Source organism: Streptomyces fildesensis, assembly GCF_016107395.1.
GTDB lineage: Bacteria > Actinomycetota > Actinomycetes > Streptomycetales > Streptomycetaceae > Actinacidiphila > Actinacidiphila fildesensis.
Genome location: NZ_JAAIKO010000003.1, coordinates 399,255 through 456,168, shown reverse-complemented (window position 1 = coordinate 456,168; position 56,914 = coordinate 399,255). Strand labels below are relative to the sequence as shown.

50 protein-coding genes and 2 pseudogenes (2 of these 52 only partly in view) are annotated in these 56,914 nt (G+C 71.5%); 13 read left to right on the top strand and 39 right to left on the bottom strand.

The window, feature by feature from the left end:
* The 4 genes and pseudogenes from topA to C6N31_RS07970 form a co-directional block, all read right to left on the bottom strand.
* Positions 1-2,705 carry the 5' portion of a type I DNA topoisomerase gene (gene topA, locus C6N31_RS07985; protein ID WP_138357102.1) on the bottom strand. The gene continues 115 nt to the left of window position 1, outside the view, so 2,705 of the gene's 2,820 nt are visible here — the first part of the coding sequence; the start codon lies at positions 2,703-2,705; its stop codon lies off the left edge, out of view.
* Positions 2,706-2,876: 171 nt separating this feature from the next.
* The gene (locus tag C6N31_RS07980) at positions 2,877-3,071 is read right to left on the bottom strand and encodes a hypothetical protein (RefSeq protein WP_138357101.1); all 195 of its coding nucleotides are present in this window, start codon (positions 3,069-3,071) and stop codon (positions 2,877-2,879) included.
* Between the two features lie 115 nt (positions 3,072-3,186).
* Positions 3,187-3,681: pseudogene (locus tag C6N31_RS07975) on the bottom strand (ABC transporter permease); the annotation flags it as partial.
* 193 nt (positions 3,682-3,874) lie between these two features.
* Positions 3,875-4,873, bottom strand: coding sequence for an ArsR/SmtB family transcription factor (locus C6N31_RS07970; RefSeq protein WP_138357099.1), 999 nt, complete (start codon positions 4,871-4,873; stop codon positions 3,875-3,877).
* A gap of 117 nt (positions 4,874-4,990) precedes the next feature.
* On the opposite strand from C6N31_RS07970, the gene C6N31_RS07965 reads away from it, so the two are divergent.
* The 3 genes from C6N31_RS07965 to C6N31_RS07955 all read left to right on the top strand — a co-directional run bounded on the left by C6N31_RS07965 (position 4,991) and on the right by C6N31_RS07955 (position 6,255).
* Positions 4,991-5,443, top strand: coding sequence for a TM2 domain-containing protein (locus C6N31_RS07965; protein WP_138357098.1), 453 nt, complete (start codon positions 4,991-4,993; stop codon positions 5,441-5,443).
* Positions 5,436-5,846 carry a DUF2752 domain-containing protein gene (locus C6N31_RS07960; RefSeq protein ID WP_307811284.1) on the top strand — a complete coding sequence of 137 codons (411 nt, stop codon included), beginning with the start codon at positions 5,436-5,438 and terminating at the stop codon, positions 5,844-5,846. Before C6N31_RS07965 ends, C6N31_RS07960 begins: the two co-directional genes overlap by 8 nt.
* Before the next feature lie 145 nt (positions 5,847-5,991).
* Positions 5,992-6,255 carry a TM2 domain-containing protein gene (locus C6N31_RS07955; RefSeq protein WP_138357097.1) on the top strand — a complete coding sequence of 88 codons (264 nt, stop codon included), beginning with the start codon at positions 5,992-5,994 and terminating at the stop codon, positions 6,253-6,255.
* A 102-nt stretch (positions 6,256-6,357) separates the two neighbouring features.
* Here the strand turns inward: C6N31_RS07955 and C6N31_RS07950 are convergent, their stop codons facing one another.
* The 5 genes from C6N31_RS07950 to bldG form a co-directional block, all read right to left on the bottom strand.
* Positions 6,358-7,887: a DUF7059 domain-containing protein gene (locus tag C6N31_RS07950; protein WP_198357304.1), complete on the bottom strand. Its 1,530-nt coding sequence runs from the start codon at positions 7,885-7,887 to the stop codon at positions 6,358-6,360.
* Between the two features lie 227 nt (positions 7,888-8,114).
* On the bottom strand, positions 8,115-8,672 hold the full coding sequence (locus tag C6N31_RS07945; protein ID WP_307811283.1) for a small secreted protein: 558 nt from the start codon (positions 8,670-8,672) through the stop codon (positions 8,115-8,117).
* Positions 8,673-8,902: 230 nt separating this feature from the next.
* The gene (locus C6N31_RS07940) at positions 8,903-11,299 is read right to left on the bottom strand and encodes a sodium-translocating pyrophosphatase (RefSeq protein ID WP_138357094.1); all 2,397 of its coding nucleotides are present in this window, start codon (positions 11,297-11,299) and stop codon (positions 8,903-8,905) included.
* Positions 11,300-11,745: 446 nt separating this feature from the next.
* The gene (locus C6N31_RS07935; protein ID WP_138357093.1) at positions 11,746-12,177 is read right to left on the bottom strand and encodes an ATP-binding protein; all 432 of its coding nucleotides are present in this window, start codon (positions 12,175-12,177) and stop codon (positions 11,746-11,748) included.
* Positions 12,178-12,265: 88 nt separating this feature from the next.
* Positions 12,266-12,607 (bottom strand): anti-sigma factor antagonist BldG, encoded by a 342-nt coding sequence (gene bldG / locus C6N31_RS07930; protein ID WP_138357092.1) that lies wholly within the window; start codon positions 12,605-12,607, stop codon positions 12,266-12,268.
* A gap of 163 nt (positions 12,608-12,770) precedes the next feature.
* Between bldG and C6N31_RS07925 the strand changes: the two genes are divergently transcribed.
* The gene (locus C6N31_RS07925) at positions 12,771-15,236 is read left to right on the top strand and encodes a DEAD/DEAH box helicase (protein ID WP_198357302.1); all 2,466 of its coding nucleotides are present in this window, start codon (positions 12,771-12,773) and stop codon (positions 15,234-15,236) included.
* A gap of 74 nt (positions 15,237-15,310) precedes the next feature.
* On the opposite strand, the pseudogene C6N31_RS07920 reads toward C6N31_RS07925, so the two are convergent.
* The 7 genes and pseudogenes from C6N31_RS07920 to ssd all read right to left on the bottom strand — a co-directional run.
* Positions 15,311-15,514: pseudogene (locus C6N31_RS07920) on the bottom strand (Rv3654c family TadE-like protein); the annotation flags it as partial.
* A 53-nt stretch (positions 15,515-15,567) separates the two neighbouring features.
* Positions 15,568-15,903 (bottom strand): TadE family type IV pilus minor pilin, encoded by a 336-nt coding sequence (locus tag C6N31_RS07915; protein ID WP_381584742.1) that lies wholly within the window; start codon positions 15,901-15,903, stop codon positions 15,568-15,570.
* Positions 15,904-15,979: 76 nt separating this feature from the next.
* A complete protein-coding gene (locus tag C6N31_RS07910) occupies positions 15,980-16,177 on the bottom strand; it encodes a DUF4244 domain-containing protein (RefSeq protein WP_138357089.1) in 198 nt (65 codons plus the stop codon).
* Positions 16,178-16,244: 67 nt separating this feature from the next.
* Positions 16,245-17,030 (bottom strand): type II secretion system F family protein, encoded by a 786-nt coding sequence (locus C6N31_RS07905; RefSeq protein WP_198357300.1) that lies wholly within the window; start codon positions 17,028-17,030, stop codon positions 16,245-16,247.
* The gene (locus C6N31_RS07900; RefSeq protein ID WP_198357299.1) at positions 17,027-17,953 is read right to left on the bottom strand and encodes a type II secretion system F family protein; all 927 of its coding nucleotides are present in this window, start codon (positions 17,951-17,953) and stop codon (positions 17,027-17,029) included. The genes C6N31_RS07905 and C6N31_RS07900 overlap by 4 nt, the downstream gene beginning before the upstream one ends.
* Complete coding sequence (locus C6N31_RS07895) at positions 17,950-19,125, bottom strand: TadA family conjugal transfer-associated ATPase (protein WP_138357087.1); 1,176 nt, start codon at positions 19,123-19,125, stop codon at positions 17,950-17,952. The genes C6N31_RS07900 and C6N31_RS07895 overlap by 4 nt, the downstream gene beginning before the upstream one ends.
* Positions 19,122-20,231 (bottom strand): septum site-determining protein Ssd, encoded by a 1,110-nt coding sequence (ssd, locus tag C6N31_RS07890; RefSeq protein ID WP_244809328.1) that lies wholly within the window; start codon positions 20,229-20,231, stop codon positions 19,122-19,124. The genes C6N31_RS07895 and ssd overlap by 4 nt, the downstream gene beginning before the upstream one ends.
* 451 nt (positions 20,232-20,682) lie before the next feature.
* Here ssd and C6N31_RS07885 point away from each other — a divergent pair, with 451 nt between their 5' ends.
* Positions 20,683-21,516: an HAD family hydrolase gene (locus C6N31_RS07885; protein WP_138357085.1), complete on the top strand. Its 834-nt coding sequence runs from the start codon at positions 20,683-20,685 to the stop codon at positions 21,514-21,516.
* 320 nt (positions 21,517-21,836) lie between these two features.
* Here the strand turns inward: C6N31_RS07885 and C6N31_RS07880 are convergent, their stop codons facing one another.
* The gene (locus tag C6N31_RS07880) at positions 21,837-22,658 is read right to left on the bottom strand and encodes a Fic family protein (RefSeq protein ID WP_138357084.1); all 822 of its coding nucleotides are present in this window, start codon (positions 22,656-22,658) and stop codon (positions 21,837-21,839) included.
* Positions 22,659-22,764: 106 nt separating this feature from the next.
* Between C6N31_RS07880 and C6N31_RS07875 the strand changes: the two genes are divergently transcribed.
* Positions 22,765-23,769, top strand: coding sequence for an ATP-binding protein (locus tag C6N31_RS07875; RefSeq protein WP_138357083.1), 1,005 nt, complete (start codon positions 22,765-22,767; stop codon positions 23,767-23,769).
* Here the strand turns inward: C6N31_RS07875 and C6N31_RS07870 are convergent.
* Positions 23,762-25,063, bottom strand: a complete 1,302-nt coding sequence (locus C6N31_RS07870) for a polysaccharide deacetylase family protein (protein WP_198357298.1) — start codon at positions 25,061-25,063, stop codon at positions 23,762-23,764. The two genes, C6N31_RS07875 and C6N31_RS07870, sit on opposite strands and share 8 nt — an antisense overlap.
* A gap of 247 nt (positions 25,064-25,310) precedes the next feature.
* Here C6N31_RS07870 and C6N31_RS07865 point away from each other — a divergent pair, with 247 nt between their 5' ends.
* From C6N31_RS07865 to C6N31_RS07845, 5 genes are all read left to right on the top strand, one after another.
* A complete protein-coding gene (locus C6N31_RS07865; protein WP_138357081.1) occupies positions 25,311-27,521 on the top strand; it encodes a bifunctional SulP family inorganic anion transporter/carbonic anhydrase in 2,211 nt (736 codons plus the stop codon).
* A gap of 160 nt (positions 27,522-27,681) precedes the next feature.
* Complete coding sequence (acs, locus tag C6N31_RS07860; RefSeq protein WP_138357080.1) at positions 27,682-29,640, top strand: acetate--CoA ligase; 1,959 nt, start codon at positions 27,682-27,684, stop codon at positions 29,638-29,640.
* A 226-nt stretch (positions 29,641-29,866) separates the two neighbouring features.
* Positions 29,867-31,285 (top strand): Na+/H+ antiporter NhaA, encoded by a 1,419-nt coding sequence (gene nhaA, locus C6N31_RS07855; protein WP_138357079.1) that lies wholly within the window; start codon positions 29,867-29,869, stop codon positions 31,283-31,285.
* A 69-nt stretch (positions 31,286-31,354) separates the two neighbouring features.
* On the top strand, positions 31,355-31,804 hold the full coding sequence (locus C6N31_RS07850; RefSeq protein WP_138357078.1) for a phage holin family protein: 450 nt from the start codon (positions 31,355-31,357) through the stop codon (positions 31,802-31,804).
* 13 nt (positions 31,805-31,817) lie between these two features.
* Complete coding sequence (locus tag C6N31_RS07845) at positions 31,818-32,741, top strand: alpha/beta fold hydrolase (protein ID WP_198357297.1); 924 nt, start codon at positions 31,818-31,820, stop codon at positions 32,739-32,741.
* Between the two features lie 420 nt (positions 32,742-33,161).
* Here C6N31_RS07845 and C6N31_RS07840 read toward each other — a convergent pair whose 3' ends face one another.
* The 3 genes from C6N31_RS07840 to nth form a co-directional block, all read right to left on the bottom strand.
* Positions 33,162-34,361, bottom strand: coding sequence for a MarP family serine protease (locus C6N31_RS07840; RefSeq protein ID WP_138357075.1), 1,200 nt, complete (start codon positions 34,359-34,361; stop codon positions 33,162-33,164).
* Positions 34,362-34,467: 106 nt separating this feature from the next.
* Positions 34,468-35,145, bottom strand: coding sequence for an NUDIX hydrolase (locus tag C6N31_RS07835; protein ID WP_138357074.1), 678 nt, complete (start codon positions 35,143-35,145; stop codon positions 34,468-34,470).
* A complete protein-coding gene (gene nth / locus C6N31_RS07830) occupies positions 35,142-35,975 on the bottom strand; it encodes an endonuclease III (protein WP_244809324.1) in 834 nt (277 codons plus the stop codon). Before nth ends, C6N31_RS07835 begins: the two co-directional genes overlap by 4 nt.
* A 253-nt stretch (positions 35,976-36,228) precedes the next feature.
* Here nth and C6N31_RS07825 point away from each other — a divergent pair, with 253 nt between their 5' ends.
* Positions 36,229-36,903 (top strand): Crp/Fnr family transcriptional regulator, encoded by a 675-nt coding sequence (locus C6N31_RS07825; RefSeq protein WP_138357072.1) that lies wholly within the window; start codon positions 36,229-36,231, stop codon positions 36,901-36,903.
* A gap of 116 nt (positions 36,904-37,019) precedes the next feature.
* Here C6N31_RS07825 and C6N31_RS07820 read toward each other — a convergent pair whose 3' ends face one another.
* The 16 genes from C6N31_RS07820 to C6N31_RS07745 all read right to left on the bottom strand — a co-directional run bounded on the left by C6N31_RS07820 (position 37,020) and on the right by C6N31_RS07745 (position 53,687).
* Entirely contained in the window at positions 37,020-37,679 is a 660-nt protein-coding gene (locus C6N31_RS07820; RefSeq protein ID WP_138357071.1) for a response regulator, read from the bottom strand.
* Positions 37,676-39,088 carry a histidine kinase gene (locus C6N31_RS07815; RefSeq protein ID WP_198357296.1) on the bottom strand — a complete coding sequence of 471 codons (1,413 nt, stop codon included), beginning with the start codon at positions 39,086-39,088 and terminating at the stop codon, positions 37,676-37,678. Before C6N31_RS07815 ends, C6N31_RS07820 begins: the two co-directional genes overlap by 4 nt.
* A 122-nt stretch (positions 39,089-39,210) precedes the next feature.
* Positions 39,211-40,176, bottom strand: coding sequence for an alpha/beta hydrolase (locus tag C6N31_RS07810; protein ID WP_138357069.1), 966 nt, complete (start codon positions 40,174-40,176; stop codon positions 39,211-39,213).
* 3 nt (positions 40,177-40,179) lie between these two features.
* On the bottom strand, positions 40,180-41,472 hold the full coding sequence (gene kynU / locus C6N31_RS07805; protein ID WP_138357068.1) for a kynureninase: 1,293 nt from the start codon (positions 41,470-41,472) through the stop codon (positions 40,180-40,182).
* Positions 41,465-42,343 (bottom strand): tryptophan 2,3-dioxygenase family protein, encoded by an 879-nt coding sequence (locus tag C6N31_RS07800; protein ID WP_198357295.1) that lies wholly within the window; start codon positions 42,341-42,343, stop codon positions 41,465-41,467. The genes kynU and C6N31_RS07800 overlap by 8 nt, the downstream gene beginning before the upstream one ends.
* A gap of 82 nt (positions 42,344-42,425) precedes the next feature.
* Entirely contained in the window at positions 42,426-43,232 is an 807-nt protein-coding gene (locus tag C6N31_RS07795; RefSeq protein WP_244809322.1) for a DUF3152 domain-containing protein, read from the bottom strand.
* Positions 43,233-43,602: 370 nt separating this feature from the next.
* A complete protein-coding gene (locus C6N31_RS07790) occupies positions 43,603-44,016 on the bottom strand; it encodes a DUF3151 domain-containing protein (RefSeq protein ID WP_138357066.1) in 414 nt (137 codons plus the stop codon).
* 129 nt (positions 44,017-44,145) lie between these two features.
* Positions 44,146-45,168 carry a class II fructose-bisphosphate aldolase gene (fbaA, locus tag C6N31_RS07785; RefSeq protein ID WP_138357065.1) on the bottom strand — a complete coding sequence of 341 codons (1,023 nt, stop codon included), beginning with the start codon at positions 45,166-45,168 and terminating at the stop codon, positions 44,146-44,148.
* 219 nt (positions 45,169-45,387) lie between these two features.
* Complete coding sequence (pyrE, locus tag C6N31_RS07780; protein WP_138357064.1) at positions 45,388-45,927, bottom strand: orotate phosphoribosyltransferase; 540 nt, start codon at positions 45,925-45,927, stop codon at positions 45,388-45,390.
* Positions 45,928-45,965: 38 nt separating this feature from the next.
* A complete protein-coding gene (locus C6N31_RS07775) occupies positions 45,966-46,763 on the bottom strand; it encodes an aldose epimerase family protein (RefSeq protein WP_138357063.1) in 798 nt (265 codons plus the stop codon).
* 48 nt (positions 46,764-46,811) lie between these two features.
* Positions 46,812-47,606, bottom strand: a complete 795-nt coding sequence (locus tag C6N31_RS07770; RefSeq protein WP_138357062.1) for an SRPBCC family protein — start codon at positions 47,604-47,606, stop codon at positions 46,812-46,814.
* Between the two features lie 160 nt (positions 47,607-47,766).
* A complete protein-coding gene (locus tag C6N31_RS07765; protein ID WP_138357061.1) occupies positions 47,767-49,356 on the bottom strand; it encodes a polyamine aminopropyltransferase in 1,590 nt (529 codons plus the stop codon).
* A 168-nt stretch (positions 49,357-49,524) separates the two neighbouring features.
* The gene (locus C6N31_RS07760) at positions 49,525-50,046 is read right to left on the bottom strand and encodes a DUF2617 family protein (RefSeq protein ID WP_138357060.1); all 522 of its coding nucleotides are present in this window, start codon (positions 50,044-50,046) and stop codon (positions 49,525-49,527) included.
* Positions 50,047-50,752: 706 nt separating this feature from the next.
* Positions 50,753-51,919 (bottom strand): aminotransferase class I/II-fold pyridoxal phosphate-dependent enzyme, encoded by a 1,167-nt coding sequence (locus C6N31_RS07755; protein WP_138357059.1) that lies wholly within the window; start codon positions 51,917-51,919, stop codon positions 50,753-50,755.
* A gap of 127 nt (positions 51,920-52,046) precedes the next feature.
* On the bottom strand, positions 52,047-52,763 hold the full coding sequence (locus C6N31_RS07750) for a GAF and ANTAR domain-containing protein (protein WP_138357058.1): 717 nt from the start codon (positions 52,761-52,763) through the stop codon (positions 52,047-52,049).
* Positions 52,764-52,910: 147 nt separating this feature from the next.
* Positions 52,911-53,687 carry an ANTAR domain-containing protein gene (locus C6N31_RS07745; RefSeq protein WP_138357057.1) on the bottom strand — a complete coding sequence of 259 codons (777 nt, stop codon included), beginning with the start codon at positions 53,685-53,687 and terminating at the stop codon, positions 52,911-52,913.
* A gap of 268 nt (positions 53,688-53,955) precedes the next feature.
* Here C6N31_RS07745 and C6N31_RS07740 point away from each other — a divergent pair, with 268 nt between their 5' ends.
* Positions 53,956-55,170 carry a putative hexosyltransferase gene (locus tag C6N31_RS07740; RefSeq protein WP_198357294.1) on the top strand — a complete coding sequence of 405 codons (1,215 nt, stop codon included), beginning with the start codon at positions 53,956-53,958 and terminating at the stop codon, positions 55,168-55,170.
* 68 nt (positions 55,171-55,238) lie between these two features.
* Here the strand turns inward: C6N31_RS07740 and C6N31_RS07735 are convergent, their stop codons facing one another.
* Entirely contained in the window at positions 55,239-55,790 is a 552-nt protein-coding gene (locus C6N31_RS07735) for a type III secretion system chaperone family protein (RefSeq protein WP_138358838.1), read from the bottom strand.
* 92 nt (positions 55,791-55,882) lie between these two features.
* On the bottom strand, positions 55,883-56,914 hold the final stretch of the coding sequence (gene clpB / locus C6N31_RS07730) for an ATP-dependent chaperone ClpB (RefSeq protein WP_138358868.1). 1,572 nt of this gene lie beyond the right edge of the window; 1,032 of the gene's 2,604 nt are visible here — the last part of the coding sequence; its start codon lies off the right edge, out of view; the stop codon is at positions 55,883-55,885.

The following is a 56,914-nucleotide window of genomic DNA, read 5'->3' as shown; positions in this document are numbered from 1 at the left end:
GCGGGCGCCTTCTTCGCCGTGGCCTTCTTCTTCGCCGGACCCTTGGCACGCTTCTCGGCGAGCAGCTCGTAGCCGCGCTCCGGCGTGATGGTCTCGACGTCGTCGTCGGTCCGCAGCGTCGCGTTCGTCTCGCCGTCGGTGACGTACGGGCCGAAGCGGCCGTCCTTGACGACGACCGGGCGCTCGCTGACCGGGTCGGTGCCCAGTTCCTTGAGCGGCGGCTTGGCGGCGGCGCGGCCGCGCTGCTTGGGCTGCGCGTAGATCGCCAGTGCCTCGTCGAGGGTGATGTCGAAGAGCTGGTCCTCGGTCTCCAGGGAGCGCGAGTCGGTGCCCTTCTTCAGATACGGCCCGTAGCGGCCGTTCTGCGCGGTGATCTCGACGCCTTCGGCGTCCGTACCGACGACGCGCGGGAGCGACATCAGCTTGAGGGCGTCGGCGAGCGTCACCGTGTCGAGCTGCATGGACTTGAAGAGCGACGCGGTACGCGGCTTGATCGCGTTCTTGCCGGTCTTCGGGGTGTCCTCGGGCAGGACCTCGGTGACGTACGGGCCGTAGCGGCCGTCGCGGGCGATGATCGGGCGGCCGGTCGCGGGGTCGGTGCCCAGCTCGAAGTCGCCGCTCGGCTTGGCGAACAGCTCCTCGGCGTACGCGACGGACAGCTCGTCCGGCGGCAGCTCCTCGTGGACGTCGGCGCGCTGGTGGTTCTCCTCGCCCTTCTCGCCCCGCTCGATGTACGGGCCGTAGCGGCCGACCCGCAGCACGATGCCCTCACCGATGGGGAAGGACGAGATCTCACGGGCGTCGATGGCGCCGAGGTCCTCGACGAGCTCCTTGAGGCCGCCGAGGTGGTCGCCGTCACCGTTGCCGGCGTCGGCGGCCGAGGCCTTGGCCGCGGTGTCGTCGCCGCCGAAGTAGAAGTGCCGCAGCCACGGCACGGCCTGGGCCTCACCGCGGGCGATGCGGTCGAGGTCCTCCTCCATGGAGGCGGTGAAGTCGTAGTCGACGAGCCGGCCGAAGTGCTTCTCCAGCAGGTTGACCACGGCGAAGGAGAGGAAGGACGGCACGAGGGCCGTGCCCTTCTTGAAGACGTAGCCGCGGTCCAGGATCGTGCCGATGATCGACGCGTACGTCGACGGGCGGCCGATCTCGCGCTCTTCGAGCTCCTTGATCAGCGAGGCTTCGGTGTAGCGGGCCGGCGGCTTGGTGGCGTGGCCGTCGACGGTGAGCTCTTCCGCGGTGAGCCCGTCGCCCTCGCTGACCTGCGGCAGCCGCCGCTCACGGTCGTCGAGCTCGGCGTTCGGGTCGTCCGCGCCCTCGACGTAGGCCTTCATGAAGCCGTGGAACGTGATGATCTTGCCGGAGGCGGAGAACTCCGCCGCGCGGCCGTCGCTCGACGTGCCACCGATCTTCACGGTGACGGAGTTGCCGACCGCGTCCTTCATCTGGGACGCGACAGTACGCATCCAGATCAGCTCGTAGAGCCGGAACTGGTCGCCGGTCAGACCGGTCTCCGCGGGGGTGCGGAAGCGGTCGCCGGAGGGGCGGATCGCCTCGTGCGCCTCCTGCGCGTTCTTCACCTTGCCGGTGTAGACGCGCGGCTTCTCCGGGAGGTACTCGGCTCCGTAGAGCTGGGTGACCTGCGCGCGGGCGGCCTTGATCGCGGTCTCCGACAGCGTCGTGGAGTCCGTACGCATATAGGTGATGAAGCCGTTCTCGTACAGCTTCTGCGCTACCTGCATCGTCGCCTTGGCGCCGAAGCCCAGCTTGCGCGAGGACTCCTGCTGCAGCGTCGTCGTGCGGAAGGGGGCGTACGGCGAACGGCGGTACGGCTTGGACTCGACGCTGCGGACGGCGAAGGCGCTGTCCGCGAGCGAGGCGGCGAGCGCGCGGGCGTTCGCCTCGTCCAGGTGGAGGACGGTCGCGTTGTCCTTGAGTCGCCCGGTCGACGCGTCGAAGTCGCGGCCCTGGGCGATACGGCGGCCGTCGACGCTGGTCAGACGGGCCGAGACGGTCGACGGGTCGGAGGCGTCACCCGTGCGGCCGGTGGCGAAGGTACCGCTCAGGTCCCAGTACTCGGCGGTGCGGAACGCGATGCGCTCACGTTCCCGCTCGACGACGAGTCGGGTGGCGACGGACTGGACACGGCCGGCCGACAGGCGCGGCATGACCTTCTTCCACAGGACCGGCGAGACCTCGTAGCCGTAGAGGCGGTCGAGGATCCGGCGGGTCTCCTGGGCGTCGACGAGCGGCTGGTTCAGCTCGCGCGGGTTCGCGACCGCGGCCTGGATCGCTTCCTTGGTGATCTCGTGGAAGACCATCCGGCGGACCGGGACCTTGGGCTTGAGGACTTCCTGCAGGTGCCAGGCGATGGCCTCGCCCTCGCGGTCCTCATCGGTGGCGAGGAAGAGTTCGTCGGAGTCCTTGAGCAGGTCCTTGAGCTTCTTGACCTGCGCCTTCTTGTCGGCGTTGACGACGTAGATCGGCTCGAAGTCACTGTCTACGTTGACGCCGAGGCGAGCCCACGGCTGGCCCTTGAACTCCGCCGGCACTTCGGCGGCCCCGTTGGGGAGGTCGCGGATGTGCCCGACGCTGGCCTCGACCACGTAGCCCGGGCCGAGGTAGCTCTTGATCGTCTTCGCCTTGGCAGGCGACTCGACGATGACGAGTCGGCGGCCGCTCTTTGCGGTCTCGCGGGTCGGGGACAACTTCGCTCTTCTCTCCGGGTCGAAGGGGTTCGCTGCGGAGTGTGACCGTACATCCCGGTCCCATGTCAAACGCGAAAAGTCCGCAACGCCACTCGAACGGTAACCCGACAACCGTCATTCCTGCCGCACGGCCCGACGGCCCGGTCCGTTTCCAGGCAGCGTGACGTGCGCTTATACCTGTGCGAGACACCAGACGCCGGCGACCAGCGACGCCGCTCCGAAAAGAATGGTCAGGGCCGCCCCCACCGGGCCGCCGCCCTGGGTCACCGGTGCTCGACCCGCTGTGCGCGCCCCCGCCCAGACCAGAAGCGCCGCTCCGAAAAGCGCGAAGACCGTTCCGGCGAACAGTGCGGGTGTGCTCTCCATGCCCGTCCCCCTTCTTCCTGCGTCTTCGCGGCTTTTTTGCGGCTCGCGCCGGAGACTCGCACCTCCGTACGGCGTCCGGGCGAACCCCGGGTGAATGGCGGCCGACAACCGAGCGCTACATCACATCCAGCGTGGCTCGCTTCCGACTGCCGCGCTCGAAGATCCGCAGCAGGACGACGGCCAGCACGGTGTACCCGGCGGCCACCGCCAGCTCGGCCCCGATCCCGGGCAGCGCGGCCCGCCAGGTGCCCCCGGCGGCGAGCGCCCGGGCGGCCCCGGTCGCGTGGGTCAGCGGCAGCAGGTCGCCGGCCGTGCGCATCCAGCCGGGCAGCGTCCCGCGCGGCACGTTCGCGCCGGTGAGCAGGAGCAGGACGGCGCTCGCGACGTTCGACACGAGGAAGACGTCCCGGAACCGCAGCCCGAGCGCCCCCAGGGTGATCCCGAAGACCGAGCACGACAGGGCGGCCGCGCCGATCGCGGCAGCCAGCCCCGGCAGGGCGGCGGCCGGGATCCGCAGCCCGAGCAGCAGGGCGCCCGCCGCGAGGGTGAAGACGGTGACGAAGAGACCGTTGACGACGTAGGGCAGCGCGCGGCCGGTCCACAGGGCGGTCCTGCTGCGCGGCCTCGGTCTCGGTGGTGCGCGGGCGCAGCCATCCGGTGCGGGAACGGTAGGTGCGCCGCAGTTGGTGCGCGTCGATTGCCAGCATGCGGGCGACGCTACGAAGCGGGGGCGGGCGCCGGCGACTGATTCGGTGACCCCCGAATCGTCACCCCGGCCGACCCGGCGGGCCGGAGCCCGGCCGTCAGGAGACGGCTTTGAGCACGTTCTCCCCGCTGAGCAGTGCGAGCAGCGCCCGGCCGGTGTCCGTGAGCTGGTAGTAGACGCTGCGGCCGACCCGGTGGCGGCTGACGACGTCGGCCTCGGCGAGCACGGACAGGTGCTCCGAGACCGTCGAGGGCGCCAGCCCCAGCCGGTCGGCGAGGCCGGCCGTGGTGAGCGGCGCGGCCAGCTCCCGCAGCACGGTGGCCCGCCCGCGGCCGAGCAGCGCGCCGAGCCGGTCGTCGGTGCGCTCCTCGGGCTCGTCGCGCAGCGCGCCCGCGCCGCGGGCCTGGAACGAGACGGCCATGACGCCCGGGTCGTCGGTGGAGTACAGCCGGCAGCCCTCGGCGAAGACCAGCGGCACCAGCAGCAGACTGCGCTCCCCCGCCCGGTAGTCGGCCTCGATGTGCTTGGTCAGTTCCAGGACGGGCGGGTTCCAGCGGGCACGGGCCTCCAGGCCGGCGAAGAGCGCGTCGACGCCTTCGGTGGCGAACGTCCGGGCCCGGATGAGGACCTCGTCCTCGACCAGCCGGCGCATGACCGGCCAGTGCGGTTCGAGGACGGCGTACCAGTAGGCGGCGTAGGCGTCGGCGAGCTCGCCGCAGGCGCGCCGCGGATCGTCGAGGTACGGGCGGTACAGCTCGGGCAGCCCGTCGGGGAAGTGCTCGGCGATCTGCAGCTGCACCGTTTCACGCGTGGTGGCGCGCAGCACGTCCAGTTCCGCCTCGACCGAGCCGGTGCCGAGCGGCCGCGGCAGCATGAAGTCGGGGAAGCCGAGCGGGCCGTTCAACAGGGCGCGCAGCGGTCCCGTCCGGTCGTCGGACGCCAGGACGTGCCGGGCCCGGCCGACCCATTTGCGGTACGGCCAGGACGGTTCCCGGCCCGGCTTCGTCAGGTGCAGGCTGCAGAACGCGTCCCACAGCGGACTCATGGCGATGCGTGTGCGGCCGAGCGACGCCTCGTCGAGTTCTATGCGGATCACCCTCGCATTCTGCCCCGGGCGGGACGTGCACTCGGGCGAGCTGGAAAGATGTGCGGCGTCGACCGAAAACCGATGTGTCCGACGCCCGACGTTTCTCAGCAGGGGGAGCCACCCGCCATGTCCGACCAGAACCCGTACGGCCAGCCGCAGGACCCGCAGCAGCAGCCGGGCGCGGCATACGGCTACCCGCAGTACGGCCAGCCGCAGCAGCCCCCGCAGAACCCGTACGGCCAGCCGGCCGGCGGCCAGCCCGGCTACGGCTACCCGCAGCAGCCGGGCATGCAGCCCGGCTACGCGCAGCCCGGCGCGTACACCGGCGACCCGGCCGCCCCGTACGGCTACGACCCCTACGGCCGCCCGTACTCCGACAAGTCGAAGGTGACGGCGGGGCTGCTCTCGCTGTTCCTGGGCGGCTTCGGCGTGGGCCGGTTCTACACCGGTCACATCGGCATGGCGCTCGGCCAGCTCTTCACGCTCGGCGGCTGCGGCATCTGGTCGCTGATCGACGGCATCATCCTGCTGACGGGCAACAACAACACCGACTCGCAGGGTCGCGTCCTGCGTGGCTGAAACCCGACTGCGGCCGACCGCCGGCCGGGTGCGACGTCTCGTCTCGCACCCGGCCTCGGTCCCGCTCGCGCTCCTCGCGGGCGCCGGGTACCTCTGGACGACCAACCCGCACGAGCCGGGGCACCTGTTGCCGCGCTGCCCGTTCAACTGGGCGACCGGGCTGCTCTGTCCCGCGTGCGGTGCGACGCGCATGGTCTATGACCTGTTGCACGGCGATTTGCCCGGCGCATTCCATGACAACGCGGCCCTGTTCGTGCTCGCGCCGGTGGGCCTGTTCCTCTACGGCCGGTGGCTGGCGGAGGGGCTGCGCGGCCGGACGTACCGGCCGGTGATCCCGGGCCGGTACCAGGCGGTCCTCATCGCCGGGGCGCTGGTCTGGGGTGTACTGCGCAACATCAACTAGCACATCTCTGATCACGTTTTCATGAAGTCCGGTCAAATGATGTGACTACCGACAGGCGTTGCTGCCAGGATCAGGCCACGCATCGGGGGGCGGGGCACCTACGCACGTCCCTTTGGTGTTTCGTCCCCAACGCAAGGAGCCATCCATGGCCACGCCCACGCCCGACGCCCCGTTCGGTTACGACCCGCAGGGTCGTCCGCTGTCGGACAAGTCCAAGATCACCGCGGGCCTGCTGCAGCTCTTCCTCGGCACCCTCGGCATCGGGCGCTTCTACACCGGCCACACGGGCATGGCCCTCGGCCAGCTGTTCACCCTCGGCGGCTGCGGCATCTGGTCGTTCATCGACGCCATCATCTTCTTCACCAGCAAGGACCGCACCGACTCCAACGGTCGTGTGCTGCAGGGCTAGTCCCTGGTCCCGCTGATCGCTCCGCCTCGGCCCGCTCCCCTTACTCCGCTCGGGAGCGGGCCGAGGTGTGTCCGGCGCGCATCAGTGCCCACCGGGGTCCGGTCAGTTCTCCACCGGGTCCAGGAACGCCTGCTCGACGAGGAGCCGGATCGAGTCCGGCGTACGGTCGCGCAGTATCACCGGGTCCTCCCCCAGCAGCTGCGCGATGGCGTCGAGGATCCGGCCCGCCGGCAACGTCCCGTCGCACACGCCCGCGAAGCCCGCGCCTACCGTGTCGACCTTGGTGGCGCGCCGCATCCCGCGGTTGGTACGCAGCACCACGTGCTCGGGGTCCTCGGCGCCCGGCAGCCCCACCTGCTCCTGCACCACCTCGTCGGCGAGCCGGAAGCGCGCCTCCAGCAGCGCCGCGTCGTCGTGCGTGCGGAGGAAGTCCTGGCGGACGAACCAGTCCTTGATGTGCGCGCCCAGCGGCTGCTCCACCGGGTGCGGCCATTCCTCGGCGGTGATCGCCGGCCGGTCGGAGCCGGACTTGCGGAGGGTGATCCAGCCGAAGCCGATGCCCTTGACCTTGCGCTGCTCGAACTCGTCCAGCCAGGCGTCGTACCGGGCCGCGTACCGCTCGGGGTCGTCGCGGTGGTCGCCGCCGTCGCGCAGCCACAGCTCGGCGTACTGGGTGATGTCCTGGACCTCGCGCTGCACGATCCAGGCGTCGCAGCCGCGCGGCACCCAGCCGGCCAACCGCTCCCGCCAGTCCTCGCCCTCGGTGTGCTGCCAGTTGGCGAGGAGCTGGCAGTAGCCGCCGTCGTTGAGGTGCGCGGCGGACTGCTGGACGAGGGTGCGGCACAGGTCGTCGCCCCGCATCCCGCCGTCGCGGTACGTGAAGCGGCCCGCCGGGGAGATGACGAACGGCGGGTTGGACACGATCAGGTCGTAGCGGTCCTCACCGACCGGCTCGAAGAGGCTGCCCTGCCGCAGATCGGCCTCCGGCGCGCCGGAGAGCGCGAGGGTGAGGCGGGCGAAGTGCAGGGCGCGCGCGTTCACATCGGTCGCGGTGACGCGGGTGGCGTGCCGGGAGGCGTGCAGCGCCTGGACGCCGGAGCCGGTGCCGAGGTCGAGCGCGGAGCCCACCGCGTCGCGGACGGTGAGGCCCGCCAGCGTCGTGGAGGCCCCTCCGACGCCCAGCACCAGATCGGCCCGGTCGACGCCGGGCGCCGTACCGATGCCGCCGGCCCCACCGACGGCGCAGCCGAGGTCGGAGACGATCCACCAGTCCTCGCCGCCGTCCCCCGCGTACGGGCGGACGTCCACGGTGGCGCGCAGTTCGTCGCCGTCCCTGACCAGCCAGCCGTCGGCGAGGCACACGTCGACGGGCAGGGCGGCGCGCAGCCGCTCATGGGTCACCGGCCGCTGCAGCAGGAAGAGCCGCACCAGCGACTCCAGCGGGCTGCCGCCGCGCGTGGCGCGCAGCGCGGGCACGGTCTCGGCCCGGGACAGGGCCGCGTAGGCGGTGGCGCCGAGCAGATCGAGGCAGCCGTCGGCGGTGAAGGCGGCGGCCCGCAGGGCGTCACGCAGCTGTTCCGCGTGGTCCGGGGCGGGGAGGGGCGGGGCTTTGGAGAGGGGCGGGGTACTCACGCCCCCATTGTCGCGGAACGAGCGCGGCCCGGCGCCCCTCGGAGGGATGCCGGGCCGTGTCGGGTCCTCGGATCGGGCCCTCGGATCGGGCCCTCGGATCGGGTCAGGGACCCGCCGGGCGTGTCATGTCGACGGTCCGGTCATGCGGCCGGCCCTGTCTCATGCGGCCGGCCCCGTCATGCCGCCGGACCTGTCGTGCGGCCGGACCTGTCATGTCGCCGGACCTGTCATGTCGCCGACGGTGAGGCTCCGGTCTTGCAGCCGGGCTGGTCGGCCATCGCCTTGCCGACCTCACCCTTGCGCAGGGTGTTGAGAGCCGTCTCCGCGGTCTTGTTGGCGGTGTCCGCCTCCGCCGAGGCGGCGGTGAGGCCGTCGGCGAACTTCCCCTGGTCCGACGTGTCGAGCCCGTCGACCTTGGTCTTCACGGACGCGTAGGCGGCCGACGCCTTGTTGAGGTCGGCGACCGTGTCCTTGTGCTGGACCTCGCCGTTGTCGGTGGGCGGCGGTCCGGCCTTGCTCACGATGTCCGCGAGGGACTTGTACGCCTCGGAGATCTGCTGGAAGGCCGCGGAGTCCGCCGCCTTCACATCCGCCGGCTTGCCGTTCTTGTCGACCTTCGTGATGGCCGTGTTCGCGTCGTTGATCTTCTTGGTCTGTGCCGAGGCCTGGTCGCAGACGGTCTTCGCCCAGGCGTCCAGCTTGTCGTTCGAGTCGTCGCTGCTGCATCCCGTCAATGCCAGGAGCAGAGCGGCACCGGACAGCGCGCCCACGAGCTTCTTCTTCACCGGTTGTGTCCCTTCCATGGCTCTACGGCCCCGGAACTTACACGCCAAATGGGTGTCGACCACGAGTCCGAAGGAAGATTCATCCCCTATTGAAGCCATTTGCACCAAGGATCGTCCGGTGTCGGTACACTCGCGCACGGCGGCGGGCGGCACTCAAAAAGTGCCGCCCGCCGCCGTTCTGACGTGCCGTCGGTCCGGATCCGGGTCAGTGCGTCCCGGTCAGGAGCCGGTCAGGAGACCGACGCCGGATCGGCCGAACGTTCCGGCGTCGGCGCGTTGTTGTCGTCCCCCATCGCGATGCCACGCCGCTTGGAGTTGTAGACCGCGCCGACGATGATGGCGATCGAGACCACCGCCACCGTGATGCGGACCCCGAGGTTCGCGTCGTCGCCGTACGAGAACTTCACCACCGCCGGGGCGATCAGCAGCGCCACCAGGTTCATGACCTTGAGCAGCGGGTTGATCGCCGGTCCCGCGGTGTCCTTGAACGGGTCGCCGACCGTGTCACCGATGACGGTCGCGGCATGGGCCTCACTGCCCTTGCCGCCGTAATTCCCGTCCTCGACCAGCTTCTTGGCGTTGTCCCAGGCGCCACCGGAGTTGGCGAGGAACACCGCCATCAGGGTGCCGGTGCCGATCGCGCCCGCCAGATACGAGGCGAGCGAGCCGACGCCGAGGGAGAAGCCGACCGCGATGGGCGCGAGGACGGCGAGCAGACCGGGGGTGGTCAGCTCGCGCAGCGCGTCCTTGGTGCAGATGTCGACGACCTTGCCGTACTCCGGCAGCTCGGTGCCGTCCATGATCCCGGGGTGTTCGCGGAACTGCCGCCGCACCTCGTAGACCACCGAGCCCGCGGAGCGCGAGACGGCGTTGATGGCGAGGCCGGAGAACAGGAACACGACGGCCGCCCCGAGCAACAGCCCGAACAGGTTGTTCGGCTGCGAGATGTCGAGGCTGAGCCATCTCATGTCGGACACGGAGATGTGGGCGCCCGCGACCGCGGTGTCGATCGCCTCCTTGAACGCGCCGAAGAGCGCGGTCGCGGCGAGCACCGCCGTGGCGATGGCGATGCCCTTGGTGATCGCCTTGGTGGTGTTGCCGACCGCGTCCAGGTCGGTGAGCACCTGGGCGCCCTCGCCGTGCACGTCCCCGGACATCTCCGCGATGCCCTGGGCGTTGTCGGAGACCGGACCGAAGGTGTCCATGGCCACGATCACGCCGACGGTGGTGAGCAGGCCGGTGCCGGCCAGTGCGACGGCGAACAGCGCGAGCCACACGGAGGTGCCGCCGAGCAGGAACGCCCCGTAGACCGACAGCCCGATCAGCACCGCCGAGTAGACCGCCGACTCCAGGCCGATGGCGATGCCGGCGAGGACCACGGTGGCCGCGCCGGTCAGCGAGGACTTGCCGATGTCCTGGACGGGACGCCGGCTGGTCTCGGTGAAGTAGCCGGTGAGCTGCTGGATGAGCGCGGCGAGCACGATGCCGATGGCGACGGCGACGAGCGCGAGGACCCGCGGGTCGCCCGAGTGGCCGGCGATGTCGGCCGGGACGCCCTTCAGCTCCGCGTAGGTGGCCGGGAGGTAGAGGTAGACCGCCACCGCGACGAGCACCATCGAGATGACGGCGGAGATGAAGAAGCCGCGGTTGATGGCGGTCATCCCGCTGCGGTCGGAGCGGCGCGGCGCGACGGCGAAGATGCCGATCATCGCGGTGAGCACGCCGATCGCGGGGATGAGCAGCGGGAAGGCCAGCCCGGCGTCGCCGAACGTCACTTTGCCCAGGATGAGTGCGGCCACCAGGGTGACGGCGTAGGACTCGAAGAGGTCGGCGGCCATACCGGCGCAGTCACCGACGTTGTCGCCCACGTTGTCCGCGATGGTCGCGGCATTGCGCGGGTCGTCCTCGGGGATGCCCTTCTCGACCTTGCCGACCAGGTCGGCGCCCACGTCGGCGGCCTTGGTGAAGATGCCGCCGCCGACACGCATGAACATCGCGAGCAGGGCCGCGCCGAAGCCGAAGCCCTCCAGCACCTTGGGCGCGTCGGCCTTGTAAAGGAGCACGACGACCGAGGCGCCCAGCAGACCGAGGCCCACCGTGAACATGCCGACCACACCACCGGTGCGGAAAGCGATCTTCATCGCGCGGTGCGAGACATCGGTCAGATCCGCTTTCGGCTCGCCGGGCGCGGGCGTGGCCGCCCGTGCGGCGGCCGCCACGCGCACATTGGCGCGCACCGCCAGCCACATGCCGACATAGCCGGTGACCGCCGAGAACACGGCGCCCACGAGGAAGAACACCGAACGGCCGATTCGCTGCGAAGTGTTGTCCGAAGGCAACAGCATGAGCAGGAAGAACGCCACCACGGCGAAGATCCCCAGCGTACGGAACTGCCGTGCGAGGTAGGCGTTCGCGCCTTCCTGCACGGCAGCAGCGATGCGCTTCATGCTGTCGGTGCCCTCGTCCGCCGAGAGCACTTGACGTACCAGCACTCCGGCGAGCGCCAGTGCCGCCAGTGCGACGACCACGATGATCAGTACGAGATTCCGGTTGCCGTCGGTCAGTACCGGCCCGGCGGCCAGTGCCTGAGCGATGTCGTGCGTGTGAGGGGTAAGTGGCCCCGCCATTCGTCCTCCTTGACGTTTGGCGCATGGGCGCGCGGCTCCTGCGACTCCCACAGCCGCGACGCTCAGCGAGCTGAGCAAAGATGGACGGATTGTAGGGAGCGGGACTAGATCAAAACAGTGCGCGGGATCAGAATTCGCCTGTGTCGGGGAAGCCGGAATTCCCCTCGGGCGCGTAAACCACCGAATGCGGTGAAGAATCGGGCACGGGGGAAGGCGCGGGGAAGGCATGCGGAAGACGCCGCGAAGGCAGCACCAGGGCAGCATGCGGGCAGCGCGGAGGCAGGCGGGGCCGGCGCGCGGGCGGCGTCATGACGACGGCGCCGGGCAGCGCTAGGAGGGCCGCCGCGGGGGGCCGTTCCGCCCGTCGCGAATGAGCGATACGGGTGAGGCGTGTGCTGCCGGTGCTGCGGGTGAGTCGTCCGGTTCGGGAACGGCCGGAGCAGGTCCTAGGGGAGCACGACAGCGGACGCCGTCGGCCAGCTCATGCGGATGATTCCGCCGTGCTCGCCAACGGTGACCTCGACGTCGTCGACCAGACCGCTGATGACGGCCAGGCCCATCTCGCCCTCGTCGTCGGAGTCATCGGCGCCGGACGCGCGCGCCGACGGGACGGAGCCCGCCGGTGAACCCGGTGCCTCGTCGCCGACCTCGATGGAGAATTTCTTCTCCTCCTCGGTCAGCAACACCCGCACGGGCCGGTCCACGCCGTTGCTCAGGTGCAGGCCGACAGCTCGGCTGCACGCCTCGCCCACGGCAAGCCGCACCTCGTCAAGGACTGCCTCGTCCACCCCCGCCCGGCGCGCTACCGCAGCCGCTACGAGCCGTGCGGTGCGCACGTGCTCGGGCTGAGCGCTGAAGAGCAGTTCTACGGTGGGCATGGCCTCCCCCTCGCTCCTATGGGTGGGCATCACAGGGGTCCGGGCGACGAAACCGCCCGGTACCCCCGTCCTGCGACGATCGGGATGATCAGTCGTTCGCCGCGACAGCCTCGTCGACCGAGGTGTGGATCGGGAACACCTTGGTCAGGCCAGTAATCCGGAAAATCTTAAGAATGCGCTCCTGATTGCATACCAGGCGCAGCGAGCCTTCGTGAGCACGCACCCGCTTGAGACCGCCGACCAGTACACCCAGACCGGTGGAGTCGAGGAAATCGACTCCCTCCATGTCCACAACCAGGTGATAACTGCCGTCGTTCACCAGCTCTACCAGCTGCTCACGCAGCTTGGGCGCGGTGTACACATCAATCTCGCCGCCGACCTCGACGACCGTACGGTCGCCAACGGTTCGAGTCGACAGGGACAGGTCCACGGATCCTCCAGCACCTTGCATCGAGCGGCGTCGCCCCCGGGGACCTCCCCGCCGAAGGGGAGGGGACGGATCGGCAGCCGCGATGGCATTCAATCACTTCACAGCGGGCCAGCACGACGCCTTCCTGCGATTGTCCGTCACGCCGGTGACACACTGAGTGCCGATGGCTAAGGATCAACTTCCGCAGTCGGCGCACGGCCGGCCGTCCCCCCGCACCGTTCTCGAGCGGCTCGCCACGGGGGCAGGCCGAGCCGCACGCATCACCCATACGGAGCACTTGCCCCCGCGGGTCGGTCGCCATGCCGATTGGCCTGATCAGATCCGTCCGGAGGTGCTGGAGGCCATCCGGGCGGCCGGTATCGCCCGTCCCTGGGAGCACCAGGCGCTCACCGCAGGACACGCGATGCGCGGCCAGTCGGTGGTCGTCGCCACCGGAACCGCCTCCGGCAAGTCCCTCGCCTACCTCGCCCCGGTCCTCAGTGCCCTCCTGGACGGCTCCGAGGCTCCGAACGGCCGTGGGGCCACCGCGCTCTATCTGGCGCCCACCAAGGCCCTCGCAGCGGATCAGCGGCGGGCGGTCGCCGCGCTCGCAGAACCGCTCGGTTCGGCGATCCGTCCCGCGCTCTACGACGGCGATACTCCATTCGAGGAACGCGAGTGGGTCCGCCAGTACGCCACGTACGTCCTCACCAACCCCGACATGCTGCACCGCGGCATCCTTCCCGCCCACGCCCGCTGGGCCTCGTATCTGCGCCGGCTGCGGTACGTCGTCATCGACGAGTGCCACACCTACCGGGGTGTCTTCGGCTCCCACGTTGCCCAGGTGCTGCGGCGGCTGCGGCGGCTGTGCGCCCATTACGGCGCCGATCCGGTCTTCGTACTCGCCTCCGCCACCGCCGCCGATCCCGCGGCCGCTGCAGGCCGTCTCACCGGCGTCCAGGTCGTGGAGGTCACCGACGACGCCTCCCCCCGTGGCGAACTGGCCTTCGCCCTCTGGGAACCGCCGCTGACGGAGATGAGCGGCGAGCACGGCGCGCCCGTCCGCCGCACCGCCACCGCCGAGTGCGCCGACCTCCTCACCGACCTCGTCGTCCAGGGCACCCGCACCGTCGCCTTCGTCCGCTCCCGGCGGGCCGCCGAGCTGATCGCCCTGATCGCCCAGGAGAAACTGGCCGCCGTCGACGCCTCGCTGCCCTCCCGGGTCGCCGCCTACCGCGGCGGCTACCTCGCCGAGGAGCGCCGCGCCCTCGAACGCGATCTGCACTCGGGCCGGCTCCTCGGCCTGGCCTCCACCACCGCCCTGGAACTGGGCGTCGACGTCTCCGGGCTCGACGCCGTCCTGCTGGCCGGCTATCCCGGCACGCGTGCCTCGATGTGGCAGCAGGCGGGCCGCGCCGGGCGCGCCGGACAGGGCGCGCTCGCCATCCTCGTGGGCCGCGACGACCCGCTCGACACGTATCTCGTCCACCACCCCGAAGCGATCTTCCAACGCCCGGTGGAATCCACCGTCCTGGACCCCGACAACCCCTACGTCCTCGCCCCCCATCTGTGCGCCGCCGCGGCCGAGCTCCCGCTCACCGACGACGATCTGACGCTCTTCGGCCCCGAAACCGCGGCCCTGCTCCCCCAGCTGGAGCGCCGCGGTCTGCTGCGGCGCCGGGCCGGCGGCTACTTCTGGACCCGCCGGGAGCGCGCCGCCGACCTCACCGACATCCGGGGTGCCGGCGGAAAGGCCGTCCAGGTCGTAGAGTCCGCCACCGGACGGCTGCTCGGCACGGTCGACGACGCCTCCGCCCACACATCGGTCCACGACGGCGCGGTCCACCTCCACCAGGGCCGGACGTATCTGGTCGAGCACCTGGACCTCGAGGACGCCGTTGCCCTGGTCGGCGAGGCCGACCCCGACTACTCGACGATGGCCCGTGAGACCACCTCCGTCTCCGTTCTCTCCACCGACCTGGAGGAGTCCTGGGGCGCTGCCCGCGTCCACTTCGGATCGGTCGAGGTCACCCATCAGGTCGTCTCCTTCCTGCGCCGCCGGCTGATCACCGGCGAAGTGCTCGGCGAGACCAAACTCGACCTCCCGCCACGCTCATTGCGCACCCGCGCCGTGTGGTGGACCGTCACCGACGACCAGTTGGACGCCGCGCGGATCCACCCCGAGGAGCTCCCCGGCGCCCTGCACGCCGCCGAACACGCCTCCATCGGTCTCCTCCCGCTCTTCGCCACCTGCGACCGCTGGGACATCGGCGGCGTCTCGATCCCGCTGCACGCCGACACCGGCCTGCCCACCGTCTTCGTCTACGACGGCCACCCGGGCGGCGCGGGCTTCGCCGAGCGCGCCTTCCACACCGCCCGCGGCTGGCTCACCGCCACCCGGGAGGCCATCGCCTCCTGCGAGTGCGAGTTCGGCTGCCCCTCCTGCGTCCAGTCCCCCAAGTGCGGCAGCGGCAACGAGCCCCTGGACAAACCGGCCGCCGTCCGCCTCCTGGACTGCCTGCTGGCCCGGGAGACGCCCCCGGAATCAGCTGCGGATCCAAAGGCCGATCCAGCTGTTGGCCCAGGTACGGATCCAGGTGTGGATCCAGGCGGGGATCCAGCAGGGGGCCCGGCTCCGGTCGGGGAGTGAGAGCCCGGGGAGGCGGGACCGGCACGGGAGCGGACCCGGGCCGGGCCGACGGCGGCGGTGACATCGGCGATCTCACCTGTCACCGCACACCGCACGAGCCGGGCGCCCTGTGCCGCCGCTGTCCGCGCGGCCCGCGCGCAGGCGGCGACCGGGCCGTCCAGCGCGTGGTCCGCCGCGGCCAGGGCCGCCAGGTCCGCCGCGCCGCCCGCCCGATGGCGGGCGGCGACCGCCTGGCCCATGGCCAGGACCGCGCCGAACGCCAGACACAGCACGCCCATCAGCAGCGCGGCCCAGACCGTCGCCGAGCCCCGGTCCCCGCGCCACCCGCCGCTCATCGGACGGTGTCCTCGGCGAGCGCCGCCGCTTCCGCGTGCAGCGCGACCTCCAGCACCGGCGCCCGGGCGGTGACCCGCACCCTGACCAGCTCACCCTCCCGGGTCAGCGACACCGCGGCCCCCCGCGGAGCGGCGGCGCGGGCCGCCGCCAGCGCGGCGGCCTCCGGCTCGGAACGGGCCGCGGCCCGCGCACCCGCCCGCGCCGCGTCCACGCACTGGATCTGAGCCGCCACGGCCATCAGCCCGCTCAGCAGCCCCGCGGTGAAGAGCACCATGACCGGTAGCGCGACCGCGGCCTCCGCCGTGACGAACCCCCGCTCGCCCCGCCTCACCCTCACTGGCGGCCGCCGGATGGGCGGTTTCGGGGGCGGTTCCGAAGGCGACTCCGACGAGCCTTCCGGAAGGCTCTCAGAAGGACACATCGAGTGCCCTCTCGATCAGACCGCTGAGCGCCGATTTCACCGCACCGCTGGTCACGATCTTGTAGAGCACGGCGGCGAATCCACAGGCCGCCAGTGTGCCGACGGCGTACTCCGCCGTCGTCATTCCCGCATCCGCGGCCGACCGAAGCCGCCGGGCCGTCGCGCGAAGCATCCGGACCACCATGACGTTCCCCCTTGTATCGGTATGTGTTGAATGACGTTCGTATGCCGTGATCGGGCCGGCCCTGGCGCTAGCCGGAGCCGCCCGCGAGGATCCCAGCCGCCAGCCCCATCACCACCGGAACCACCCCGACGAGCAGGAAGGCCGGCAGAAAGCAGAGTCCGAGCGGAGCCGTGGCGAGCACTCCCGCGCGCCGGGCCCGGGCGAGTGCCGAACGGCCGCGTGCCGCGCGGTAGTCGGCGGCGAGGCGGGCCACTTCGTCGACCGGCGCCACTCCGCTGTGCGAGGCGCGGGCCAGGCAGCGGGCGAGCCCCTTGACCGCGGGCAGCCGGCCGAACCGTTCCCAGCACTGCTCGGGATCACCGCCCAGCCGGAGCTCGGCCGCCACCCGTATGAGCCCGTCGCCCAACGGCCCGCCCAGTGAGCGGCCGACCGCTTCGGCCGCCTCGCCCGGCCGGGCGCCCGCCGCGAGGCAGGCCGCCATCAGGTCGGCGCAGAGCGGCAGTTGACGCCCGGCACTCACGTCACGGTCATGGCTGCCGGCCGTCCGTGCCCGGCGCTGCCAGCGCCGTATCCCGTACGCGGCGAGCAGACCCGTCACACAGCCGGGGATCCCTCCCACGAACACGGCCGCGCCGAGCGCCACCGCTGCCACCGGACCCCAGGTCCGCAGCGCGGGCCCTCTGGTCCACCACGCGGTTCCAGGGCTTTTGGCGACCCGCACCCCGAACAGCAGGCGGAGCCTGCCGAGCGCGGCGCGTTCCCGCCGGACCTCGATCACCGTCACCGCGACACACAGGACCGCGGCGCCGACCGAGACGGCTGTCCCCAGGCTGTGGACGCGGTCGCCGCTCACCAGGACTCCTCGGCGGACCGCACGATGCGTCCGGTCCAGGCGAGTCCCGCCCACTCCAGCAGGCCGCCCGCCAGCAGGCAGGCCAGCCCTGTCGGGGTGCCCAGCAGCGTCCCCACCGGATCCGCTCCCAGTCCCGCGCCCAGCACCACTCCGAACAGCGGGAGCAGGGCCAGCATCAGCGCGGTCGAGCGAGGACCGGCCAACTGGGCTCGCAGGTCGTCGCGTTGATCACGTTCGGCGCGCAGCGCGGCGGCGATCCGGTCGAGGCCCCCGGCCAGCCCCGCGCCGCCGTCGACGGCGACCTGCCAGCAGGCGGCGACGGCCGCCAGCCCCTCGGCGCCCTCCTGGCGCGCGGCGGCCCGCAAAGCTTCCGGCACATCTCCGCCGAACCGGGCGGCGGCCAGCAGCAGCCGCGCGGCGTCCACCAGCTCGGGGGCGTCCGGCCAGCCGTCGTCCTCGATCGCGCCCGCCAGTGCCGTGTGCGGCGGGCTTCCCGCCCGCAGATCACCGGCGACCGTCCCGCAGAGGGTGCCCACCGCGGTCACCCGCATCTCCGCTGCCACCCGCCGTGCCCGCTCCCGCAGTTGGCGGCCGACCAGTGGCACAGCGGCGGCCCCGGCCAGCGCGGGCAGCACCGAATGCGCCAGCAGCGCGAGCAGCAGTCCGGCGGGCAGGCAGAGCAGTTCCCGTCCGAGCCGCCATCCCAGCCGCTCCCGCAGCGGTGCGAGCAGCGCCTGCCCGCAGGCAACCGGCCCACGCCACATGCCGGGCCCCCAAGCCCACACGGTGGCCGGCCGCTGACTGCCGACGAGCATCAGCCGGGCCCGGCGCAGCACGGCGTCCCTGCCGCACATCAGCCACCCGGCGGTCCCCGCGCAGAGCACCGCCGCCCACAGCGTCACCAGCGCCGGCCCGGGCCTCATGACGCGCCCCGCTCGCACAGGCCCGCCAGCCGGTCCCAGCCCGGCCCCCGCTCCCCGGCACCGTGAGCGCCGCGCATCACGGCCGGGACGGTGACGACCAGCCCGTCGGCGCGGCGTTCCAGTACATGGATCTCGGCGACCCGGCGCAGCCCCGAACGGTCCCTTGCCAGATGGACGACGACGGACAGCGCGGCCGCCAACTGGCTGTGCAGGGCGGCCCGGTCGAGTCCGGCGGTCGAGCCGAGCGCCTCCAGCCGGGCCGGCACGTCGCCGGCCGCGTTCGCGTGGATCGTGCCGCAACCGCCCTCGTGCCCGGTGTTGAGCGCGGCGAGCAGCTCGGTGACCTCCGGTCCGCGGACCTCGCCGACCACCAGCCGGTCCGGGCGCATCCGCAGGGCCTGGCGCACCAGGTCCCGGAGCTCCACCAGACCGGCACCCTCCTGATTCGCCGGCCGGGTCTCCAGACGTACGACATGCGGGTGGTCGGGTCGCAGTTCCGCGGAGTCCTCGGCGAGGACGATGCGCAGATCCGGTTCGACCAGGCCCAACAAGCAGCTGAGCAGTGTGGTCTTCCCGGTGCCGGTGCCGCCGCTGATCATGAAGGAGAGCCGGGCGTCGAGGACGGCCCGCAGCAGCCGGGCGGTCTCGGCGTCCATGGTGCCGGCGGCGATGAGCTCGTCCAGGGCGAAGGCACGGGCCCGCACCACCCGCAGCGACAGACACGGCGACCCGACGACGACGGGCGGCAGCACGGCATGCAGCCGGGTGCCGTCCGGCAGCCGGGCGTCGACCCACGGCCGCGCGTCGTCCAGCCGCCGCCCGGCGGTGGTCGCGAGCCGCTGGGCGAGCCTGCGCACCGCGGCGGCATCGGCGAAGCCGACGTCGCTGCGCTCCAGGCCGTGCCCGCGGTCGACCCACACCTCGTCCGGCCCGTTGACGAGAACATCGGTGACGTCCGGATCCGCGAGGAGGGGTTCCAGCGGCCCCGCGCCCACCATTTCGGAGCGGAGCGCGGTGACGACGCCGAGCACTTCGGTGTCGCCCAGCAGCCGCCCTTCGGCGCGCAGCGCGGCGGCGACCCTGCTGGGTGTCGGGTCCCCGCTGTACTCCGCGAGGCGGAGTCTGACGGCGTCCAGGAGCGCCGCCCTCGGTTCCGCGCGGTCGGCGCTCATACCGGCACGCTCCCGCCGCTGGGCAGGGCCTGGGACAGGAAGGCGGAGCAGAAGCGGGCCAGCGGCCCGCGTCCGCTCGCGCCGGGCGGCCGCCCGCCGTCCCGCGCATCCAGCAGGTCCGGTTCCGACGGCAGTTCACCGGCCAGCGGCAGACCGATGAGTTTGGCGATCTCCTCGTCCCCGAGCCCCGAAGCGAACGGCCCGCGGGCAACCACCCGCAGGTCCTTGAGGACCATGCTGACCGCCGAGGCGACCCGGGTGGCCGCGGCCACCGCCCGCAACTCGGCCGGGACGACGAGGAGTCCGACGTCGATCTGGGCCAGGGATTCCGCGACCGCGTCGTCGACCCGGCGGGGCAGGTCCACGACGACGACTCCGCCCCGGCGCCGCGCGGCACCCAGCACGGACCGCATGGCCTGCGGCGGGATGACCACCGAGTCGCTGCGGTCCCAGCTGAGGACGCTCAGCGCGTCCAGCCGCGGCAGCGACTCCTCCAGCGCACCGCTGTTGACGCGCCCCCGCGAGTCGGCGAGGTCGGGCCAGCGCAGTCCCCCGGCGCGCTCCGCGCCGAGCAGGATGTCGAGGCCGCCGCCGAGCGGGTCGCCGTCGATGAGCATCGCGCGGCGGCCGTCGCGGGCCGCGGTGACCGCGAGGGCGCAGGCCAGAGTGCTGGCCCCGGCGCCGCCGCGGCCGCCCACCACCCCGATGGTCAGGGCGGGTTCGGCGACTCCCTCGGCCACATCGGCGATCCGGTCCACCAGCCATGTCTCGGCATCCGGCAGGAAGAGCACATGATCGGCGCCGATGTCGACGGCTCTGCGCCACACGTCCTGGTCGTCCAGATCCCGGCCGACGAGCAGCACGCCCTTTCGCCGGACGGCGCCGCGGAGCCGGGTGGTGTCGTCGGAGCCGACGAGGACCAGCGGCGCGGATTCCCAGCTGCCCGCACGTGGCGGAGCCCCGAAAGCCACTTCGGGTTCGGCGCCGGCCGCCGCGCACAGCCGCAGCAAATCGTCGAGCAGCGCCTCGTCCTGAGTGACGATCAGCGGTCCGACCGGCTCGTCCGCTGCTGCCGGCCTCCGGTCGGGTGTGATGGATTCAGCCACGGCCCTGTCCCCCTCGTTCGTCCCGCGAGCACGGTGGTGCATCGCCTGCGAACAGAGTCCGGCCGTTCCGGAGTCTCAGATGATCTTGGTCGGTTCCGGTGGATAACTCAGCGGTTGTGGATAACTCCGCCACTCGAACGGGTGAGTTCGCCGCCAAGGCGCAACGATTACGGAACGTGACACGTCGTACCCGATACAGGCAGCGCAAGAGGAGGCGGAGCTACCGCATAAAAGGAAGGAGAGCTACCGGGACGTCGGTCCGAAAAGACATCCGGACATGCGACGACCCCCGCCGGGGGGGAGAGCGGGGGTCGTCCCCACAGTCCGACTCGGGGGGGAGGAGCCAGACCGGGTTAGCACGGTCGCGAACGATCCGTGACTTCCATGGTGTACCCGACAGCCTTCTCAGGCAAACCCACGCGCCTGAGCTTACGCCGAATGGTGGTTGCTTATGCTCGTGCTCGTGGAAAACCACCTGTCCCCGCGCACCGCAGCATTCTTCGACCTCGACAAGACCGTGATCGCCAAGTCGAGCACCCTCGCCTTCAGCAGATCCTTCTACCAGGGCGGCCTGATCAATCGACGGGCCGTGCTGCGCACCGCCTACGCCCAGTTCGTGTATCTCGTGGGCGGCGCCGACCACGACCAGATGGAGGGGATGCGCAAGTACCTCTCCGAGCTGTGCCGCGGCTGGAACGTGCAGCAGGTCAGGGAGATCGTGGCCGAGACCCTCCACGACCTCATCGACCCGATCATCTACGACGAGGCCGCATCCCTCATCGAGGAGCACCACGCCGCCGGCCGGGACGTGGTGATCGTGAGCGCCTCGGGAGCCGAGGTCGTCGAGCCCATCGGCCGGATGCTCGGCGCCGACCATGTGATCGCCACCCAGATGGTCGCCAAGGACGGCTGCTACACCGGCGAGATCGAGCACTACGTCTACGGCCCCGCCAAGGCCGAGGCCATCCTCGGGCTCGCCGAGACCGAGGGATACGACCTGGAACGGTCGTTCGCGTACAGCGATTCGGTGACGGACATCCCCATGCTGGAGGTCGTCGGCCACCCGTACGCGGTGAATCCGGACCGCGGGCTGCGCCGGGAGGCGACCGGCAAGGAGTGGCCGATCCTCACCTTCAACCGGCCGGTCCGGCTCAACCAGCGGATCCCGTCGCTGTCGATGCCGCCGCGCCCGGTGCTCGCCGCCGCAGCGGTCGGAGCGGCCGCCGCCACCGCCGGACTGGTCTGGTACGCGGCCCGCCGCCGCCGACCGTCACTTTTGTCCTGATTGAAGGCAAAAGTAAAGAAGTGCGCTCAGGGGTTCCGCTTCGGCCGTGGCGGCGGTAGAAAGGACTCAGAGGCCCGCGAGACCACGGACGTTCCGAGAGGAAGACCGCAGAGTATCTGGCCACACGGACCCAGCATGGAAGTCGGGCACCCACGCGCAGCCGACCCGCTAACCGGGCCAGCCGCACCAGGTGACGGGCAAAGTCCCGACCTGATCGGCAAAAATCGAGCACGCATGGTAACGCGACGGACATGTCAGCGGCGGCACCCCCTGGGTGCCGCCGCAACCCTTTCCGGCGCAACCCTTTCCGGGCTCCGGTCTCAGGCCGCGCCGCGCTGCAGCGCCTCGCACACCGCGACGCTCTCGCGCACCCCGAGTTCCAGCGCCTTCCCGCAGTGCCCGATCCACGCGGCCATGCCTTCCGGCGTCCCGGACGCGTAACCCTCCAGGGCCTTGAGGTAGTCGGCCCGCCCGAGTTCGGCGTGGCCCACCTCGGCCGGACAGATCGACTTGGGATCGAGTCCGCTGCCGACCAGCACGATGCGCTCCGCGGCCCGCGCGACCGGCCCGTTGAACGAGCCGAAGGGCCGCAGCGAGAGCAGTTCGCCGTGCACCACCGCGCCGACGACGAGCGCGGGCGCCTCGCTCCCCGCGCGCAGCAGTCCGACCAGCCCGTCGAGCCGGGCGGCCACCTCTCCCGACTCCGGGAGCGGGAGCTCCACGAGCGGCTCGTCGACCGGTTCACCGGCCAGCCGCGGCCGGCCGACCGTGTCGTCAGGAGCCGCGCCGCCCGCCGCCACCAGGTGCAGCCGCGCCAGCGCCTGCACCGGCGACTGGCGCCAGACGCTGAGCATCTGCCCGGCCTCGGCGGTCAGCCGCAGCGCCGCACCCACCGTGCGGGCCTCGGCGTCCGCGGAGAAGTCGCTGCGCCGCCGCATCTCCTCCAGCGGCCAGTCGGCGCCGGCCAGTGCGGCGGAACCGCGCGCTCCGCGCAGCGCCGCCTCGGACGTCACCTCTTCGGACCGGCGGCGCATCACCCGGTGCCCGTAGACCTTGTCCACGGACTGCCGCACAGAGTCCACCGCGTCGGACACGCCGGGCAGGGAACCGAGGATGGCGAGCGGATCAGCGTTCGTACCCATGAGTACGACCCTACGCACAGCGAACCGCACCAATGAACCCCGATCGAGTGGCCTTCCCCACTCCAGACCGTCACCGCCCGTAGATGTCCGACTACTCTTGGCGAACATGAAGATCGCTTTCGTTGGAAAGGGCGGCAGCGGCAAGACCACGCTGTCCTCCCTGTTCATCCGCCACCTCGCGGACGCCCGCGTGCCCGTCGTCGCCGTTGACGCGGACATCAACCAGCACCTCGGCCCGGCCCTCGGCCTGGACGAGGCGGAGGCCGCCGCGTTCCCCGCGATGGGCGCCCACCTGCCGGAGATCAAGGAGTACCTGCGGGGCACCAACCCGCGGATCGCCTCCGTCGAGACCATGATCAAGACGACTCCGCCGGGCAGCGGCTCACGCCTGCTGCGGGTGGTCGAGGAGAACCCGGTCTACGCCGCGTGCGCCCGCACCGTCCCCCTGGACGACGGCGCCCATGTGCAGCTGATGGCGACCGGCCCGTTCAACGAGTCCGACCTCGGCGTCGCCTGCTACCACTCCAAGGTCGGAGCGGTGGAACTGTGCCTGAACCATCTGACCGACGGGCGCGGCGAGTACGTCGTGGTGGACATGACGGCCGGCAGCGACTCGTTCGCCTCCGGGATGTTCACCCGGTTCGACATGACGTTCCTGGTCGCCGAGCCGACCCGCAAGGGCGTCGCCGTCTACCGCCAGTACAAGGAGTACGCCCGCGACTTCGGCGTAGCGCTGCGCGTCATCGGCAACAAGGTGCAGGGCCCCGACGACCTGGCGTTCCTGCGCGACGAGACGGGTGACGACCTGCTGGCCACCGTCGGCCACTCCGACTGGGTGCGCGCGATGGAGAAGGGCCGTCCGCCGAGCTTCGAGCTGCTGGAGGAGACCAACCGCCGCGCGCTGCGGACGATGCACGAGACGGCCGACGCCTCGTACGACGCGCGCGACTGGGACCGCTACACCCGCCAGATGGTGCACTTCCATCTGAAGAACGCGGAGAGCTGGGGCAACGCCAAGACGGGCGCCGACCTGGCATCCCAGGTCGACCCCGTCTTCGTCCTCGGCGAGGCCGGGGCGATGACCGCCGCCGGCGCGCTGTCGCCTAGCTGACCCTCGACCCGGGTCCGGCGGCGCCCGCCGAAGCCGCAGGCGCGCCAGGGGCCGCAGGTGCCGCGAGGAGGGCCGGCCAGCCCTCCTTCGGCGCCTGCCCGACGTCCAGCGTGCGCAGCTTCTGCAGCACGGCCGGGTCCTGCGCGTCCATCCAGTCCGCCATCTGCTTGAACGACACGCACCGCACGCCGTCCTTGTTGCACACCGACTTGATGGTGGACTCGACGGCCTTCATGTAGACGCCGCCGTTCCACGACTCGAAGTGGTTGCCGACGAACATCGGCGCCCGGTTGCCCGTGTAGGCGCGGTCGAAGGCGGCGGCCAGGCCGTTCTCCATCTGCCGGCCCCAGTAGTCGCGCATCGACGGGTCGCCCTTGGTGGTGCCGGACTGGTTGGCCAGGAAGTTGTAGTCCATGGACAGCGTCTCGAAGGCGCGGCCGGGGACCGGGATGTCCTGGAGCGGGAAGTCCCAGACGCCGTCGATCTGCGAGGGCCAGACCTGCCGCCCGCCGACCGAGCTGGCGTCGTAGCGGAAGCCCATCGCCTTGGCGGCCGGGATCAGGTTCCGCTGGCCCTCCAGACAGGGGGCGCGGCCGCCGACCAGCTCCTTGCTGTAGTCGAACGGCAGCGGGGCGAGCTGGGTGAGGCCGCTGTTCGTCTTCCAGTTCTTGACGAAGCCCTCGGCCTGCTCGATCTCGCTCTTCCACTCCTCGGACGACCAGGTGCCGACCCCGCCGTTCGGGCCGCAGAAGTGGCCGTTGAAGTGGGTGCCGATCTCGCTGCCGTCCTGCCACGCCAGCCGGATCTGCTGCAGCGTGTCGGTCATCTCCGGGCGGTCGGTGAAGCCGATGTCGGAGGCACCGCGCGAGTGCCGCGGCGGCGCGTAGACCTCCTTGCGGTCCCCGGGCAGCAGGTAGACGCCGCTGAGGAAGTACGTCATGGCCGCGTTGTTCTCCTTGCCGACCTCGCGGAAGTGCGAGAACAGCTTCTGGCTGTCCTCTCCCGCGCCGTCCCAGGAGAAGACGACGAACTGCGGGGGCTTCTCGCCCGGCGCGAGCCGCTCGAACTTGGGCTGGTTGGGCTGCGCCCCGGTCTCGGCGGTGGAGCCGTCGCCGATCAGCTTCATCACCCGCGCCGGTGGTTTCTGCACGGCCGCGGCAGGACCGTCGTGCTGCCGGCTGCTCTGCCCGGACCCTCCCGAACTGGAACCGCTGGAACCGCTCGAACAACCCACCGCGCCGAATGCCAACGCGGTTACAGCCGCCAGGGCCGTGGTCTTCCGCATGGAATGCATACGAACCTCGATCCAAAGGGGAGAGCAGGGATTCGAGAGCAAAAACTGACATGCTCCCGCGATTTGGCCGTCACGACCGGCCAAACCACTCCCCGATTCACCCGATAGGAGCAAATCTCCGCCCGAGTGGATCTACGGACTTCACCGAACCGTATATCCGCATTACTCTCCTTTTACCGACGCTTGAGAGTAGCCATACAGTTACGTACGGCTACCACGTCCCGCCGCCCTGAAGGAGACGGGAACCATGCAGACGCCTCACAGGTCCGATCTGTCCGCCTCGATCACTGTCTTTCTGATCGCCGTGCCGCTGTCGCTCGGTATCGCCCTCGCCACCGGTGCGCCCCTCCAGTCCGGCCTTGTCGCCGCAGCCGTCGGCGGTATCGTCGCCGGGCTGCTCGGCGGGGCCCCGTTGCAGGTCAGCGGGGCTGCCACCAGCCTCGTGGTCGTCACCGCCGAACTCGTACAGCGCTACGGATGGCGCACCACCTGCGCCATCACCGTGCTCGCCGGCCTCTCCCAGGTCGCCCTCGGCGCCCTGCGGGTGGCGCGGGCCGCGCTCGTCGTCAGCCCCGCCATCGTGCACGGCATGCTCGCCGGGATCGGCGTGTCCATCGCCGTCGGGCAATTGCACGTCATCCTCGGCGGCACCGCTCAGGGCTCCGCCCTGGCCAACCTCGGTGCGCTGCCACGCCAGTTGGCGGCCACCAGCCCGGCCACCCTGGGGATCGGCGCGCTCACCGCCGTCGTCCTCGTCGGCTGGCCCCGGCTGCCCGGAAAGAACGTCAGAAACAGAGCCGTGCGCGCGCTGCGGGCGGTCCCGGCGGCGCTGGCGGCGGTCGCCGCCGCCACGGCCGCTGGTCTCGCGCTGACCGTGCCGCGCGTCGATCTGCCGTCGTGGAACGCTCCGGTGCTGCCCCGGCTGCCGGAGGGCCCGGTGCTCGGCCTGCTCGCCGCGGTCGTCACCGTCACCCTCGTCGCGAGCATGGAATCGCTGCTGTCCGCGGTCGCGCTCGACAAGATGCAGTCCGCGTACCCGGACCGGCAGGCCAGACCCGCGCGGCTCGACCGTGAACTGCTCGGCCAGGGCGCGTCGAACGTGGTCTCCGGGCTGCTCGGCGGTCTGCCGGTGGCCGGCGGCGCGATGCGCGGCTCGGCGAACATCCGGGCCGGAGCCGTGACGCGCTGGTCCACCGTCCTGCACGGGGTGGGGGTGGTGCTGTGCGCGAGCCTGCTGGCCGGCGTGCTGGATCTGATCCCGCTCGCCGCCCTCGCCGTCCTGGTCCTGCTCGTCGGCGTGAAGATGGTCAGCTTCGCGCACATCAAAAACGTACGGCGGCACCAGGAGTTCCCGGTGTACGTCACCACCATCGGCGGCGTGCTGCTGCTCGGCGTACTGGAGGGCGTGGTGGCCGGGATCGCGGTAGCGGCGTTCACCGCGCTGCGCCGCCTCACCCGCACCCGTATCACGGTCTCCGAGGAGGCGGGCGGCTACCGGGTGCGGGCCCGCGGGCAGTTGACGTTCCTCGCGGTGCCCCGGCTCACCCGGGCCTTCGCCCAAGTGCCGGACGGAGCGCACGCCGTCGTGGAGCTGGACGGCTCGTTCATGGACCACGCGGCGTACGAAGCGCTGCAGTCGTGGTGCGACCGGCACCGTGCCCGCGGCGGCTGGGCCATGCTCGGCGACCGCAACGGAGGGACCGTCAGCGAACCGGCGAGCACGCACGCCTGCCGGCCCTGGACGCCGTGGCGCAACCACCACTGCACCCGGCCGAGCGCCGCCACCGTCACCGCACCGGCCGGCAACCAGCTGCTCGGGGGCGTCAGCAACTTCCAGCGCAACACCGCACCCCTGGTGCGCGACGAGCTGGCGCGGCTGGCGCGGGAGGGCCAGCGGCCCACCCAGCTCTTCCTCACCTGCGCCGATTCCCGGCTGGTGACCAGCATGATCACCTCCAGCGGTCCCGGCGACCTCTTCACCGTCCGCAATGTCGGGAATCTGATGCCGCCGCCCGGCTCGGACAACTCCTGCGACTCGGTGGCCGCGGCCGTCGAGTACGCGGTGGACGTACTGAAGGTCGGCAGCATCACGGTCTGCGGGCACTCCGGCTGCGGCGCCATGCAGGCGCTGCTCGGCAGCGACCACGCGCCCGGCGCGCAGACCCCGCTGGCCCGCTGGCTGCGACACGGCCGGCCGAGCCTGGAGCGGCTGGCGCGGGGCGGTCCCGGGATGACGGACCGGGCACCGGCCGACGATCTGGAGCGGCTGAGCCTGGCCAACGTGGTCCAACAGCTGGAGCACCTGCTGGACCACCCGTGCGTGGCCCGCCGCTACGCGGAGGGGAAGCTCGAGCTCCAGGGCATGTACTTCCATGTCGCCGAGGCCCAGGCGTACGTCCTGGACCACGCCACGGGGGCGTTCTCGGCGGTGCATCCGGAGGTGCTGGACGCGGTCTGACACCGGCCGGGGCCGGGCGGCGGAGCGACACGCCGCGCGGCCCCGAACGGGGCCGCTCACGCTACAGGTCTAAACCAATTATCCTGCGACTCTTGTCATCGCGCCCGCGGCCTGATGAGCTATGGCCGGGACATCTGGGACAGTCTGACAAGGAGTTGGCGTGAGCAGCAACGAGAGCCTGGCCAATCTGTTGAAGGAGGAGCGGCGTTTCGCTCCGCCGGCCGAGCTGGCCGCATCCGCCAACGTCACCGCGGATGCGTACGCACAGGCCGAGTCCGACCGCCCGGCCTTCTGGGCCGAGCAGGCGCGCCGGCTGAGCTGGGACACCGAGCCGACCGAGACGCTGGACTGGTCGAACCCGCCGTTCGCCAAGTGGTTCGCCGACGGCAAGCTCAACGTGGCGTACAACTGCGTCGACCGCCATGTCGAGGCGGGCAACGGCGACCGGGTCGCCATCCACTTCGAGGGCGAGCCCGGCGACAGCCGCTCGCTCACCTACGCCGAGCTCAAGGACGAGGTCAGCCGGGCCGCCAACGCGCTCACCGAGCTGGGCGTCGAGGCCGGCGACCGGGTCGCGGTCTACCTCCCGATGATCCCCGAGGCCGTGGTCGCGATGCTGGCCTGCGCCCGGATCGGCGCCGCCCACTCCGTGGTCTTCGGCGGCTTCTCGGCCGACGCCGTCGCGTCCCGCATCCAGGACGCCGACGCCAAGCTCGTCATCACCTCCGACGGCGGCTACCGGCGCGGCAAGCCGTCGGCGCTCAAGCCCGCCATCGACGAGGCGGTCGCCAAGTGTCCGCAGGTCGAGCATGTCCTGGTGGTCCGCCGTACCGGCCAGGAGACAGCGTTCACCGAGGGCCGTGACGTCTGGTGGCACGACATCGTCACGCGGCAGTCCGCCGAGCACACGCCGCAGGCGTTCGACGCCGAGCACCCGCTCTTCATCCTCTACACGAGCGGCACGACGGGGAAGCCGAAGGGCATCCTGCACACCTCGGGCGGCTACCTCACCCAGACCTCCTACACCCACCACGCCGTCTTCGACCTCAAGCCGGAGACCGATGTCTACTGGTGCACGGCCGACATCGGCTGGGTGACCGGCCACTCGTACATCGTCTACGGGCCGCTCTCCAACGGCGCCACCCAGGTGATCTACGAGGGCACCCCGGACACCCCGCACCAGGGCCGCTTCTGGGAGGTCGTCCAGAAGTACGGCGTGACGATCCTCTACACCGCGCCCACCGCGATCCGGACGTTCATGAAGTGGGGCGACGACATCCCCGCGAAGTTCGACCTGTCCTCGCTGCGGGTGCTGGGCAGCGTCGGCGAGCCGATCAACCCCGAGGCGTGGATGTGGTACCGCGAGCACATCGGCGGCAACCGCTGCCCGATCGTGGACACGTGGTGGCAGACCGAGACCGGCGCGATGATGATCAGCCCGCTGCCGGGCGCCACCACCACCAAGCCGGGCTCCGCGCAGCGCGCCCTGCCGGGCATCGCCGCCACCGTCGTGGACGACGAGGCGCGCGAGGTGCCGAACGGCTCCGGCGGGTACCTGGTGCTGACCGAGCCGTGGCCGTCGATGCTCCGCACCATCTGGGGCGACGACCAGCGCTACATCGACACCTACTGGTCGCGGTTCGAGGGCCGCTACTTCGCGGGTGACGGTGCCAAGAAGGACGAGGACGGCGACATCTGGCTGCTCGGCCGGGTGGACGACGTGATGCTGGTGTCGGGCCACAACATCTCGACCACCGAGGTCGAGTCGGCGCTCGTCTCGCACCCGAAGGTCGCCGAGTCGGCGGTCGTCGGCGCGACCGACGCGACCACCGGCCAGGCCATCGTCGCTTTCGTCATCCTGCGCGGCACCGCCTCGGACTCCGACACGCTCGTCGCCGAGCTGCGCGACCACGTCGGGAAGACGCTGGGCCCGATCGCGAAGCCCAAGCGCATCCTGATCGTCAGCGAGCTGCCGAAGACCCGTTCCGGCAAGATCATGCGCCGGCTGCTCCGCGACGTCGCCGAGAACCGCGAGCTCGGTGACGTCACCACGCTGACGGACTCCTCGGTGATGGATCTGATCCAGACCAACCTGCCGGGCGCGACCAGCGAGGACTGACCGCAGGGCCTGAGAGGGTCCGGACGGCCGACAAGGGGCTCCCGGCAGCAGGCCGGGAGCCCCTCATGTCCGTAATATGACGATCGCCGGACGGCACAGCGCGTGACCCGATAAGCTGGTCCCCGCGTCAGGAACGCGTCAGTACACAAGGTGCGCCGGGAAGTCTGGTCGGCAACGGAGTCAGCCATGTCCAGTGGATGACCGACCGACCGGAGGTCTTCGACCTGTGACCGAGCGACCCGCGACCGACCAGCCCGCGACCGCGCCCACCCGCCGTTCCGTCCTCCTCGGCCGGCTGTCCCTCCCCGAGCGGACCTTCGTCGCCGACGCACTGCGCGCCGAGACCGTGGGCGGCATCCTGTTGCTCATCGCCGCCGTCGCCGCGCTGATCTGGGCCAACACCCCGGCGCACCACACCTACGAGACGGTCAGGGAATTCCACTTCGGCCCGTCCTCCCTGGGGCTGGACCTGTCGGTGCAGCACTGGGCGGCCGACGGGCTGCTCGCCGTCTTCTTCTTCGTCGCCGGGATCGAGCTCAAGCGCGAGCTGGTCGCCGGTGAGCTGCGGACGCCGTCCGCCGCGGCGCTCCCGGTCATCGCCGCCGTCTGCGGCATGGCCGTACCCGCGCTCGTCTACGTGGTGGTCAACACCGTCGGCGGCGGCGCGCTCGACGGCTGGGCGGTCCCGACCGCCACCGACATCGCCTTCGCGCTGGCCGTGCTCGCGGTCATCGGCACCTCGCTGCCGTCCGCGCTGCGCGCCTTCCTGCTGACGCTCGCCGTCGTCGACGACCTCTTCGCGATCCTGATCATCGCGGTCTTCTTCACCTCGTCGATCAACTTCGTGGCCCTCGGCTGCGCTGTGCTCGGCCTGCTGGTCTTCTGGCTGTTGCTCCGCAAGGAAGTGCGCGGCTGGTACATCTACCTGCCGCTCGCCCTGGTCATCTGGGGGCTGATGTACAACAGCGGCGTGCACGCCACGATCGCGGGCGTCGCCATGGGCCTGATGCTGCGCTGTACCCGCCGGGAGGGCGAGGAGCACTCTCCGGGCGAGCACGTCGAGCACCTGGTGCGCCCCGTCTCCGCCGGCCTGGCGGTGCCGCTGTTCGCCCTCTTCTCGGCAGGTGTCGCCGTCTCCGGCAGCGCGCTCACCGATGTCTTCTCCCAGCCCGAGACGCTCGGCGTGGTGCTCGGCCTGGTGGCCGGCAAGACCCTGGGCGTGTTCGGCGGCACGTGGCTCGCGGCCCGGTTCACCCGGGCGGAGCTCAACCCGGAGCTCCGCTGGCCCGATGTGCTCGCCGTCGCCTCACTGGCCGGGATCGGTTTCACCGTGTCGCTGCTGATCGGCGAACTCGCCTTCGACGAGGACCCGGTGCTGGCCGACGAGGTGAAGGCGGCCGTCCTGATCGGGTCCCTGATCGCGGCCGTCATCGCGGGCATCCTGCTCAAGCTCCGCAACAACAAGTACCGGGCGATGTGCGAGGAGGAGGAGCGCGACGAGGACGGGGACGGCATCCCGGACATCTACGAGCAGGACAAGCCGGAGTACCACCTGCGGATGGCCGAGATCCTCGAACGGAAGGCCGTCGAGCACCGCAGGCTCGCCGAACTGGCCCGGGTCAGAGGCGCGGGTGACGGGGACTGAGGCATGATCTGTGGGTAACAGTCCCTACCACCTGGTAGCCGGGCATGACGGATACCGACGGAGGATGCGATGAGCGCAGTGGAGCAGGCCGAGGGCGCGAGCCGCAGTCTCGGACAGCTGTTCGCCTCCGCCACGGCGGAGATGTCCGCCCTGGTGCATGACGAGATCGCCCTCGCCAAAGCGGAACTGCGTGAGGACGTCAAGCGGGTCGGCCTCGGCAGCGGCGCGATCGTGGGCGCCGTCACCCTGGCGTTCTTCGCCCTGCCGATGTTCAGCATGGCGGCGGCCTACGGCATCCACGCCCTCGGGCTGGGTCTGGCCTGGTCGTTCCTGATCGTCGGCGGCGCGTACGTGCTGATCGCCCTGATCCTCGGGGTGTTCGCGCGGGCGAAGTTCAAGAAGGTGAAGAAGCCGGAGCGCAGCATCGCCTCGGCCAAGCAGACGGCAGCCGTACTCCAGAGCGTCAAGCCGCATCCGCGCCCCCTGGAGTCCAGGACCACCGACGACCTCAAGGTGTGACACGCTCAGCTTCATGACGGTCGCTGGTAATTCCTCGGTTGCACGGCTCGACGGACCCTGGACTCACCGGGATGTCGCCGCGAACGGCGCGCGCTTCCACATCGCCGAGGCCGGCGACGGCCCGCTGGTGCTGCTGCTGCACGGCTTCCCGCAGTTCTGGTGGAGCTGGCGGCACCAGCTGACGGCGCTCGCCGGCGCGGGTTTCCGCGCGGTCGCGATGGACCTGCGCGGGGTCGGCGGCAGCGACCGTACGCCGCGCGGCTACGACCCCGCGAACCTGGCGCTGGACGTGACCGGGGTGATCCGCTCGCTCGGCGAGCCGGACGCCGCGCTGGTCGGCCATGACATCGGCGGCTACCTCGCCTGGACCGCGGCGGTGATGCGCCCGAAGCTGGTGCGCCGGCTGGCGGTGTGCTCGATGCCGCACCCCCGGCGCTGGCGCACGGCGATGCTCACCGACATGAAGCAGAGCGCGGCCGGCTCCTACATCTGGGGCTTCCAGCGGCCATGGCTGCCGGAGCGGCAGCTGATCGCGGACGACTCCGCGATGGTCGGACGGCTGATCCGGGACTGGTCAGGACCGCTGCTGCCGGACGAGGAGACGGTCGACGTCTACCGGCAGGCGATGCAGATTCCCTCGACGGCGCACTGCGCCGTCGAGCCGTATCGCTGGATGGTCCGCTCGATGGCCCGCCCCGACGGCATCCAGTTCAACCGGCGCATGAAGCGTCCGGTGCGGGTCCCGACCCTGCATCTGCACGGCTCGCTGGACTCCGCGATGCGCACCCGCAGCGCCGCGGGCAGCGGTGAGTACGTGGAGGCGCCGTACCGCTGGCGGCTCTTCGACGGGCTGGGGCACTTCCCGCACGAGGAGGACCCGGTCGCGTTCTCGACCGAGCTGATCAACTGGCTGAAGGACCCCGAGCCGGACCGCTAGTCACCCTGAAGAATCGGCCGCCGGACGGGACGTCAGACGGGTGGACAGTCCGGTACGACTGTCTGACGATCAGCCAAATGCCGGACGCATACGCCAATTGGCCGACCGCCGCACGATTACCGACCTTGGGGCGCGGGCACGTAGCTCGGTATGGGTTGGACGCACGACTACCGTGATGTATCACGCACCCGCCGCAATCTCGTCGCAGCTGTCAACCGCGCGACGCCTGTGGCCGTACTCCCCGAGGGGGAGCATCAGATCGGTATTCCCCGCATTCTCCGGCGGCGCGCCCGCTGGGTGGGCGCGCGCCTGCGGCACCCCCGTAGCGACTAGCGCCGGACAGGGCCTCAGGGACCCGGACAGGGCCTCAGGGGCCGTTCGGCCGATCCCGAACGGCCCGCAGGGACCTTGGAAGACCTTCTAGAGCGCGCAGCCCTGGCTGTCGACCTGGCGGTCCGCCGTGCGGCCCGCGGTGATGTCGTCGCGGATCTCGTCCGCGGTCAGTGCGTAGCCGGTGTCGGCGTCGTCGAGGGACTTGGCGAAGATGACGCCTGCCACCCTGCCGTCCGGGGTCAGCAGCGGGCCGCCGGAGTTGCCCTGGCGCACCTTCGTGAACAGCGAGTAGACGTCGCGGTGCACGGTGCCCCGGTGGTAGATGTCCGGGCCGTTCGCCTGGATGCGGCCGCGTACCCGGGCCGCACGGACGTCGAAGCCGCCGTTCTCCGGGAAGCCCGCCACGATCGCGTCGTCGCGGCTGTGCGCGTCGCCCGCGGTGAAGTTCAGCACGGGTGCGTTGAGGGACGGCACCTCCAGGACGGCGATGTCGCGCTGCCAGTCGTAGAGGACGACGCGGGCGTCGTAGAGCCGGCCCTCGCCGCCGATCTGCACGGTGGGCTCGCTGACCCCGCCGACGACGTGGGCGTTGGTCATCACCCGGTCCCTGGCGAAGACGAAGCCGGTGCCCTCCAGCACCTTGCCGCAGCTGGGCGCGGTCCCGACGACCTTCACGATGCTCCGACGGGCGTCGTTGACGACCGCGCTGCTCGCGAGCCTGGGATCGGGCGCGGGCACCGAGGTGATCGGTTCGCTGCCGAACGGGCTGAAGACCTGCGGGAGGCCGTTCTGCGCGAGCGTGGAGCTGAAGTCGGTGAACCAGTTGTCGGCCTGCTGCGGGATGACCCGGGAGACGCCGAGCAGGACCTTCGAGGAGCGCACCTCACGGCCTATGGTCGGCAGCGCCGTGGTGGCCAGCGCGGAGCCGATCAGCCAGGCGACGAGCAGCATCGCGGCGACGTTAACCAGCGCGCCGCCGCCCGCGTCCAGCGCGCGGGCCGGTGACCACGTGATCTGGGTGCGCAGCTTGTTGCCCAGATGGGTGGTGAACGCCTGGCCGACCGAGGCGCAGACGATCACCACGACCACGGCGATCACCACCGCCACGGACCCCGGCGAGGAGTCGTCGGTGACCTTGTCCCAGATCATGGGCAGCAGGTAGACCGCTGCCAGGCCGCCGCCCAGGAACCCGATCACCGACATGACGCCGACGACGAATCCCTGGCGGTAGCCGACGACCGCGAACCACGCGGCCGCGAGCAACAGCAACAAGTCCAGCACGTTCATCTAGGTTGACCTCGCGAGGACGGTCCAGCTCGACCGGGGCAACGGCCGGGGTTCCCGGGGCTGCCCCCCAGGAAGACACAGCACGAGCACACGGTCTCATGCCGTTCTATGAGAGCGGCACCGTCCTGCCCCGGTCCCAGGGCTGCTCCCAGCCCGCGAAGTGCAGAATCTTGTCGATCAGACCGGCTGTGAATCCCCACACCACCGCGCCCTCGACGAGGAACGCCGGGCCGCGGAAACCGCTGGGATGGGTCATCGTCGCCCGATTGGCGGGGTCGGCGAGGTCCGCGACGGGGACCCGGAAGACCCGGGCGGTCTCGGCCTGGTCCACCGCGCCGACCGGGCTGGGAGTGCGCCACCAGCCGAGCACGGGTGTGACGACGAACTCACTGACCGGGATGTAGAGCCGCGGCAGCACGCCGAAGATCTGCACGCCCGACGGGTCCAGGCCGGTCTCCTCCTCCGCCTCGCGCAGGGCCGCGCGCAGCGGGCCGTCGCCCTCGGGATCGCCGTCCTCGGGGTCGAGGGCGCCGCCGGGGAACGACGGCTGGCCCGCGTGCGACCGCAGCGACGTCGCGCGCTCCATCAGCAGCAGGTCGCGGCCGTGCTCGCCCTCACCGAAGAGGATCAGCACTGCGGACTGCCGGCCCCGGCCGGACTCGGGCGGCAGAAACCGGCTGAGCTGCTCGGGGAGCACATCGCCCGCCGCGCGGGCCACCGGCTGCAGCCACTGGGGCAGCCCCTGGGTCGATACGGCCGCCTCGCCGCCACGTGTCGTCGTCATTCGCTCCCCTGCGTCATGGCCGCGGTGGCCGCCGGGGCGCCCAGCGCCGGAGCCGGGTCGCCCGGATAGTCGGGCGGTGGCTGCAGGCGCTGGCCGGGGGCACCGCCCAGCTCGTACTTCAGAAGCTTCTTCGCCTTCTCCGGGTCGGTCTCGCCCTCACCGTACGACGGGCAGAGCGGGGCGATCGGGCAGGCGCCGCAAGCCGGCTTGCGGGAGTGGCAGGTACGGCGGCCGTGGAAGACCACCCGGTGCGAGAGCATCGTCCACTCGCTCTTCGGGAAGAGCGAGCCGACCTCCTGCTCGACCTTCTCCGGATCCTCGGAGGTGGTCCAGCCGAAGCGGCGGGACAACCGGCCGAAGTGGGTGTCGACGGTGATCCCGGGGACTCCGAACGCGTTCCCCAGGACGACGTTCGCCGTCTTGCGGCCCACTCCCGGCAGCGTGACCAGGTCCTCCAGCCGGCTCGGCACCTCGCCGTCGAACCGGTCGCGCAGCGCCGTCGACAGGCCCAGCAGCGACTTGGCCTTGGCGCGGAAGAAGCCGGTCGGCCGGATCAGCTCCTCGAGCCGCTCCGGTTCGGCCGCCGCCAGGTCCTCCGGTGTCGGGTAGGCGGCGAAGAGGGCGGGGGTCGTCTGGTTCACGCGCAGGTCGGTGGTCTGCGCGGACAGGACCGTCGCGACGAGGAGCTGGAACGGGTTCTCGAAGTCGAGTTCCGGATGGGCGTACGGGTAGAGCTCGGCGAGCTCACGGTTGATCCGCCGCGCCCGGCGGACCAGGGCGATGCGTGATTCCGGTTTTTTGGCGGGCTTGAGCGAAGCTTGTTCGCTCACAGCGGAATCAGGGGTCCGGGTCACCCGCTTGGCCGTCCCACCCTGCCGTTTCTTCTGCGAACTCGGCGTATCAGACACCCGGCCAGCCTAAGGCTCGGCACTGACATCTGCCCTTGACCACAAGGAACCGACCCCCAATCGGACCCCCGGGGCACGTGCACGGCGATACATAAGACAGACTTGTGATTGATCGCACTGTTTTGCCAGCGGGCATCACGGGGATCATCCGGCGATGTCGACAAGGAGAGAGCTCGTGGACGACGTTCTGCGGCGCGCGGCGCTTTTTGCGGCGCTCGACGATGAGCAGGCCGCTGAACTGCGCGCCTCGATGACCGAGGTCACGCTCGCGCGTGGCGACGCGCTGTTCCACGAGGGAGACCCCGGGGACCGGCTCTACGTCGTCACCGAGGGCAAGGTGAAGCTGCACCGCACCTCCCCCGACGGCCGCGAGAACATGCTCGCCGTCATCGGCCCCGGCGAGCTGATCGGCGAGCTGTCGCTCTTCGACCCCGGCCCCCGGACCGCCACGGCCACGGCACTGACGGAGCTCAAGCTCCTGGCCCTGGGCCACGGTGACCTGCAGCCCTGGCTGAACGCCCGGCCCGAGGTCGCGACCGCGCTGCTGCGCGCCGTCGCGCGACGGCTGCGGCGTACCAACGACGTCATGTCGGACCTGGTCTTCTCGGACGTGCCCGGCCGGGTGGCCAAAGCGCTCCTCGACCTGTCGCGCCGGTTCGGCGTGCAGTCCGAAGAGGGCATCCACGTGGTGCACGACCTCACGCAGGAGGAGCTGGCGCAGCTCGTCGGCGCCTCGCGCGAGACCGTCAACAAGGCGCTCGCCGACTTCGCCGGCCGTGGCTGGCTCCGTCTGGAGGCGCGCGCGGTGATCCTGCTCGACGTGGAGCGGCTCGCCAAGCGCAGCCGCTGACCGAACCACCTGCCGAAGGCCCCGCCCCTCACCGGGCGGGGCCTTCGGTGCGTCCAGAGGGCGCCTGGACCGCCTTCTGCGGGCCCCCGGCCCCCGGAGGCGTCCGTTCCGGCCGGTCAGCCTCCCGGGGTCACCAGACGGGCCTCGTAGGCGAAGACCGCCGCCTGGGTGCGGTCCCGGAGCCCGAGCTTCACCAGGACCCGGCTGACGTGGGTCTTGACGGTGGACTCGGCGACGACGAGGTGCGAGGCGATCTCGGCGTTCGACAGGCCCTGGGCGACCAGCACGAGGACCTCCGTCTCGCGGTCGGTCAGATCGCCGACCCGGTCCTGGGCCGGCGGCCTGGGCGTACCGAGCCGGGAGAACTCGGCGATCAGCCGCTTGGTGACGGCCGGGGCGAGCAGCGCCTCACCGGCGGCAACGATCCGTACGGCGTCGCCCAGCTGCCGCGCCGAGGCGTCCTTGAGCAGGAAGCCGCTGGCTCCGGCGCGGAGCGCCTGGTAGACGTACTCGTCCAGATCGAAGGTGGTCAGGACGAGGACCTTGGCGTCGGCGTCGGCCGCGACGATCTCGCGGGTCGCCTCCAGCCCGTTGACCTCGGGCATCCGGATGTCCATGAGGACGACGTCGGGACGGAGCGCGGCCACCTGGGCGATGGCCTCCCGGCCGTCCACCGCCTCCCCCACGACCTCGATGTCCTGCTGCGCGTTGAGCAGGACCGAGAAGCCCTCCCGGACCATCATCTGGTCGTCGACGATCAGCACCCGGATCGTCATGCGGGGTCCCCGGTGGACTTGACCATGGGCCAGGGCTTCCGTTGCGGGTTCGGTTCGGGTTCCCGCTTCGCTCCGGGGTCCCCTTCCGGTTTCGGCTCCGGCTTCGGCTCGGCGGCCACCGGGATGAAGGCCGTCACCTCGTAGCCGCCTTCGGCGGTGGGTTCCGCCGTCATCTCGCCGCCCAGCATCGACACCCGCTCCCGCATGCCCAGCACCCCGTGACCCGCGCCGTGGGACGGCCTGACCTCCTCGGTGGCCGGGCCGTTGACCACGCGCAGGCCGAGGCCGCCGAGGACGTAGCCGATCTCGACGCGGGTGGCGGCGCCCGGAGCGTGCCGCAGCGCGTTGCTGAGCCCCTCCTGGACGATCCGGTACGCGGAGAGCTCCACGCCCTGCGGAAGCGTCCGGACGGCGCCGGTCACCACCTTGTCGACGTCCGCGCCCGTGTCCCTGACGTTGGCCAGCAGCGAGTCGAGGTTGGCGAGGGTGGGCTGCGGGGCCTCGGGGGCACCGCCGGCGAACGCCTCGGGGTTGTCGGCCCGCACGACGCCCAGGACGCGGCGCAGCTCGGTGAGGGCGGCCACCGCGTTCTCCCGGATGATCGCGAAGCTGCGGGTCAGTTCGGCCGGCGGGTCGTCGACGCGGTAGGGCGCGGCCTCGGCCTGGATCGCGATGACGGACATGTGGTGCGCGACGACATCGTGCAGTTCGCGGGCGATCGTCGTGCGCTCCTCCAGGACGGTGCGGCGCGAGCGCTCCACCTGGGTGACCGCGACCTGCTCGACGACCTTCGCCTGCGTCTCGCGCCAGCCCCTGATCAGCACCACGGTGAGCAGGACGAGGAACGACACGAACGCCATGGCGAAGGTGTCCGACTCCCGGCCGGGCGTCGTGAACGCGAACCCGGCGCCGAGAAGCACCGTCAGCAGCCACATCTCCGCCGCGACCCGGGGCCGGGTGCGGCCCGCGACGACGGCCATCACCACCAGGTGCGAGACGAATCCGGTGGCCGACCACGGCCACACCGAGAACTGGCCGGCCGCGGCGCCGCTGAGAAAGGCGGCCCCGAAGGACAGCCACCAGCCGCCGACCGGGCGGAACAGCACGGTGAAGAGCGGGATCCCGGTGAGGAGCGCGGCGGCCAGTGCCGCTCCGCCCCGCTCGCTCTCGAACTCGAAGCCCACCAGCATGAGGAAGCAGGCGAAGGCGGCCAGACAGGCGTGCGGCAGCAGGCGCGCGGAGTCGCGGAGCCGGTCGGGGAGACGGTGTACGACCGGGCCGTCGGTGGAGCGGGGCGGCAGCGGGCGGAAGGCGAAGGCGTCGGTGACCAGGTCGTCACGCAGCCCCTTCAGAGCGCTCCGGGCTATCCGGAGCTCGGTCCGCGAAGTGGTCTGGTCGGTGTCGGTCACGCTCACACACTAGGCAGCTCACGGCGGCGCGTCGTCCACACCGGAGCCGATCTCCCGGCATCCGTCTCAAGGACTACACGGCTCCGCCGGAAGGCGGCACGGACGGTCGCCGGCGCCGCCCGCTACCAGGCGAGTTGCGCTATCTCCTCGGCGACGACGGCGCAGGCGGCGGCAGCCGGGTCGATCAGCGGGAAGTGCCCGATGCCGTCCAGCACCGCCTCGGTGACCTCCTCGCCCGCCAGGGCCGCGGCTGCCGCGAAAGCCCTCGCGACCTGCGGCGGAACCTCATTGTCAGTGGTCCCCTGCACGATGGTTGTGGCGATACCGGTGGGCAGCAGCGCGGCGGGATCGGCGTGGGGCAGCCGCGCCGTGACGTGCTCGGGCCCGCCGAGGAACTGCACGACGGCGTCGGAGCACACCCCCAGCCGGATCGCGGACGCGAAGTCCGCGATCGGCGCGAGGGCGACGACACCGCGCAACGGGGGAGGCGAGGGGCGATGCCAGGGGGAATCGAGCGGAAGGGCGTTGCGGGCGGCGGCCCACAGCGCCAGGTGCCCGCCGGCGCTGTGCCCGGTGAGCACGACCCGCCGGGGGTCCACGGTGTCCGCGCCCAGCGCCCGCACCGCGAGCGCGGGCAGGGCGTCGACGGCGGCGGCGATGTCGTCGAGCGTGTCCGGCCAACGGCCCGCCGGCGGGGTCTCCTCGCGCGGGTAGGCGCTGCCGTCGCCGCCGGACGGCGGCTCCTCGCCGCCGCGGCGGTATTCCACCGACGCCACGGCGAAGCCGCGGCCGGCGAGGTACGCGGCGAACGGCGAGATGTGCCGGCGGTCGTAGCGTGCGCGCCAGGCACCGCCGTGCAGCACCACGACGAGCGGCGCGGGGACACCGGGCGCGGTACGCGGCCGGTAGAAGTCGGCGATCTGGTCGGGCAGTTCACCGTAGGCCGCGGTCACGTCCGGGGGGACGGCCGCGTGCGCGAAGGCCGATGCCTCCTCCGCCTCCGCACGCTTCGCGGCGGCGTCCGCCGGGCCGGGGCCGGCCGGGGCCGGCGCGCGGTGGGCGGCGTGCTCGGGCGTGGAGGCGGGCATCGGTTATCGGTTCCCTTCACCGGCGTCGTGGCCGGACGGCGCGCCGGCTTCGCCGCCAGCTTCCACGACCTCCGCGCCGGGCTTCGCACCGGCCTCCTCGTCGACCTCGCGGAGCACGTCGGCGAGCACCTGCGCGGCGCGTTCCGCGTCGGCGAACCGCGTGTAGAGCGGGGTGAAGCCGAAGCGCAGGACGTCGGGGCGCCGGTAGTCGCCCACGACACCGCGGGCGGTCAGCCGGCGCATGACCTCGCCGGCGTCGTCGCAGCGCAGCGCGACCTGGCTGCCACGGTGTTCGTGCGGGGCCGGCGTGATCGACGAGACCCGGCCGGCCGGCACGTACCGCTCGACGCAGTCGAGGAAGAAGTCGGTCAGCGCCAGGCTCTTGGCCCGTACGTCGGCGACGGCGACGCCGTCCCAGACGTCGAGCGCGGCGTCGAGGGCGAGCAGCGACAGGATGTCGGGCGTGCCGACGCGGCCGCGGACGGCGCCATCCGCGGGAAGGTAGTCGGAGCTCATGCCGAAGGGATCGGCGTGCGAGTTCCAGCCCGGCAGCGGCGAGTCGAAACGGGACTGCAGATCGCGGCGGACGTACAGGTACGCGGGCGCGCCGGGGCCGCCGTTGAGGTACTTGTACGAGCAGCCGACGGCGAGGTCCACCCCGTGCGCGTCGAGACCGACCGGCAGCGCGCCCGCGCTGTGGCACAGGTCCCAGACGACCAGGGCGCCCGCGGCGTGCGCGGCGGCCGTCGTACCGGGCAGGTCGTGCAGCCGCCCGGTGCGGTAGTCGACGTGGTTGACGAGCGCGACGGCGGTGCGGTCGCCCATGGCGTCCGCCATCGCCCCGGCCGCGACGGGCCGGACGGTACGGCCGGTCATCCGGGCCGCGGACTCGGCGAGGTAGCCGTCGGTCGGGAAGGTCGCTGCGTCCACGAGGATCTCGGTGCGGTCCTCCCCGGCCATCCGGACGGCCGCCACGACCGCCTTGAAGACGTTGACGCTGGTGGAGTCGCCGGCCACGACCTGGCCGGGGGCCGCGCCGATCAGCGCGCCGATACGGTCGCCGATCCGTTCGGGTGCGGTCCACCAGCCGCTCTCGTCCCAGGAGCGGATGCGCAGACTGCCCCATTCGCGCTCGATCACGTCCCGCAGCCGGGGCGCGACCGTGGTGGGGAGGGCGCCCAGGGAGTTGCCGTCCAGATAGACGGTCTCGTCGAGGGTGAACCGGTCGCGGATCTTCGCGAGCCCGTCGGCGGCGTCGAGCCGCCCGGCCTTCTCCCGCAGCGAGGCGTCAGACATGGCTGCGCGCCGTCCACAGCTCGGGGAAGACGTTCTTGGTGGCACGTTTCTCCAGCCACGCCACGCCCGCGGAGCCGCCGGTGCCCGTCTTGGAACCCATCGCGCGGCGGGTCGCCACCAGATGGTCGTTGCGCCAGCGCCAGACCAGCTCGGCGACCTCGGTCAGCGCCTCGCCCAGCCGCAGCAGATCGGCGTCACCGGCGGAGGCCGCGCCGGCCCCGGGAGTGGCCCCGGGAGTGGCCTCGGCGGCGGAGTAGATCCGCTGCCAGGCCCGCTCGACGGCCGGGTCGGGCTCGTAGCGCAGCGAGAGGTCGCGTTCGAGGAGTTCGGCGGGGATGTCGTGGCCGCGCCGCTGCAGCAGGCCGAGCACCTCGTCGTAGAGGCTCGGCTCGTGCAGGGCCTTCTCCAGCTCGGCGTGCACCCGCGGCGAGCCGCGGTGCGGGACGAGCATGGACGCCGACTTCTCGCCGAGCAGGAACTCCATCCGCCGGTACATCGCGGACTGGAATCCGGAGCCCTCGCCCAGCGCGCTGCGGTAGGCGTTGAACTGCCCGGGGGTGAGGTGCGCGAGCGGCTTCCAGGAGGCGTTGAGCGATTCGAGTTCGTAGGTGCTGCGCTTGAGCGCCGCCATCGCCGTCGGGATGTCGTCCTCGCGGAGCGCCTGCCCCGCGGTGTGCCACTCGTGGACGAGGACGGTGAACCACAGCTCCATGACCTGGGTGGTGACGAGGAAGACCATCTCGCCGGGGTCGTCGGAGAGGCTGTGCTGAAGGTGGGTGAGGACATCCGCCTGGACGTAGTCCTCGTAAGGGGTGGTGCCCTGGAAGTCGAGGTTCGGGGTCTCCGGACTCTCGGCCGGTGTTTCGGACATTTCCGTTCCCTTCAGGATCTCGGCCCGGGGTCGCCGGGCCACGCCGAGATCATCTGTCGAGTGCGGTGATTCGGCAAGGGCCTCAGGTCACGTGCGGGCCGCTGATGTAGCGCCCCTGGGAGTCGTACGGCCAGGCGTTCGGTTTACAGCCGTCGAGGCCCTTGATCTGCTGCATCATCGCGGGCGCGAGCTTGCCGGGGCCGGGGCAGCCCTCGTGGCCGTGGCCGAGGCTGTGCCCGACCTCATGGTTGATGATCAGGGCGCGGTAGTCGGAGATGGGACCGGTGAACGTCGGGGAGCCCAGGATCCACCGCCGGAGGTTCACCACCACACCGCCGGGGACCTCGCAGTTCAGCTCGTTGCCGGTGTCCAGGTGGATGGCGGCCAGGCAGAGCGCGTCGGCGGTGTCGGGCGTGGCTATCTTGATGACCAGGTCGGCGCTGCCGGACGACACCTGGCGGAAGCCGTGCTTGCCGTCATGGGCCCAGCTGCGGGGGTCGGCGAGGATCGCCGCCACCTCGTCCGCCGCCTGGTCGGCGGAGACCAGGATGCCGTCCTCGACCTGGACCCGGTACGTACGGATGAGGCCCTTGCCGACCGTTGAGCCGTCGCCCTTGCCCTTGCCCGCCTTGAAGGTGCCGGGGCCGGACTTCGGTACGGACGTCGACTTGCCGCCGCCCTTCGTCACGCTGGGCGACGTGGATGCCTTGGGGCTCTTGGCGGCAGCGCTCGGGGACACGTCCTTCGACGCGGTGGCGACCGGGGAGGACGCGGCGGGTGCCGCGGTCGGGGCCGACGCGTCCGCGACGTCGTCGGAACCACCGCTCCACCACGCGGCGACACCGCCGACCAGCAAGGCCAGCACGGTGAAGGTCAGCAGCAACCGCACACGCCGTTGGGCGCGCCGACGCCGGCGCGCGGCCTGGCTCCGGCTCCCCCGACGGCTGGGGCCTCGCTGTCGGTCGCCGCCGGCCACCGGTGCGTGATGGGTCAAAGCTCCCCCTGAAGGCGCCACCGGAGTGGCGGCCTCCCCGGCCGCCGACTGCTCCCACGGTGCTCACAGACAATGACGCTCACAATCACACATGGGTTCGGTCCAACGCCAAACCGCATGAATTTTTGTCAGCTTCTGCTGCAATTCGGGGGCAATCGGCGACCGGACGGGAGAAGGCGGCATCAGCCCAATACGTGGGTGACGTACGCGAGTTCCCTCACGCGTCGCACCACTGGTGCCGCCGGAGATCCCGTCGCCGGTTCCGTCAGCTGAGGGTGTCCGCCGCGGTCGGCGAGCTGTCGCGGAGGAAGGACGAGCAGCGCTCGTACTCCTCCTGCTCGCCGATCGCCTGCGCGGCGCGGGCGAGGGCGTGCAGCGCGCGCAGGAAGCCGCGGTTCGGCTCGTGCTCGAACGGCACCGGGCCGTGGCCCTTCCAGCCGGCCCGGCGCAGCGCGTCGAGGCCGCGGTGGTAGCCGGTGCGCGCGTAGGCGTACGACTCGACGACCCGGCCCCCTTCGAAGGCGTCGTCGGCGAGCTGGGCCCAGGCCAGAGAGGAGGCGGGGTACTTCGCGGCTACCTCGGAGGGCGCCGCCCCGGAGGCGAGCAGCTCGCGCGGCTCCGGGTCGTCGGGCAGATGGGTCGGGGGCGGACCCCCGAGAAGGTCTTTGTGAATGGCCATGCGTTCCAGTCTGCCCTGTCCCGGACAGCGCGCAGCCCCCCGGGCCGGAACGGCGGACCCGGGGGGCTGCGTGCGGAGCGGTACTGCGCGGTCGTGCCACGGAGCGGCACTCCGCAGTGGCGCCGCGAATTACTTGATCTTGTTGCCCGCGGAGCGCAGGTTCTCGGCGGCGACGACGACGCGCGCGGCCATGCCGGCCTCGGCGGACTTGCCCCAGACGCGGGGGTCGTAGACCTTCTTGTTGCCGACCTCGCCGTCGACCTTCAGCACACCGTCGTAGTTACGGAACATGTGGTCCGCGACCGGGCGGGTGAAGGCGTACTGCAGGTCGGTGTCGATGTTCATCTTGACGACGCCGTTCTCCAGGGCCTCGTTGATCTCCTCGATCGTCGAGCCGGAACCGCCGTGGAAGACGAAGTCGAAGGCGTTGGCCTTGCCGTGCTTCTCGGCGACCGCGACCTGGAGCTCCTTGAGGATCTCCGGGCGCAGGACGACGTTGCCCGGCTTGTAGACGCCGTGCACGTTTCCGAAGGACGCGGCCAGCAGGTAGCGGCCCTTCTCGCCCAGGCCGAGGGCCTCGACGGTACGGAACGCGTCGTCCGGGGTGGTGTAGAGGGAGTCGTTGATCTCGTGCGAGACACCGTCCTCCTCGCCACCGGTCGGGGTGATCTCCACCTCGAGGATGATGTTGGCCCTGACGGCCTGGGCGAGCAGCTCCTGCGCGATGGCGAGGTTATCGTTGAGGTTCTCCGCCGAGCCGTCCCACATGTGGGACTGGAAGAGCGGCAGACGGCCCGCGGCGACACGGTCCTGCGAGATCTTCAGCAGCGGACGGACGTACGCGTCCAGCTTGTCCTTCGGGCAGTGGTCGGTGTGCAGCGCGACGGTGACCGGGTACTTCTCGGCCACGATGTGCGCGAACTCCGCCAGCGCCACCGCGCCGGTGACCATGTCCTTGCTGTACTGGCCGCCCAGGAACTCCGCGCCACCGGTGGAGATCTGGATGATGCCGTCGCTCTCCGCCTCGGCCAGGCCGCGCAGCGCGGCGTGCAGCGTCTGCGACGAGGTCACGTTGATGGCCGGGTAGGCGAACTTGCCTGCCTTCGCCCGGTCGAGCATCTCGTTGTAGACCTCGGGGGTTGCGATGGGCATTTGTCCGCTCCTCGTGATGTGCGGGTCCTGATACTGCGGTACGACGTCTTTGTCGGCACCATCCTCCCAGAGAGCCGCTGGAACACCACCTCGGTGCACACCTCGCATGCGAAGGCCCCCTGAACGTTCCACGTGGAACGTTCAGGGGGCCGGTGGATCCGCAGGTCAGAAGGCCCTTCCCGCCGCTGAGCAAGCGCAGGAACGAGACTCAGCCGTGACTCAGCCGAGGTCGAGGTCGGCCAGCGAGTAGGCGGCGAGATACGGCAGCCCGGCCGCCTCGATCGCCGGGGCGGCGCCGCGCTCCACGATGACGGCGACGGCCACGACCTCGCCGCCGGCCTCACGCACCGCTTCGACGGCGGTCAGCGGGGAGCCACCGGTGGTCGAGGTGTCCTCGACGACCAGGACGCGTCGGCCCTTGACCTCGGTGCCCTCGATCCGGCGCTGCATACCGTGCGCCTTGGTCGCCTTGCGGACGACGAAGGCGTCGAGCCGGCGGCCGCGGGCGGCGGCCGCGTGCAGCATCGAGCCGGCCACCGGGTCGGCGCCGAGCGTCAGCCCGCCGACGGCGTCGAAGTCGAGGTCCTTGGTCAGATCGAGCATCACCTGGCCGGTCAGCGGCGCCGCCTCGCCGTCCAGGGTGATCCGGCGGAGGTCGACGTAGAAGTCGGCCTCCAGCCCGGAGGAGAGGGTCACCTTGCCGTGGACCACGGCCTTGTCCTTGATCTGCTGCAGCAGGGCCTCGCGCACGTCACTCATAGCGTCGAGATTAGCCGCCGCGATCGGCTCGGGCGGAATCAGCCCAGCCGCTCCCAGGACCAGACCGTCGTGATCTCCAGCGGATCGATCGGGGTGACGAGGCGCGGCAGCGTGTTGAGGCCGTTCGGCGGCCCGGACTGCGGCTCGACGCACACGGCCTCGGGCTGCTCGTCGTAGACCACGACCCATTCGGCCGGGCTGGTCACCCGTACCCGCAGCTCGCCGGGCCAGGTCAGCGACACGTCCACTCCGTCCGGCATCCCGAAGCAGTCGTCCCACGGTCCGGGCTTCGGCTCGGTCCGCTTGCCCGTCGGCAGATGGTCGTCGCCGCGCTCCTCCTGCCACTCCGGGCTGAAGTCGATCTCGGCGTCGCGGCCGCCCTGTCCGAGGTTCCGCAGGAACCAGGGGTGCCAGCCGGCCTGCGCCGGGAAGGAGTCGGCGGACGCCTCCACCGCCAGGGTCATCCGCAGCTCGTTCTCGCCCAGCTCGAAGGTCTGCGTGACGCGGCCCGGATACGGCCACGGGTCGGCCAGGTCGAAGTAGTAGGAAGCCGCCGAGTCCGTTCCGGGCGGACCGTCGTGCCACGCGGTGTGCCGGCCCGTGCCGTGGATCGCGTGCGGAGCTGCGTCCACCGGCAGTTGGTGCACGATCCCGCCGTTGCGGAACCGGCCGTTCTCGGTCCTGCCGCACCACGGCACCATGATGAACGAGCCGTACCGGTCGCCCTGGCGCAGCAGTTCGGTCCCTCCGACCGTCAGCGAGGCGATCCGGCAGCCGTCCTGCGGCACCACGGTCAGTTCGGCGTCGCCCGCCGTCAGTTTCTTCCCAGTCGTCACCCTATGAGCGTAGGGCCTGACCCTCGATCATGTGTGCTCAGCACCCACCTACCGGCGGCGGCGCAGCACCCGGCCCACGACGACCGCGGAGGCCACCAGGACCGCGGCGGCGGGTGCGGCCCAGCGGAGGGTGGCGGTGGTGGAGGTGGTCGCCGCGGAGGGCGCGGGGGCGTAACGGCCGCGGGGCGGAGCGTGGTCGACCTCCTCCGCGCTGCGGCCGATCATCGTGCGGCGGGCGTGGGCCGCCTCGGCCGGGGGTTCGAGGTCGTCGAGCTCGGCCGCGGTCTCCGGGACCTCCACCTCGACCTCGTTCAGGTCCACCTCGACCAGCGCGATCTCCTCGGCCGGGTCCGGCTCCCCGCCCTCGTCGGCACCGTCGAGGCCGTCGACGACATCGGGTTCCTCGGGCAGTCCGGGGAGCCCGGCCGTCAGTTCCGCGGTGAAGCGGTCGAGCAGCCGGCGGGCCGCGGTCTCGCGGGCGGGGCCGTCGAACGTACCGAGCCGCCCGTCCGCGGTCGCGGTGCCGGTGAAGGACAGCATCGTGCCGGGAACGGCCTGGTCGGCCTCCTCGACGAGCACTCCGAGCGAGAACTTCACGGTGCCGGTGCCGCGCGCCTCCGCACCTTCGCCCTCGACGGAGAACCCGCCGTCGCGCTCGGTGACGCGGAGCGAGCCGCGGTAGGTGATCGTCGAACCGCCGGCCCGCACGCGCAGCCGGCCGGTGAGAACGTCCCCGCCGGGGTCGGGCTGCCAGCCGGGCAGGCTCGCGGCGACGCGGGCCGGGTCGGCGAGTGCCTGCCGAATGGTTTCCGCCAGGACCGGAACGAACACCTCATGCTCCATGCGGGGAGCCTACCGACCGTCGGCCGCCCAGGTCACCGGGTCGCACCGGCCGGACCGGACACAGGCCCGAGCCAGGCCTGCGAGCCGGACCGGAACCGGACCCGGAAGCGGACCCGGCAGCGGACCCGGCAGCAGGCGCGGAGCCGGGTCGCCACCCCACTCAGCCGCCCACCCGTGGCCGCATCAGTGTGGAAGGCGCGAGTCCGCTCTCGCGGGAGGCCCAGGCGGCCTCGCGCAGTGACCGCAGGGCCGCCGGGGTCAGTGAGCGCAGCGGTGGCGCGTCCGGGGCGAGCCGCAGCTCGGGCCGCTCGCGCGACGCCAGCACGAAGCCCCAGTCGGTGGGCCCGTCACCGGTCCTGCCGGACCAGCGGTCGGGTCCCGACGGTGGCCCGCAGTCCCGCCCGCCGGTGAGATACGGCACGGTGCGCAGCCCGGTGGCCCGCAGCGTCGCGTCGATCGTCCAGTAGGTGTGCCGGGCCGAGCTCGGCGAGCCGGCATGGACGGCGAGCCGTCCGTCCCGGGCCAGCGCGCGGCCCGCCAGGCCGTAGAACTCCTCGGAGTACAGCTTCGCGCTGCGCGAGATCCCGGGGTCGGGCAGATCGGCGAGGATCACGTCGTACGGCCCCGGGCGGCCGGCCCGGAGCCAGTCGAAGGCGTCGGCGGTGACGGTGCGGACCCGCGGATCGGCGTAGGCGTGCCGGTTGAGCGCGACGAGGTCGGCGTCCGTGCGGGCGAGCCGCACGAGCTCGCCGTCCAGGTCGACGACGGTCACCGACGTGACGTCCGGGTACCGGAGCACCTCGCGCAGGGCGAGGCCGTCGCCGCCGCCGAGGATGAGGACGCGGGAGTGCGGGCCGGCCATCGCCGGGTGCACCAGCGCCTCGTGGTACCGGAACTCGTCGGCTCCGCAGACCCGCAGCCGCCCGTCGAAGAAGAGCTGGACGGGGGCGCCGGAGCCTCCGGTCAGGACTATCTCCTGCACATCGGTCTGTTCGGCGACGCGCACATCGCCGCCGTACACCGCGCGCCGCGCGGCCTGTTCGAACGGGCCGGCCGTGAAGGCGGCGCCGCCGAGCACCGTCAGCACGCCGAGGTTGGCGACGAGCAGCCAGTTGCGGGCGCTCGGGGTCAGGTCGTTGCGGAACAGCCACAGCACCATCGCGGCGCCCGCGACCGCGTTCACCGCGCCGGTGACCAGCGCGCCGGTGAGCTGTCCGAACGCCGGCAGCAGCAGGAACGGGAAGGCGAGTCCGCCGGCGAGCGCGCCGACGTAGTCCGCGGCGAACAGATCGGCGACGGCGCCGCCGGCATCCTGCCGGCGGATCCGCTGGATCAGCGTCATGAGCAGCGGGATCTCGGCGCCGATCAGCACCCCGATGGCGAACGCGCAGCCGATCATCGCCGGCCGCGCCATCCCGAACCAGGCGAAGCACGCGTACAGCGCCATCACCGAGAGGCCGCCGACCAGCGCGAGCGCCGCCTCCACCCCCGCGAAGCCGACGGCCGCGACGCACCGTATCCGCTTGGCGAGCAGGGAGCCGACGCCCATGGCGAAGACCATCACCGACAGGATGACGGAGGCCTGGGTGACGGAGTCACCGACCAGGTAGGAGGCGAGCGCGACGAGTTCGAGCTCGTAGATCAGGCCGCAGGCGGCGCAGACGAAGACGGCGGCGAGGACCAGTGCACGGGCCGGCCCGACCGGTACGGGGAGCCGCACGGCGGACCGGCGGCTTGACTGGTCGATCATGAATGAACGCTATGTCAGGCTTGCGGTCGCATTTGTCACCCACAGGGGTGCATTTTGAGGGCACTTGACGTCACTTGAGGGCGCGATGAGTACCACCACGGCTCGCAAAAGTGCGCTCCGAGCGCCGGCACCGAAGCGCACTCCACCCGCGGCCCGCCCGCCGTACGGCTACGGAAGGGCACTGACGCGCGACCTCGTCGCCACCAACCGCCCTTCCTGGGGATAGGCGTGCCAGGTGCGCCAGCGGACGCTGCCCTCGCTGTGCTGGACGAGCATCGCGGTGAACGCGTGCGGATCCCCGGGAAACGTTCCCGCGAGACCGTGCGGATGATCCGCGACCAGTGCGAGCAGTTCCTGCGCCCGGCCCGCGAAGGAGCCGCGCGACAACGTCTCGACGCGTGCCGCGAATTCGTAGTCCCATATGCCGATCCGTTTGGCGACGCCAAAAGGGAGCGGAGTCTGACTTCCCGGGATGCAGGCGACGGTTTCCGAACAACCGCCGCCCTCGGATTCGATGAGTACCTGGTGGGAGGCGCCGAGCAGGCGCATCTGCACCTGCACGGGGGGCTGGTCCGCGCCGCTGAGCTGGAGGTCGAGCACGGCGAGCGCGGGGAGCGCTTCCCTGCCCAGGCACCAGGCCAGGTCTCCGGCACGGGTATCGGTGTAAGCGGTCTGGAGAGTGGTGAGCATGGGTCGGCTCCGCAAGCACGCAGTGGATGATGGGCCGACCCGCACCAGGTGGTGGATCTGGCGGGAACGTACGTCGGCTCGTGCCCACGTGGGGTCCGGTAGATACGGAATCATGAAACGCGGGGTGCCTTCAGCCTTTTTACCCATCTTCGCGCTCTTTACATCCCCAGGAGCGCGTATCGGTTCAGGTGTTCACCAAAACTGCGCCCGGCGGGTGACAGTTCCACCGGGCGCATATGCGAATGGGCATGGGCCACATGCAATTCCACGGATCAGCTGCTACCGCAGCCGCCGCCTCCTCCACAGGACGAACCCCCGCCACACGACGAACCGCCGCCACAGGAATGCCCGCCGCCGCAGGAGTGGTGACCGCCCCCGCCGTGGTGGCCGCCGCCCCCGGAGCCGCCCCCGTCCGAGCCGCCGAAGGCCCACCAGCTGCCGCCTCCCGCCGTGGCGCTCGCGCCGTCCGCGCCCGCCCGGCCCCGTCCGCGGCCCCGTCCCTTGCGCAGGTTCACCGATCGGCTCCGGCGCTGCAGTTGCATCGCTATGGCGATGATGACCACTACGGCGACCAGACCAATGAGGAATGCACGCATCTTCCCCGCCCCCCGTCTTCCTGAGCTGTGATGTTGTTCGTGCGACGGTGATGCCCCCGCCGAATCGGATCGAAAGCAGAGTTGAGGAAGTCCAGAGGTTCGAAAACTTCTCAGCGCGCCCGCACCAGCTGGTCGACGGCGGTGCGTACCGATTCCTCGCGCTTGCAGAAGGAAAATCGGACCAGCCAGGAAGGGGCGTCCTGCCCCTGGTAGAAGGCAGACGTCGGAATGGCGACGACGCCTGCCCGCTCCGGCAGTTCCCGGCAGAACGTGACGCCGTCCGTATAGCCCCAGGGCCGTACGTCCGCCTGCAGGAAGTACCCGGCCTCCGCGCGGTACGGGCGCAGCCCGGCCTGCTTGAGGCCGTCGCTCAGCAGATCACGGTTGGTGCGCAGGGTGCCGCGCAGTTCCGCCGCCCACTCCTCGACGGAACCGAGCATCCGGGCCAGCGCCTCCTGGTACGGGGTGCCGGAGGCGTAGGTGAGGAACTGCTTGACGGAGCCGGCGGCGGCGACGAGCGGCGCGGGTCCGCAGATCCAGCCGATCTTCCAGCCGGTGACGTTGAAGGTCTTGCCCGCCGAGGAGATGATCAGCGTCCGCTCCCGCATGCCGGGCAGCGCCGCGATCGTCCGGTGCGGGGTCTCGTCGTAGACCAGGTGCTCGTACACCTCGTCGGTCACCACGATGAGCGAGTGTTCCCGGCAGACGTCGGCGATCGCGTCCAGTTCCGCGGCCGTGAACACCTTCCCCATCGGGTTGTGCGGGGTGTTGAGCACCAGGACGCGGGTTCTGGGCGTCACGGCGGCGCGCAGCGCGTCGGCGTTCATCACGAAGCCGTCGCCGTCGGCCTCCAGCGGGACGCCGACCAGCGTGGCACCGCTGAGCCGGGCGGCGGCGGGATAGGCGTCGTAGCAGGGGTCGAAGGCCAGGACCTCGTCGCCGGGGTCGCAGAACGCGAGCAGCGCCGCCGCGATGGCCTCGGTGGCGCCGGTGGTGATCAGCACCTCGCCGTCCGGCCGGTAGTCGAGCCCGTAGCGCCGCAGCTGGTGTTCGGCGACGGCGGTGCGGAGCGCCGGGAAGCCGGTGGCGGGCGGGTACTGGTTGTTGCCCGCGAGCACGGCCTCGGCCACGTCCTTGAGCAGCGTCGCGGGGCTGGCCAGCTCCGGCACTCCCTGCCCCAGATTGACGGCCCCGGTCCTTCTGGCCAGCTCCGTCATCTCGGTGAAGATCGACGTTCCGACGCCCCGCACCCGCGCGGCCGGACTCCACTCACCCATGCGTTCCCCACTTCCCTGAGCCACGTCCCGAGCCACTTCCCTGGGCCCACCACAGGAGGCTCACGATATGCGGCGGGGGACGGTGTCAGGGGGAGACGGGGTGAGGGGAGACGGTGTGCGGTGGGGGCTACTCGACGCGGTCCGGCTGGAATCCGCCGTTGACGATGTCGTGCGCGACATCGCTGAGCAGCCGGCGCTGGGTGCGGGCATGGCGGCGCATCGCGCTGAAGGCCTCGTCCACGGTGGTCCCCCAGCGGGCGGCCAGTACGCCCTTGGCCTGTTCGATCGCTATCCGGCTGTGCAGCGCGGTGTGCAGCTGGGCGCTGAGGTCGGCGTGCCGGCGCAGCGTCTGCTGGTGCAGGATGCCGATCGTGGCGGCGTCGGCCAGTGCCTGCGCCAGCCGGACGTCGGCACTGCTCAGCGGGGTCGCGCCGGCGCGCAGCAGGAGCAGCGAGCCGATCACCTCGCGCCGCAGCCGCATGGGCAGAGCGCAGACCACGCCGTATCCGGCGCGGCGGGCCTGGCCGGCGAAGTCCGGCCACTGCGGCGTCGAACGGGCGACGTCGAACGGCCCGACCGGTGATCCGGTGCGGTAGCAGTCCAGCGCGGGGCCCTCGCGCTGGTTCAGCGCCAGCAGGTCGGAGAGCTCGGCGCGGTCGTCGGAGGCGGCGGCCGGGTGCAGATCGGCGCCGGGCAGCGCGAGCATGATCGCGGCGGCCGACACCTCCAGGAGCTCCAGGCACCGGGTGGACAGCTGATGGAGGAACTCGATGATGTCGAAGTCGTCGATCAGCGTGTCCGCCAACTCGACGAAGGTGTCGGCCAGCCGTTGTTCGCGATCCATGATCGCCTGCCTTTCTGCCGCCGAACGTGGTTCCGAAGCCGTGCCGTGCGCCGTCCCGTCCCGCTCCGTCGCGCCCCCACCTCATCCCGCTCCGCCGCGCCCCGCCCTGTCCCGCCCCGTCCCGCCGCCGCCTTCCCGCCCGGTCCTTCACGATGCGGGATCGCGCGGCAGCTGCAGGCGGTTGCCGATGATGTCCCGGGCGACATCGAGGATGGGGCGGTCCGACGCGTACGCGTGGGCGCGCAGCCGCACCAGGGCATCCGGCAGCGGCACGTCCAGCCGGACGCTGCTGATCCCGGCCGCCTGGTGCACCTCCGCCCGGTGCAGGTCCCCGAACCCGGTCAGGAACCCGCTCCCGAAGCCGCCGCCGGTGGTCCTGCCGGTCCCGCCCCCACTGCCGCCCGGGTGCCCCGTCCCGGCGGCGAGAGGGGCGGGGCCCGTATCGCGCGGCCCCAGCGCCAGCAGGTAGACGGCCATGGCGTCGGCGATGGTCAGCGCGTCCGCGACGGCCCGCTCGCCCAGCGGTCCCGGCCGCCGCCGGTGGCCGGTCATCCCGCCGCAGCAGATCGCACCGAGCCGTAGCGGGAAGGCGAAGACCGCGAGCACTCCGGAGTCGACCGCGGCGGGGACGAAGGCGGGCCAGCGCTCCCCGAACGCGCGCTCCAGATTGGACTCCAGGTTCAGCGACCCGTCACGGGCGGCCTCCACACTGGGGCCCTCGCCGAGCGTGAACTGCAGATCGTCCAGCCGCGCGCTCCGCTCGTCGCTGAACCACAGCAGTTCCGTGCCGTCCGAGGCCACCGAGATCGCGATCCCGTCGACCCCGAGCACCTCGGCGCAGAGCCTGGTCCAGTCACGCGGCGGTCCCTGACCACCACTCAGGACCAGGACCCGGATCAGTTCAGCGACTTGGGAATCCACCATCCGAGCTTCCCGCGACGAGCCGCTGCCCTGCTACCGCGCCCAACGATGTTTTCCCGGCGCCTGATTGCGACACCGTCCGAATCCAGAATGCCCCGGCCCCCCGCGCCGGGCAAGGGCGTCCGCCAAGTGGGTGGAATGCGACTCGGCGTGCGCCCGGGAGCACATTCCTCAGGACGATCACCGCATAGTCGTACCGTCATTCCCGCCGCTCCGAGCGGAGCCGGGCGGACCCGACGGCGCCCCGACCGGGCACGGAAGGAGCGGTACGGTGCACACGGCCGAGCCGGTCTCGTCCAGCCCCCGAACCACCGGGTCGCACCCCGCACCCGACGCGCAGCCCGGCCGCTCCCCCGCCTGGCGCGGCTCCCTGCGCCGGGCCGCCCCCGCCCTGGTCCTCTTCGCCGCCACCCGGCTGGCCGGCGCCGTGCTGGTGACGGCGTGGGCGGTGCACGCCGGACTGCATCCGCGCAGTCTGTTCGGGCAGAGCTGGGACGCGCGCTGGTACGAGCGGATCGCCGAATGGGGCTACGGGACGTTCTTCCCGTCCGCCGTCACGCAGGGCATGAGCTTCAGCGATCTGGCGTTCTTCCCGCTCTACCCGGCGCTGATCAGGGCCGTCTCCGCCGTCCTGCCCATCGGCCCGGTCAACACCGCCCTGCTGATCTCCTGGGGCGCGGCCGCCCTGGCCGCCTGGGGGATCCACGCGATCGGCGAGCGGCTGTACGGCCGGCGGGCCGGGATCGCCCTGGTGCTGCTGTGGGGGCTGCTGCCGCACTCCGTCGTGCTGACGATGGCGTACACCGAGCCGCTGCTGACCGCCTGCGCCGCCTGGGCGCTCTACGCGCTGCTCACCCGGCGCTGGCTCGCCGCGGGGGTGCTGGCGCTGCTCGCCGGGCTGGCCCGCCCGAACGGCGTCGCGGTGGTGGCCGCCGTCGCCGTCACCGTCGCCGCCGATGCCTGGCGCCGCCGCCGGGAGGGGCTGCCGCAGGACCGGGCGGCCTGGGCGGCCGTGCTGATCGCGCCGCTGGGCTGGTGCGGGTACGTCGGCTGGGTGGGCCGGCAGACGGGCCGGCCGCTGGGGTACTTCGACGTGCAGCGCCGCTGGGGCTCGGAGTTCGATTTCGGCCGAAATTCCGTGGAGTACGTCCGGCATCTGATCCTCGACCGCGAGCAGCTCATGAGCTACATGGTCGTCGCGATCACCGCCGCCGCGCTGGTGCTGCTCGCGCTGGCGCTGCTGGAGCGGATCCCGCTGCCGCTGGCGGTCTACGCGGGGGTGCTGGTGCTCATCGCGCTGGGCGGCTCGCACTACTTCGGATCCAAGCCGCGCTTCCTGCTGCCGGCCTTCCCGCTGCTGGTCCCGGCCGCCCTGGCACTGGCGAAAGCCCGGCCGCGCACCGCCGCCGTAGCGGTGGCCGCATTGGCCGGGCTCTCGTTCTTCTACGGGACGTACCTGCTGACGGTCGTCTCCGCGCCGGTCTGATCCGGCGTTTCCGATCCGGCGTGGTTCAACCCAAGATCCACAATCCAAGATCCAAGATCCGGGCTGCGTCAGGCGTCGTCGCCGTTGGTGCCTTCGTCGCCCTTGGCGCCGCCGTCGGCGTCCACGTCCTTCTCGAGTCCGAGGGTCTCCACGACCCACTTGTCGAACTCGATCGAGGCGCGTACCCAGCTGACCGTGCTGGAGACGAAGTGCTCCAGGTTGACGCCCAGGCCGATCAGCATCTGCGCCTCGCCGATCAGACGGACGGAGCCGTCGTCGTGCGTGTGCGTGTAGACCTTCGGCCACAGGGTGCGGCGGTTCCAGTCGTCGATGACCTCGTGCAGCTGGGGCTTGTCATCGACGGTGTACGGCCGGTCGTAGAAGGTCCGGACCGCGAAGATCTGCTGGTCCTCCTCGCCGCGGAACATGAAGTACGCGCGGAATTCCTCCCACGGCGCCGCGAGGTCACCCTCGTCGTCGACGACGAACTTCAGCTCCATCTGTTCGAGCAGCTGCTTGACCAGGTCCTGGTCGGGGATGACCGCGCTGGCGGCGGGGCCGTTCTGCTCGGGGTCCGGCTGGCCCCCGAAATTAGGAATCGAGGACGGATCGATGCTCACCGTGAGTTCCCTTCGTACGGATTCCTTCCATCCTCCCCCATGCGCCGAGGGGTCTGGCAACCCCCGGCGGATCCACGCCGGGGGCAGCCTGCTCAGACCGTCTTGGACAGGGACGGGGCAGGGCCGACGATCAGGCCCTCACCCGCCCGGTCGACCCGTACGGTGTCACCGTCGACGACCTCGCCGGACAGGATCGCGCGGGCCAGCGGGTCACCGATCGCGGTCTGCACCAGGCGGCGCAGTGGCCGCGCGCCGTAGGCCGGGTCGTTGCCCTCGTCGGCGAGCCAGTCCAGGGCGGCGTCGGTGACGTCCAGGACCAGCCGGCGGTCCCGCAGCCGGTCGGCGAGCCGGTCCGTCTGCAGCCGGGCGATGTGCCGCAGCTCCTCCTTGTTCAGCGCGCTGAACACCACGATGTCGTCGAGCCGGTTCAGGAACTCCGGCTTGAAGGACATCCGCACCGTCTCCAGGACGCTCTGCTTCTTCTCCGCGTCCCCGAGCACCGGGTCCACCAGGTACTGGCTGCCCAGGTTCGACGTCAGGATCAGGATCGCGTTGCGGAAGTCGACCGTGCGGCCCTGGCCGTCGGTGAGCCGGCCGTCGTCGAGCACCTGCAGCAGCACGTCGAAGACGTCGTGGTGCGCCTTCTCGACCTCGTCGAGCAGCACCACGCTGTACGGGCGCCGCCGGACGGCCTCGGTGAGCTGGCCGCCCTCCTCGTAGCCGACGTACCCGGGCGGGGCGCCGACGAGCCGGGCGACGGAGTGCTTCTCGCCGTACTCGCTCATGTCGATGCGGACCATGGCGCGCTCGTCGTCGAAGAGGAAGTCCGCCAGCGCCTTGGCCAGCTCGGTCTTGCCGACGCCGGTGGGGCCGAGGAACAGGAACGATCCGGTCGGCCGGTCGGGGTCGGAGATGCCCGAGCGCGAACGGCGTACGGCGTCGGAGACGGAGCGGACGGCCTCGGTCTGGCCGATGAGCCGGCGGCCCAGCTCGTCCTCCATGCGCAGCAGCTTCTGGGTCTCGCCCTCCAGCAGCCGGCCGGCCGGGATGCCGGTCCAGGCGCCGACGACGTCCGCGATGTCGTCCGGCCCGACCTCGTCCTTGACCATGGTGTCCTTGGCGGC

What these genes read in the sequence shown, in the direction of transcription:
- pyrE (WP_138357064.1), bottom strand. Translation starts at nt 45,927, where the DNA reads ATGAGTGACGTGCGCGAGGCCCTGCTGCAGCAGATCAAGGACAAGGCC.
- fbaA (WP_138357065.1), bottom strand. Translation starts at nt 45,168, where the DNA reads ATGCCCATCGCAACCCCCGAGGTCTACAACGAGATGCTCGACCGGGCG.
- C6N31_RS07790 (WP_138357066.1), bottom strand. Translation starts at nt 44,016, where the DNA reads ATGGCCATTCACAAAGACCTTCTCGGGGGTCCGCCCCCGACCCATCTG.
- C6N31_RS07770 (WP_138357062.1), bottom strand. Translation starts at nt 47,606, where the DNA reads ATGGAGCATGAGGTGTTCGTTCCGGTCCTGGCGGAAACCATTCGGCAG.
- C6N31_RS07870 (WP_198357298.1), bottom strand. Translation starts at nt 25,063, where the DNA reads ATGCATTCCATGCGGAAGACCACGGCCCTGGCGGCTGTAACCGCGTTG.
- C6N31_RS07820 (WP_138357071.1), bottom strand. Translation starts at nt 37,679, where the DNA reads ATGACGATCCGGGTGCTGATCGTCGACGACCAGATGATGGTCCGGGAG.
- C6N31_RS07900 (WP_198357299.1), bottom strand. Translation starts at nt 17,953, where the DNA reads ATGAGGCCCGGGCCGGCGCTGGTGACGCTGTGGGCGGCGGTGCTCTGC.
- C6N31_RS07880 (WP_138357084.1), bottom strand. Translation starts at nt 22,658, where the DNA reads ATGGGTACGAACGCTGATCCGCTCGCCATCCTCGGTTCCCTGCCCGGC.
- C6N31_RS07800 (WP_198357295.1), bottom strand. Translation starts at nt 42,343, where the DNA reads ATGTCCGAAACACCGGCCGAGAGTCCGGAGACCCCGAACCTCGACTTC.
- C6N31_RS07875 (WP_138357083.1), top strand. Translation starts at nt 22,765, where the DNA reads ATGAAGATCGCTTTCGTTGGAAAGGGCGGCAGCGGCAAGACCACGCTG.
- C6N31_RS07980 (WP_138357101.1), bottom strand. Translation starts at nt 3,071, where the DNA reads ATGGAGAGCACACCCGCACTGTTCGCCGGAACGGTCTTCGCGCTTTTC.
- C6N31_RS07895 (WP_138357087.1), bottom strand. Translation starts at nt 19,125, where the DNA reads ATGAGCGCCGACCGCGCGGAACCGAGGGCGGCGCTCCTGGACGCCGTC.
- C6N31_RS07755 (WP_138357059.1), bottom strand. Translation starts at nt 51,919, where the DNA reads ATGGGTGAGTGGAGTCCGGCCGCGCGGGTGCGGGGCGTCGGAACGTCG.
- C6N31_RS07865 (WP_138357081.1), top strand. Translation starts at nt 25,311, where the DNA reads ATGCAGACGCCTCACAGGTCCGATCTGTCCGCCTCGATCACTGTCTTT.
- C6N31_RS07935 (WP_138357093.1), bottom strand. Translation starts at nt 12,177, where the DNA reads ATGCCCACCGTAGAACTGCTCTTCAGCGCTCAGCCCGAGCACGTGCGC.
- C6N31_RS07910 (WP_138357089.1), bottom strand. Translation starts at nt 16,177, where the DNA reads ATGGTGGTCCGGATGCTTCGCGCGACGGCCCGGCGGCTTCGGTCGGCC.
- kynU (WP_138357068.1), bottom strand. Translation starts at nt 41,472, where the DNA reads ATGTCTGACGCCTCGCTGCGGGAGAAGGCCGGGCGGCTCGACGCCGCC.
- C6N31_RS07835 (WP_138357074.1), bottom strand. Translation starts at nt 35,145, where the DNA reads ATGACGACGACACGTGGCGGCGAGGCGGCCGTATCGACCCAGGGGCTG.
- C6N31_RS07955 (WP_138357097.1), top strand. Translation starts at nt 5,992, where the DNA reads ATGGCCACGCCCACGCCCGACGCCCCGTTCGGTTACGACCCGCAGGGT.
- C6N31_RS07750 (WP_138357058.1), bottom strand. Translation starts at nt 52,763, where the DNA reads ATGGATCGCGAACAACGGCTGGCCGACACCTTCGTCGAGTTGGCGGAC.
- C6N31_RS07850 (WP_138357078.1), top strand. Translation starts at nt 31,355, where the DNA reads ATGAGCGCAGTGGAGCAGGCCGAGGGCGCGAGCCGCAGTCTCGGACAG.
- C6N31_RS07940 (WP_138357094.1), bottom strand. Translation starts at nt 11,299, where the DNA reads ATGGCGGGGCCACTTACCCCTCACACGCACGACATCGCTCAGGCACTG.
- C6N31_RS07885 (WP_138357085.1), top strand. Translation starts at nt 20,683, where the DNA reads ATGCTCGTGCTCGTGGAAAACCACCTGTCCCCGCGCACCGCAGCATTC.
- C6N31_RS07925 (WP_198357302.1), top strand. Translation starts at nt 12,771, where the DNA reads ATGGCTAAGGATCAACTTCCGCAGTCGGCGCACGGCCGGCCGTCCCCC.
- C6N31_RS07745 (WP_138357057.1), bottom strand. Translation starts at nt 53,687, where the DNA reads ATGGTGGATTCCCAAGTCGCTGAACTGATCCGGGTCCTGGTCCTGAGT.
- C6N31_RS07760 (WP_138357060.1), bottom strand. Translation starts at nt 50,046, where the DNA reads ATGCTCACCACTCTCCAGACCGCTTACACCGATACCCGTGCCGGAGAC.
- C6N31_RS07810 (WP_138357069.1), bottom strand. Translation starts at nt 40,176, where the DNA reads ATGCCCGCCTCCACGCCCGAGCACGCCGCCCACCGCGCGCCGGCCCCG.
- C6N31_RS07965 (WP_138357098.1), top strand. Translation starts at nt 4,991, where the DNA reads ATGTCCGACCAGAACCCGTACGGCCAGCCGCAGGACCCGCAGCAGCAG.
- C6N31_RS07840 (WP_138357075.1), bottom strand. Translation starts at nt 34,361, where the DNA reads ATGAACGTGCTGGACTTGTTGCTGTTGCTCGCGGCCGCGTGGTTCGCG.
- C6N31_RS07845 (WP_198357297.1), top strand. Translation starts at nt 31,818, where the DNA reads ATGACGGTCGCTGGTAATTCCTCGGTTGCACGGCTCGACGGACCCTGG.
- C6N31_RS07765 (WP_138357061.1), bottom strand. Translation starts at nt 49,356, where the DNA reads ATGATCGACCAGTCAAGCCGCCGGTCCGCCGTGCGGCTCCCCGTACCG.